General features: G+C 40.8%; 56 protein-coding genes, 2 pseudogenes and 3 riboswitches (1 of these 61 running past the window's edge). Of the genes and pseudogenes, 5 read left to right on the top strand and 53 right to left on the bottom strand.

The genetic code is table 11. The features are described 5' to 3' along the window. Positions 1-429 precede the first annotated feature (429 nt). Positions 430-573 carry a hypothetical protein gene (locus tag M313_RS25810; protein ID WP_010194498.1) on the top strand — a complete coding sequence of 48 codons (144 nt, stop codon included), beginning with the start codon at positions 430-432 and terminating at the stop codon, positions 571-573. A gap of 19 nt (positions 574-592) precedes the next feature. Here M313_RS25810 and M313_RS24565 read toward each other — a convergent pair whose 3' ends face one another. From M313_RS24565 to M313_RS0109205, 5 genes and pseudogenes are all read right to left on the bottom strand, one after another. Then, complete coding sequence (locus M313_RS24565) at positions 593-1,294, bottom strand: LysM peptidoglycan-binding domain-containing protein (protein WP_010194497.1); 702 nt, start codon at positions 1,292-1,294, stop codon at positions 593-595. After that, a complete protein-coding gene (locus tag M313_RS0109215) occupies positions 1,281-1,904 on the bottom strand; it encodes a CPBP family intramembrane glutamic endopeptidase (RefSeq protein WP_010194494.1) in 624 nt (207 codons plus the stop codon). Before M313_RS0109215 ends, M313_RS24565 begins: the two co-directional genes overlap by 14 nt. Further along, complete coding sequence (locus M313_RS25580; protein ID WP_157182443.1) at positions 1,901-2,494, bottom strand: RecQ family zinc-binding domain-containing protein; 594 nt, start codon at positions 2,492-2,494, stop codon at positions 1,901-1,903. Before M313_RS25580 ends, M313_RS0109215 begins: the two co-directional genes overlap by 4 nt. Before the next feature lie 128 nt (positions 2,495-2,622). Beyond that, positions 2,623-3,435, bottom strand: a pseudogene (locus M313_RS23185) (RecQ family ATP-dependent DNA helicase); the annotation flags it as partial. Further along, positions 3,407-4,498, bottom strand: a complete 1,092-nt coding sequence (locus tag M313_RS0109205) for a YpbB family protein (RefSeq protein ID WP_010194492.1) — start codon at positions 4,496-4,498, stop codon at positions 3,407-3,409. The gene M313_RS0109205 and the pseudogene M313_RS23185, both read right to left, overlap by 29 nt. Before the next feature lie 251 nt (positions 4,499-4,749). Here M313_RS0109205 and M313_RS0109200 point away from each other — a divergent pair, with 251 nt between their 5' ends. After that, positions 4,750-4,998 (top strand): ferredoxin, encoded by a 249-nt coding sequence (locus tag M313_RS0109200; RefSeq protein WP_010194489.1) that lies wholly within the window; start codon positions 4,750-4,752, stop codon positions 4,996-4,998. A gap of 55 nt (positions 4,999-5,053) precedes the next feature. Here M313_RS0109200 and M313_RS0109195 read toward each other — a convergent pair whose 3' ends face one another. Then, positions 5,054-5,638 carry an ECF transporter S component gene (locus M313_RS0109195; protein ID WP_010194488.1) on the bottom strand — a complete coding sequence of 195 codons (585 nt, stop codon included), beginning with the start codon at positions 5,636-5,638 and terminating at the stop codon, positions 5,054-5,056. A gap of 178 nt (positions 5,639-5,816) precedes the next feature. Further along, a riboswitch (FMN riboswitch) is annotated at positions 5,817-5,952 on the bottom strand. A 200-nt stretch (positions 5,953-6,152) separates the two neighbouring features. Between M313_RS0109195 and serA the strand changes: the two genes are divergently transcribed. Continuing rightward, on the top strand, positions 6,153-7,727 hold the full coding sequence (gene serA / locus M313_RS0109190) for a phosphoglycerate dehydrogenase (protein ID WP_010194486.1): 1,575 nt from the start codon (positions 6,153-6,155) through the stop codon (positions 7,725-7,727). A 163-nt stretch (positions 7,728-7,890) separates the two neighbouring features. Further along, positions 7,891-8,127, top strand: a pseudogene (locus tag M313_RS25160) (IS5/IS1182 family transposase); the annotation flags it as partial. 162 nt (positions 8,128-8,289) lie between these two features. Here M313_RS25160 and M313_RS0109185 read toward each other — a convergent pair. From M313_RS0109185 to M313_RS0109075, 21 genes are all read right to left on the bottom strand, one after another. Beyond that, entirely contained in the window at positions 8,290-9,735 is a 1,446-nt protein-coding gene (locus M313_RS0109185; RefSeq protein WP_010194478.1) for a spore germination protein, read from the bottom strand. Between the two features lie 299 nt (positions 9,736-10,034). After that, positions 10,035-10,847, bottom strand: coding sequence for a histidinol-phosphatase (locus M313_RS0109180; RefSeq protein ID WP_010194474.1), 813 nt, complete (start codon positions 10,845-10,847; stop codon positions 10,035-10,037). Between the two features lie 90 nt (positions 10,848-10,937). Next, complete coding sequence (locus M313_RS0109175; protein WP_010194472.1) at positions 10,938-11,138, bottom strand: hypothetical protein; 201 nt, start codon at positions 11,136-11,138, stop codon at positions 10,938-10,940. Between the two features lie 744 nt (positions 11,139-11,882). Further along, positions 11,883-13,154, bottom strand: coding sequence for a hypothetical protein (locus M313_RS0109165; protein ID WP_010194469.1), 1,272 nt, complete (start codon positions 13,152-13,154; stop codon positions 11,883-11,885). Beyond that, the gene (gene sigX, locus M313_RS0109160; protein ID WP_010194467.1) at positions 13,144-13,680 is read right to left on the bottom strand and encodes an RNA polymerase sigma factor SigX; all 537 of its coding nucleotides are present in this window, start codon (positions 13,678-13,680) and stop codon (positions 13,144-13,146) included. The genes M313_RS0109165 and sigX overlap by 11 nt, the downstream gene beginning before the upstream one ends. Before the next feature lie 421 nt (positions 13,681-14,101). Beyond that, positions 14,102-14,653 (bottom strand): ECF transporter S component, encoded by a 552-nt coding sequence (locus M313_RS0109150; protein WP_010194465.1) that lies wholly within the window; start codon positions 14,651-14,653, stop codon positions 14,102-14,104. Between the two features lie 2 nt (positions 14,654-14,655). Then, the gene (locus M313_RS0109145; RefSeq protein ID WP_010194462.1) at positions 14,656-15,078 is read right to left on the bottom strand and encodes a DUF4430 domain-containing protein; all 423 of its coding nucleotides are present in this window, start codon (positions 15,076-15,078) and stop codon (positions 14,656-14,658) included. Positions 15,079-15,293: 215 nt separating this feature from the next. Then, a riboswitch (cobalamin riboswitch) is annotated at positions 15,294-15,495 on the bottom strand. Between the two features lie 76 nt (positions 15,496-15,571). Beyond that, on the bottom strand, positions 15,572-17,356 hold the full coding sequence (locus M313_RS0109140) for an ATP-binding protein (RefSeq protein WP_010194459.1): 1,785 nt from the start codon (positions 17,354-17,356) through the stop codon (positions 15,572-15,574). Then, positions 17,353-18,078 (bottom strand): response regulator transcription factor, encoded by a 726-nt coding sequence (locus tag M313_RS0109135; protein WP_029326411.1) that lies wholly within the window; start codon positions 18,076-18,078, stop codon positions 17,353-17,355. Before M313_RS0109135 ends, M313_RS0109140 begins: the two co-directional genes overlap by 4 nt. 62 nt (positions 18,079-18,140) lie before the next feature. Then, a complete protein-coding gene (ccsB, locus tag M313_RS0109130) occupies positions 18,141-19,304 on the bottom strand; it encodes a c-type cytochrome biogenesis protein CcsB (RefSeq protein WP_010194454.1) in 1,164 nt (387 codons plus the stop codon). A 2-nt stretch (positions 19,305-19,306) separates the two neighbouring features. After that, positions 19,307-20,968: a cytochrome c biogenesis protein ResB gene (gene resB / locus M313_RS0109125; protein WP_010194452.1), complete on the bottom strand. Its 1,662-nt coding sequence runs from the start codon at positions 20,966-20,968 to the stop codon at positions 19,307-19,309. Between the two features lie 15 nt (positions 20,969-20,983). After that, a complete protein-coding gene (gene resA, locus M313_RS0109120) occupies positions 20,984-21,511 on the bottom strand; it encodes a thiol-disulfide oxidoreductase ResA (RefSeq protein WP_010194450.1) in 528 nt (175 codons plus the stop codon). A 184-nt stretch (positions 21,512-21,695) separates the two neighbouring features. Continuing rightward, entirely contained in the window at positions 21,696-22,424 is a 729-nt protein-coding gene (locus tag M313_RS0109115; RefSeq protein WP_010194448.1) for a pseudouridine synthase, read from the bottom strand. Positions 22,425-23,025: 601 nt separating this feature from the next. Then, positions 23,026-23,559 carry a spore maturation protein gene (locus tag M313_RS0109110; RefSeq protein ID WP_010194445.1) on the bottom strand — a complete coding sequence of 178 codons (534 nt, stop codon included), beginning with the start codon at positions 23,557-23,559 and terminating at the stop codon, positions 23,026-23,028. Between the two features lie 3 nt (positions 23,560-23,562). After that, positions 23,563-24,153, bottom strand: a complete 591-nt coding sequence (locus tag M313_RS0109105; protein ID WP_010194443.1) for a nucleoside recognition domain-containing protein — start codon at positions 24,151-24,153, stop codon at positions 23,563-23,565. Further along, positions 24,147-25,301 (bottom strand): D-alanyl-D-alanine carboxypeptidase family protein, encoded by a 1,155-nt coding sequence (locus M313_RS0109100; protein WP_010194441.1) that lies wholly within the window; start codon positions 25,299-25,301, stop codon positions 24,147-24,149. Before M313_RS0109100 ends, M313_RS0109105 begins: the two co-directional genes overlap by 7 nt. A gap of 119 nt (positions 25,302-25,420) precedes the next feature. Next, positions 25,421-26,311: a superoxide dismutase gene (locus M313_RS0109095; protein WP_010194439.1), complete on the bottom strand. Its 891-nt coding sequence runs from the start codon at positions 26,309-26,311 to the stop codon at positions 25,421-25,423. Between the two features lie 123 nt (positions 26,312-26,434). Then, complete coding sequence (locus M313_RS0109090) at positions 26,435-26,923, bottom strand: YpuI family protein (protein ID WP_010194437.1); 489 nt, start codon at positions 26,921-26,923, stop codon at positions 26,435-26,437. Positions 26,924-27,036: 113 nt separating this feature from the next. Beyond that, positions 27,037-27,468 (bottom strand): hypothetical protein, encoded by a 432-nt coding sequence (locus M313_RS0109085; RefSeq protein WP_010194435.1) that lies wholly within the window; start codon positions 27,466-27,468, stop codon positions 27,037-27,039. 93 nt (positions 27,469-27,561) lie between these two features. Then, positions 27,562-28,140: an SMC-Scp complex subunit ScpB gene (scpB, locus tag M313_RS0109080; protein WP_010194434.1), complete on the bottom strand. Its 579-nt coding sequence runs from the start codon at positions 28,138-28,140 to the stop codon at positions 27,562-27,564. After that, positions 28,127-28,909, bottom strand: coding sequence for a segregation/condensation protein A (locus M313_RS0109075; protein WP_010194432.1), 783 nt, complete (start codon positions 28,907-28,909; stop codon positions 28,127-28,129). Before M313_RS0109075 ends, scpB begins: the two co-directional genes overlap by 14 nt. Positions 28,910-29,027: 118 nt before the next feature. Here M313_RS0109075 and M313_RS0109070 point away from each other — a divergent pair, with 118 nt between their 5' ends. Further along, positions 29,028-29,546 carry a DUF309 domain-containing protein gene (locus M313_RS0109070; protein ID WP_010194430.1) on the top strand — a complete coding sequence of 173 codons (519 nt, stop codon included), beginning with the start codon at positions 29,028-29,030 and terminating at the stop codon, positions 29,544-29,546. Positions 29,547-29,791: 245 nt separating this feature from the next. Here the strand turns inward: M313_RS0109070 and M313_RS0109065 are convergent, their stop codons facing one another. From M313_RS0109065 to M313_RS0108925, 26 genes are all read right to left on the bottom strand, one after another. Beyond that, on the bottom strand, positions 29,792-30,154 hold the full coding sequence (locus tag M313_RS0109065; protein WP_010194428.1) for a GNAT family N-acetyltransferase: 363 nt from the start codon (positions 30,152-30,154) through the stop codon (positions 29,792-29,794). Between the two features lie 155 nt (positions 30,155-30,309). Then, complete coding sequence (ribH, locus tag M313_RS0109060; protein ID WP_010194425.1) at positions 30,310-30,774, bottom strand: 6,7-dimethyl-8-ribityllumazine synthase; 465 nt, start codon at positions 30,772-30,774, stop codon at positions 30,310-30,312. Between the two features lie 179 nt (positions 30,775-30,953). After that, a complete protein-coding gene (locus M313_RS0109055) occupies positions 30,954-32,156 on the bottom strand; it encodes a bifunctional 3,4-dihydroxy-2-butanone-4-phosphate synthase/GTP cyclohydrolase II (protein WP_010194422.1) in 1,203 nt (400 codons plus the stop codon). A 14-nt stretch (positions 32,157-32,170) separates the two neighbouring features. Then, the gene (gene ribE / locus M313_RS0109050) at positions 32,171-32,824 is read right to left on the bottom strand and encodes a riboflavin synthase (protein WP_010194420.1); all 654 of its coding nucleotides are present in this window, start codon (positions 32,822-32,824) and stop codon (positions 32,171-32,173) included. A 4-nt stretch (positions 32,825-32,828) separates the two neighbouring features. Next, the gene (gene ribD, locus M313_RS23180) at positions 32,829-33,932 is read right to left on the bottom strand and encodes a bifunctional diaminohydroxyphosphoribosylaminopyrimidine deaminase/5-amino-6-(5-phosphoribosylamino)uracil reductase RibD (protein WP_010194412.1); all 1,104 of its coding nucleotides are present in this window, start codon (positions 33,930-33,932) and stop codon (positions 32,829-32,831) included. Between the two features lie 139 nt (positions 33,933-34,071). After that, positions 34,072-34,222, bottom strand: a riboswitch (FMN riboswitch). Between the two features lie 228 nt (positions 34,223-34,450). Further along, positions 34,451-34,891 carry a peptidylprolyl isomerase gene (locus M313_RS0109035; protein WP_010194410.1) on the bottom strand — a complete coding sequence of 147 codons (441 nt, stop codon included), beginning with the start codon at positions 34,889-34,891 and terminating at the stop codon, positions 34,451-34,453. Between the two features lie 517 nt (positions 34,892-35,408). Beyond that, positions 35,409-36,734 (bottom strand): diaminopimelate decarboxylase, encoded by a 1,326-nt coding sequence (gene lysA / locus M313_RS0109025; RefSeq protein WP_010194406.1) that lies wholly within the window; start codon positions 36,732-36,734, stop codon positions 35,409-35,411. A 222-nt stretch (positions 36,735-36,956) separates the two neighbouring features. After that, positions 36,957-38,432, bottom strand: coding sequence for a spore germination protein (locus M313_RS0109020; protein WP_010194404.1), 1,476 nt, complete (start codon positions 38,430-38,432; stop codon positions 36,957-36,959). Then, positions 38,380-38,997, bottom strand: a complete 618-nt coding sequence (spoVAEA, locus tag M313_RS0109015) for a stage V sporulation protein SpoVABEA (protein WP_010194402.1) — start codon at positions 38,995-38,997, stop codon at positions 38,380-38,382. Before spoVAEA ends, M313_RS0109020 begins: the two co-directional genes overlap by 53 nt. Then, entirely contained in the window at positions 38,998-39,348 is a 351-nt protein-coding gene (gene spoVAE / locus M313_RS0109010; RefSeq protein WP_010194401.1) for a stage V sporulation protein AE, read from the bottom strand. Beyond that, positions 39,348-40,358, bottom strand: a complete 1,011-nt coding sequence (gene spoVAD / locus M313_RS0109005; RefSeq protein WP_010194399.1) for a stage V sporulation protein AD — start codon at positions 40,356-40,358, stop codon at positions 39,348-39,350. Before spoVAD ends, spoVAE begins: the two co-directional genes overlap by 1 nt. A 12-nt stretch (positions 40,359-40,370) precedes the next feature. Next, positions 40,371-40,829 (bottom strand): stage V sporulation protein AC, encoded by a 459-nt coding sequence (spoVAC, locus tag M313_RS0109000; RefSeq protein ID WP_010194397.1) that lies wholly within the window; start codon positions 40,827-40,829, stop codon positions 40,371-40,373. A 14-nt stretch (positions 40,830-40,843) separates the two neighbouring features. Next, positions 40,844-41,266, bottom strand: coding sequence for a stage V sporulation protein AB (locus M313_RS0108995; RefSeq protein WP_010194394.1), 423 nt, complete (start codon positions 41,264-41,266; stop codon positions 40,844-40,846). Next, the gene (locus tag M313_RS0108990) at positions 41,256-41,876 is read right to left on the bottom strand and encodes a stage V sporulation protein AA (RefSeq protein ID WP_010194392.1); all 621 of its coding nucleotides are present in this window, start codon (positions 41,874-41,876) and stop codon (positions 41,256-41,258) included. Before M313_RS0108990 ends, M313_RS0108995 begins: the two co-directional genes overlap by 11 nt. A 126-nt stretch (positions 41,877-42,002) precedes the next feature. Continuing rightward, on the bottom strand, positions 42,003-42,758 hold the full coding sequence (sigF, locus tag M313_RS0108985; RefSeq protein WP_010194391.1) for an RNA polymerase sporulation sigma factor SigF: 756 nt from the start codon (positions 42,756-42,758) through the stop codon (positions 42,003-42,005). A gap of 12 nt (positions 42,759-42,770) precedes the next feature. Continuing rightward, entirely contained in the window at positions 42,771-43,211 is a 441-nt protein-coding gene (gene spoIIAB, locus M313_RS0108980; RefSeq protein ID WP_010194390.1) for an anti-sigma F factor, read from the bottom strand. After that, a complete protein-coding gene (spoIIAA, locus tag M313_RS0108975) occupies positions 43,211-43,561 on the bottom strand; it encodes an anti-sigma F factor antagonist (RefSeq protein WP_010194389.1) in 351 nt (116 codons plus the stop codon). Before spoIIAA ends, spoIIAB begins: the two co-directional genes overlap by 1 nt. Positions 43,562-43,691: 130 nt before the next feature. Beyond that, complete coding sequence (locus tag M313_RS0108970) at positions 43,692-44,855, bottom strand: D-alanyl-D-alanine carboxypeptidase family protein (RefSeq protein ID WP_010194386.1); 1,164 nt, start codon at positions 44,853-44,855, stop codon at positions 43,692-43,694. A 566-nt stretch (positions 44,856-45,421) separates the two neighbouring features. Continuing rightward, the gene (locus tag M313_RS0108960; RefSeq protein ID WP_010194382.1) at positions 45,422-46,726 is read right to left on the bottom strand and encodes a pyrimidine-nucleoside phosphorylase; all 1,305 of its coding nucleotides are present in this window, start codon (positions 46,724-46,726) and stop codon (positions 45,422-45,424) included. 187 nt (positions 46,727-46,913) lie between these two features. After that, positions 46,914-47,729 carry a purine-nucleoside phosphorylase gene (locus tag M313_RS0108955; RefSeq protein WP_010194380.1) on the bottom strand — a complete coding sequence of 272 codons (816 nt, stop codon included), beginning with the start codon at positions 47,727-47,729 and terminating at the stop codon, positions 46,914-46,916. A gap of 13 nt (positions 47,730-47,742) precedes the next feature. Continuing rightward, positions 47,743-48,927, bottom strand: a complete 1,185-nt coding sequence (gene deoB / locus M313_RS0108950) for a phosphopentomutase (RefSeq protein WP_010194379.1) — start codon at positions 48,925-48,927, stop codon at positions 47,743-47,745. 223 nt (positions 48,928-49,150) lie between these two features. Then, positions 49,151-50,041: a site-specific tyrosine recombinase XerD gene (xerD, locus tag M313_RS0108945; protein WP_010194377.1), complete on the bottom strand. Its 891-nt coding sequence runs from the start codon at positions 50,039-50,041 to the stop codon at positions 49,151-49,153. Between the two features lie 6 nt (positions 50,042-50,047). After that, on the bottom strand, positions 50,048-50,275 hold the full coding sequence (locus M313_RS0108940) for a YqzK family protein (protein WP_010194376.1): 228 nt from the start codon (positions 50,273-50,275) through the stop codon (positions 50,048-50,050). A gap of 127 nt (positions 50,276-50,402) precedes the next feature. After that, a complete protein-coding gene (gene fur / locus M313_RS0108935; protein WP_010194374.1) occupies positions 50,403-50,870 on the bottom strand; it encodes a ferric iron uptake transcriptional regulator in 468 nt (155 codons plus the stop codon). Positions 50,871-50,979: 109 nt separating this feature from the next. After that, positions 50,980-51,621: a stage II sporulation protein M gene (gene spoIIM, locus M313_RS0108930; RefSeq protein ID WP_010194371.1), complete on the bottom strand. Its 642-nt coding sequence runs from the start codon at positions 51,619-51,621 to the stop codon at positions 50,980-50,982. Positions 51,622-51,727: 106 nt separating this feature from the next. Next, positions 51,728-52,117: the 3' end of an endonuclease Q family protein gene (locus M313_RS0108925; RefSeq protein WP_010194369.1), read on the bottom strand. The gene runs 777 nt beyond the window's last position; 390 of the gene's 1,167 nt are visible here — the last part of the coding sequence; its start codon lies off the right edge, out of view — the gene reads right to left on this strand; it ends in the stop codon at positions 51,728-51,730.

The following is a 52,117-nucleotide window of genomic DNA, read 5'->3' as shown; positions in this document are numbered from 1 at the left end:
CAAATGGCTTCGCTTTCCTAGGGGCGCTGCTGGAGCCTCCTCGGCTACGTCTGTGGGGTCTCCACCTAGCGCTATCTCCCTCAGGAGTCTACGCCTTTTGCTCCAATCAACAGCTATAAATTAGGAAAACGAAATGTTAATGCTTTTTCAGTTAACACGTTTAGAAGCCTTTCCACAAACCCTACGGTATATGAAGTCACTTTGTTGATTGGAGTGGAAGGCGCGCAGACGCCCGCGGGAGGAAGGGACAGGTGAGACCCCGCAACGAAGGAGGCCATTGAAAAAGTCTTTGATGTTAGATTTTTTTAAGACACCGCTGTTAATTTCCGCAAACGGCTTCGCTTTCCACGGGGCGACCTTGAGCCTCCTCGGGCTACGCCCTGCGGGGTCTCAACATTGTCGCTACTCCCCCACAGGAGTCTCCGCCATTTGCTCCAATCAACAGCTATAAATTATCCAAAAGATTGGTTACTAGGTTTTTCAGTGGCCTCCAACGAAGTGAGGAGGCTCACGGACCGCCCGCAGGCAAGCGAAGCGCCTGGAACGGAAATCAACGGTATTATGCTTTCTTAATCTTTATATGTCTATAAGCTTATCTATTAACTGGAATGAGAAGCTTTTGCCCGACGTTTACTTGGCCGTTCACAAGGTTATTGTGATCGCTGATGATTCTTTCTCCTTCTCTGCTGCTGAAGTATTTCATGGATATTCGGTAGAGTGTTTCACTTTCTTGGACAATATGCTCTACATATGTCACATTGGATGTTTCTTCTTCCACTTCCTCTTCCGCAACGTCCTTTTCTTCGGTTTCCGGTTGTGATGCAGGAGCTGAATCATTTTGTTCAGAAGTACTCTTATTTTCTGCCTTATCTGCAGTTTTACCAGGACCATCTGCTTCATTCTCTTGGTTTACAACCTCTTTTGCTTCACCATCCTTGGTAGACACCTGTTCCGCTTCAACAGGCGTTTCCTCGTCATTCTCTTCAACGTTGTCTACAGTACTTGCCGAAACATTGGTAGGAATAGAGATTTGCTCTACGTTCTTAACTGCTGGCGTAAACAACTTGTCTAAGAAATTGGTCTCCTGATTATTAAAATGAATGGCCATAATACTGATAGGAATTAACAAAAATAATACGCCTATCAGCCTGACGAAGGAAAAGTTCACTTTCCATTTTGTTTTTTTACTTCTTTTTTGTGCGTGAAGCTCACTTCTGGATGGGAGATTATTTGATTCCTTTTGTACTTCTTCCCGTAACCCGTCTGCTTGATCTAACCCTTTATTTTTCTCCATCTCTTACCACTCCCGTCTTCCACTTGTTATTATTATTCAAATAATCTGCTCTAATTTTGCAAGCAAGCAACATATCAATTAGGAAATGGGCCCAAATGGTAACCCATAAACTGCCTGTGACTTCATAGGTGTATCCTAAAATAAAGCTGATAATTACGACCGAGATGAACAATACCCATTTGTGCAAATACCTGATATGAAGAGCTGCAAACAAAATACTGGCAACCCATATCCCAAAATGAGTTTGAATCACTCCTCTAAAAAGGAACTCTTCTGCAAAGGATATTATGAATGCTAAAAGAATGATGTGAGGGAAGGACCTTGTCTGAAACATTTTCTCATTAATACCGCCATCATCTAAAAGGCTTTTAGGTACCATTTTCATGAGTAAAAGATCAACGCCTACCACAATTAGTGCGACGGCTGTTCCAATGACAAAAATGTTTACTGGCTGCCATGCAAATATTTGTTTAAAGGATTCCAAACTGTTAAACAAAAAATAGGCCAGTCCTAGTCCGATAACAAAAAATGCAATTTGAGAAAGATAGAGATGATATAAAAGCTCTCTAGGGTTCATATGTTTAATGATTTCTGCTTGTCTGTTTTTCAATTCTCATCTTCCTGCCAAAATATTTTTTTCAAAACCTTCTCCCAGGTTACAGGTTGATCTACATCACTTTTTGAAGTGAATTTAAATTCCCGACTATAACTGTCCATATTCAATCCACAGTTATCGCAACATTGTTGAATAGGAGTGGACATCTCTTCATCAAAATAATGCAGCAACTCTTTTCTCCTACAAAGAGCTGTGGTAGTCCAATTATTAAACTCCTTAAGCTTTGAACGTTTCATGGTAATTCGTTTGTCAATTCTGCTCTGTATCTCATCTATGCATGGTTGAAGAGAGGCGATATTCAGTTTCCCGTGTCTGTGTAAGAACTCGTTTAGTTGAAAAAAGAGATATCTCCAATAGGACTCCTGCTCTGGATATTGTTCTACCCATTCTTTCATTTGTTTTTTTGATATGGATTCTATTTCACCGTATTCATTGACCAGGTTTTGAAGGATATATGATACCCACTCCTGGTCAGGCAATTCATTGCCTATTATGAACTCTGGCAGCATCGCATCTTCCTTACTTTTCAGCAAGATTGCAATACTTTGGTTTCCCCCTCTTCCTGCACGACCAATTTCCTGCACATAAGACTCCATTTGAGTTGGCTGGTGGTAGTGAAGAACATACCGTACATTACTTTTATTAATACCCATGCCAAAAGCGCTTGTACAACAGATAAGGTCAACCTGATCCAATCAAAAACTGTTGTTGAATTAAAATTCGTTGCTCTTGTTGATAATCCGGCATGATAATATGCGACCTTGTTTATTCCATTTTCCGTTAGATATTCATAAAGTTCTTCCGTCTTTGTTCTGCTCGAAAAATAGATGATACCCGGGGGTTGCAAGTCGTTTACCAATTCAAGTAATCGTTCCTTTTTTTCTTGGTTATTGACTACTTCTTCCACTTTTAATGCTATGTTAGGTCTGTCCAATGAATTGATGTGAAAAACAGGTTCTGACATGCCTAAAAATGTTTGAATATCTTGTATGACGGCTTTTGTTGCAGTTGCAGTCAAGGCCAATGTGGGCGGTTCTCCAAGCATTTTTTTTACGGTTCCCAATTTCAGATAATCCGTCCGAAAGTCATGCCCCCATTGAGAAACACAATGTGCTTCATCTACTACAAACAAATCAATACGAACTTTTTGGAGTTTCTTGATCCATTTATCTACCTGAAGCATTTCTGGTGAGATAAAAAGGAATTTATAAGAATTCAAGTCAACGGATAACAGCTTTTCTTTTTCCGAGAAGGTCAAAAACGAGTTTAAAGCGATGACACTTTTTTCTCCACTTGACCTAAGTTGTTGTACCTGGTCTTCCATGAGGGATAATAATGGGGAAACGATGACGACAGTGCCCCCAAGAGCGTAACCTGGAAGTTGATAACATAGAGATTTACCCCCTCCTGTAGGAAGTAACGCGATGACATCTTTTTCGCTTAGGACATCCTGGATAATTTCTTTCTGACCTGGCCTAAAAGAAGAAAAGCCGGTTTTAACTTCCAGCAGAGTGTCTAGGTTCATCGCTATCCCCCATCCTTGTTAGTACTAACCTTATTTGAAAATAACTCATATCCTGATTGTTTAACTGCTCTTTAATTCTGCGAAGTTGGTGTGTTTGCAAATCATGAATAACAGCCTGGATTGCTGCTATGTCTTCCTCTTTTACATAAGGAATTAGCGAAAATTCACGAATCTGCATGGCAATCTCTACCACGTGATCTTCTATGGTACTTTCCTTCAATCTCCGGATATTGGCGATCTCCGATAGACTGAGTCCTTGATGAAGCAACTTTAAACTTTTTTGTGTGGTTTCAGTAAGCAGTGGTCTCTCCAGCAAATCACGACAAATTGAAAAAAAACTATTGTAGGTTGAAGCCGCGCCTTTTTCCTCTAAGCTTTGAATTATAAAGTGCAGAGCTGATTGGAACTCCACGTGAATCCAGGCGGAGTCTTTTTTTAAGCTTTTTGCTATTTGCTCATCTGTATTTCCTGTATGACGATAACCAGATAGTTTGAGTGCAAAGACAGTCGCTTGATTAGCCGGCAATTGAGTAAGCAAACTGTATGTTTCATTAAACAAATCATGTAACAACTGTTTTTTTGAACTGCCTTTTTGACTCAATAAATAATTTTTCACCCACCTTTGGATAGATTCATCATACTGTATAGGGATAAATGTACGTTCTTTCCCTGCCAAATTAGACATAGTTTGAACGAGTAGAGAATATCTCTTCCAAAAAGTCAAACTTTTATCTTTGTATGCATATCCATTTAAATAAGGAGATAAATAATAAAGTTTTTCGCCATCTGACAACTGCTTTTTACCTTTGTCTGTAACTTCGCAATGCTCGCTATGTACTTCACGAATAAGTTGTTCTGTCTGTAAAAAAATTATGGTTTGTTGAAGAAAGTTTCTGTTTAGATCGGGAAAAAGTCCATATACATTTACCAATGAAAAGATATTGGCATCTTGTATAGTTTGAGAAGATTTCTTTCCTCTAAATAAATGGTAGATCGCTGAAATGCTCCGTTCTCCTCTAAATGATTGGAGGCATTTCAGACACAAATATTCGAATGATTTCATCAAATTTCTACACCTTTCTTCCCCTACAGTCATTTTATCAAAATTTTGTAAAGGATGACATGTTTATCACATCTTTTCGTCGGGTAATCTAACAATATGTTTCAAAACCCTTGTGTGATAAGCATTCTCATTGAGTTTTCTATTGAAAAGTTGGGAAAACAGTTTTACAATATAAATTATAAGGAATTGGTTTCCAACTAAATTTTGGAAATCATTTAATTGACTAGTTACTATTTGGGAGGTTTATTTTCATGGCAAAATACACGATTGTTGACAAAGATACTTGTATCGCTTGTGGAGCGTGCGGTGCTGCAGCTCCAGACATCTACGACTACGATGATGAAGGTATTGCATTCGTAACACTTGATGACAACCAAGGAATTGTAGAAATTCCTGATGTGCTTGAAGAAGACATGATGGACGCTTTTGAAGGCTGTCCTACTGATTCAATTAAAATTGCTGACGAGCCATTCGATGGCGACGCATTAAAATTTGAATAGTTATAAGAAATGAAGCCCCGATCCTTATGGAATCGGGGCTTCTTCTTCATTTAATTTAAACATTCTTTATTTCTAACTGACGGTCGAGCCAAATTGCAAGCTTCTTATATAATAATAAGAACAAGAAAGTGACAATCAATCCTTTGATTATATTAAAAGGTAGGATACCCTTTACAATTCCTTCAATCATTTGAGCGGAAGACCCAGATGGGACATTAAGGAAATATGTGAATGCAGGTAAGAAAATATAATAGTTGAGTACACTCATGATCAATGCCATGGATACTGTACCCGCAACCAAACCTAATCCTAATCCTTTGGTAGTACGAATTTTATTAAAGATGAAATAAGTCGGCAGTATAAATAATACCCCTGCAGTGAAATTAGCCAACTGTCCAACAGGAACTCCTGTCATACTTCCTTGCACAATATAATGCAGGATATTTTTGATTGCTTCGACTGTAATACCAGCCACCGGCCCAAAGATAATGGCTGCCAGCAATGCCGGGACGTCACTGAAGTCCACGGATAAGAATGGCGGTAACAAAGGCAGTGGAAAGCTTAGCCACATAAGCAGATAGGAAATACCACTTAACATCCCTACTGTTACCATTTTTTTGACGCGTTTTGATTGATTCATTCTTCTTCTCTCCTTTTCAAATGGAGATCCACCTCGTACGAAAAGAGAGAATTCAAAGATGTGTGTTTATTTCATGATGCAAATCCACGCAAATAACCGCTTGTCAAAATGAACAAACGGGAGTACGAAGGCATCAGGAAATAAGCATCGAAACGAAGAAATTTCGACAACTTTGAACCTCCATCTTCTCCCATCCAGACTATACTGTCGGCTTTGGAATCGCACCAAATCCTGCCCCAACATCAGGCTCGCGGGCTTAGAGAATAACTCTCATCACCGCCGATCGGGAATTTCACCCTGCCCCGAAGATAGATCATATTATTAACTTACGAGTTTATTATACTCAAAAAATAGTAAAAAGGGAAGAGAAATGAATTGTTATTCATTTTTTATAGGAATTTTGAAACAATAAGCGCTTACATAGGTTCGACCTGTTGTAAAGTCATTGACATGCTTCCTGATAGATGATAAATTATCAGAAATTTTATAATATTTTTTTGGAGGGATTGCATTTATGTTTCATGTGCTCGTTGCAGATTCTATAAGTTCAGAAGGATTGACCCCGCTCTTAGAAGCGGAAAATGTAAAAGTATATCGGAAAGATCGGGAAGAAGACAACTACAATCCAGAAGACATCGATGCATTACTTGTACGAAGTGCCACCCAGGTGGATGATGCCCTTCTCTCTTCTCTTTCCAATCTCCAAGTAGTAGCTAGGGCAGGAGTGGGCGTGGATAATATTGATATAACCGCTGCAACCAAAAGAGGCGTCGTCGTCATAAATGCACCCGACGGAAATACCATTTCCACTGCAGAACATACTTTTGCCATGATTTCTTCATTAGTCCGTCACATACCTCAAGCAAACATGAATGTAAAAGGTGCCCAATGGAGCAGAAAGAAGTTTATTGGGACAGAACTATTCGGAAAGACCCTTGGTATTGTGGGATTTGGCCGAATCGGCGGTGAAATTGCCAAGCGTGCAAAAGCTTTTCAAATGAAAGTAGTAGTGTATGATCCGTTTTTAACTGACACGCGGGCTGAGAAGTTAAGTGTTACCTCCTTACCTTTAGACGAAGTGATGATGCAGGCGGATATCATTACCGTACATACACCTCTCACGAAAGAAACAAAAGGTTTGTTCAATAAAGAAAATATCCCTCAATTAAAGAAAGGCGTTTATCTTGTTAATTGTGCACGTGGTGGAATCATTGATGAAGAAGCATTGCTTCACCATTTGAACACAGGACATGTTGCCGGTGCTGCCCTTGATGTATTTGAAGTAGAGCCACCAACAAATCATGATCTTGTACAGCATGAGCATGTAATTGTCACACCGCACCTTGGGGCATCAACAAAAGAAGCACAATACAATGTCGCTTTCCAAGTTTCAAAAGATGTGCTGGCTTATTTAAATGGCCAATCGGTAAATACCAGCATTAACTTGCCTACTATTCCAAAAGAAATTTATAAAAAGATTCAACCGTTCTATCAACTTGGAAAAACTTTAGGTTCCATTCTTTCTCAATCTGCCAAAACACCAATTGAAGAGATTACCGCAACGTATGCTGGCGTTATAACGGAGTGGGAGACATCTATTTTGACAAAAAGTATTATTGCAGGGTTTTTGCGAAATCGTGTGGATACGACTGTTAACGAAGTGAATGCTGCTACCATTGCGAAAGAACGTGGGATCAGTTATGGAGAAAAACATCAAACAGACAGTTATGGATACTCCAATATCATTCAAGTGGAAGCGCAGGGAAAAGATGTAAACTTAGTAGTAAGGGCGACATTCATTGAAGGTTTTGGCGCTAGAATTGTTCATATGAATGGATTTGACATTGACTTTGCACCAAGCGGTCATTTGCTCTATGTGCAGCATACGGATCGTCCTGGTGTCATCGGACAACTTGGGCTCATTTTTGGTAAACATGAAACAAATATTGCTACGATGCATGTGGGACGGATGCTACAGGGCGGAAAAGCAATTATGATGCTTTCTTTTGACCAACCGCTTGAAAAAGTGCTCGTAGATGAAATCCTTCTCATACCGGATATTTCTTCTGCGATTACTTTAGAGTTATAGCAATTATTGGGAATGAAATTGTTCCCTACCATAAATTATCCCCTTACTTTTTTAAGGGGATTCTGACTGTAGAAAAACTAGCGATAATTCCAGGTTGTCTTCAGTTTTTTTGTGGAACGATATACATGTGTATTTTAATATGAATATAGATAACACGTCAGATACCGATGCCTTTGTAACTCCTGGAAACGTTCATGACTCTGTTCCCTATCCCTCACGCCTAGACCGTCAAATCAAACGCTTTGGATTTATAGTGGAACCTGTAGCACTTGTTTCTGGCTATTGCTATCTTACCAAACCGATTTGTAAGGGATTATCAGATAGAAAGATATTTGGAGTAATTGCACATAGAAGGTTTCAACCGACCAAAGGTCTCTTTCCAAAATGGAAATTCACCTATCAGCCAAAGACCCGGTTGGGCTAGGTATGTGGGAACCTTTTTCTCTCAGGTAGGATGCGAAATTAAACCAAATCTTCGACCAAAATATATGTAGAGTTTCTCTGCAAGCTGACGAGCACTAATAAGTGCTCGTTTTTGGAGTCTACACCTATTATCACCAAGTTAATTATTATCTTTGGTATAGGTATGTTTGCTGTTCGTAAGTTTCTGTAAATCTTCTCTATATAAAGTATCCTTCAATTCCTGCATTTTAAATGGAATTAATGGTGAAAGATAGGGAACACCTACTGATTTTAGGCTCACCATATAAATTATTTGCAGGGTTATAGCAATAATTAACCCGGTAAATCCAAAAAAATTAGCAGTAAGCAAAAATATGATTCTTAGAGTGTTATCAACTACTACGAGCCCTCTGTTTGCCCCTAAGAAACTTGAGAGAGTTGTTATCCCAATGACGATTAGACTGACTGGATGGATTAATTTTGCCGTAACGGCTGTTTCGCCAATTACGATTGTTCCGATTAAAGAAACCAAAATTACTGCCGTTTGCGGAAGCCGGAACGAAACATCGACTAGTATTCTTATCAAAAATATTAGAATGATAATTTCCCAAAAGGTCGGCAACAGCTCATCCTTAGAAATGATTGCTTCTGAAATCTTTTTTGGCAGATCATCTTTGTGAAAATTGGCTAACGCTATATAAACAGCAGGCAGATATACTCCCATCAAAAATGCAAACAATCTCATTGTCCGGCTAGTAAACCTGCCCAATGGAATGTGATATTCATCAGGTGCCTGAAGAAATTCGACAAATAGAGCAGGAGCTATGATGGCAAAAGGGTATCCATCAACAATAACGGCTACTCTTCCTTCAAATAAGGAAGAGACCACTCCGTCAATTCTTTCGGAATGCCTTATTCGTGGAAAAATAGACCTTGGCTTTCCCTCTAATACATCCTCTACTACTCTTTCACTGAGGACATACTTTATCCTAAGACTATTTATTCTCTTTTTAACTTTTTTTAATATTCCTTTATCCACAATTCCTTCAATGTATAAGATAGAAACTGATGTTGGGGAAATTGAGCCCAACTCTATTGTATCTACACAAAAATCGAGAGTTTTTATTGAACTTCTTATCAGATTGATATTTGTTTTCATTTTTTCAGTTAATCCAATTTGGGGACCTCTTGCGCTACGTTCTCCTACTGTTGCTTCGATGCTTCTTTCCGCCCACTTAGGAGATGGGATGATGATCCCTTGTTGATACTCGTTTATCAGTAAGACAGCACTCCCCTGTACAATGGCATCGGTCAGCTCTTTATACTTAGTAGTGGTCTTCACATCTGCCGATTCAATGATTCTTCCCATTATCTTATCTATGAGTAATTCCTTCATACATACAGTCTTAAAGGTTTCCAATAAAGGCTTGACCACATGTTCCTGAATCAGATCTAAATCAATGATTCCGTCTAGATAGACAACAGCCATTTCGGCAGAACCCTTGTAACCCACCTTTAAATTACGTACTTTAAGATCGGATGTATGGTGAAAAGAATTTTGGATATTTCTGATATTTTCTTCAAGGCATTTTTCTATGTTAAGCATAATACTACCTCCCTTACAGGTAGTATTAGGAAATATCAAAATACTATACTTTTGTCGATGCAGGCGATGCTTACTTTCTTTGCATTAAATCTAAAGAAGATGGCCAACTGGACAGGGAGAGGTCCAGCGATAGCCTATAAATAGTATTTAGGAAGTCTATCTTTTCATATCCAATTTAACTAAATATTAAAAAGGGATTTGGAATGTGAACATTCCGAACCCCTTTTGTTTATAAACTGTGTCCCCTTACTTTTGTAAGGGGGATTTTTACTGCCATTATTTTTATTGAGTGGACAGGATTAACCTAATTCTACCTCTCTGCGTTCTCCTCTATTAAAAGTCATAATTGTTTTGTATCCTACTTCTTTTGCAAGCTGAACGGCTTGGTCATAATCGGCCCCTACATGTTCAGGCACATGTGCATCGGATGAGAGCACAATTGGCACCCCTTTGTCATGACACGTTTTCAGCAATCGTTTATCCGGATATAACTCTCCCACGGGTTTCCTAAGTCCCGCAGTACTTATTTCTACACAAGTTTTAGAGTTAGCTAGAGCCGAAGCTGCCCGCTCATACTGCTCTAAAAGAAATTCTTCGTCCTTTGGCACGTATTTGAAAATCTTTACTAGATCTAGATGTCCGATTATATCGAACATATTTGACTCAGCAAGAGTAACTACTTGATCAAAATATTTCGTATACACCTCATTGGTATCGCGGCGGTCCCATTCTTTACGAAACTCGGCCAAGTCAATCCCAAAGTCCCCTACCCAATGTATGGAACCGATCACATAGTCAAAAGGATAAGCATCGATAAATTTTTTCATCTCGGCATGCTTGCCAGGTGTATAATCCATTTCAATGGACATTTTCACATTGATATCTTCATTCCAGGCCTGTTGGAAAAGTTGATAATATTCGGCCATATCATAATATCTTCGTTCCTCCACCCAGGGGTTGCTGAGAATATCTTTTGTTTGATAGAAATGATAGGCATGTTCTGAGATACCAAACTCTTCTATCTCTTTTTGTTGAGCTACCTTTGTAAATTGTTTTAGGTATTCTAGAGTTAATGTTCCTCTTTCCAAATGGTTATGATAATCTGTCAGCATAAACTGTCCCCTCTCATCTTTTTTGCTAATTATACTATTAATATAAAGAGAGATGGGTTGTATTTTCAAAAAATTCATAAAAAAGGGTGCCTAATCAGCACCTTTTTCTTCATCATTTAATAATGGTGTACTATCTCCTAAATTGTATAGGCTACCGTCTTGGTGATCTGTTTCATGGTAGAACTTCTGCTCAAGCTCAAGGTTTGCAGTAGTAGCCTCATCTGCTGTCTTACTTTTCACGTCTTTTTTCACCATGCCACCTCCGTATTTATTGAGCGGTGTATCCTCCATCCATCACAACCGCTTGACCTTTGCAATGGCAGAAACAAGTGGAGCTATCCAGATAATGGACCAGCCAAGGTAAGCTAATAGCATTAAAAGCACCAGCCCGACAATAATACTAAACATATGTACCCTCCTTTATATGGAAAAAAAGGGATTCTTCCATATATGGTGGTAGTATCTTCTTTTTGAATTGGAAATATGTATATAGGTAGGGTTGGTGTGAGAGCATTATTTGCTGGGGTTTTTGGGGAGGTTTTGGGGCCGTTTTTTAAAATTAGGTAACTAGGGGAATTTTTATTTGACCGAAGCTCCGGCTTTAGCTGCTCTTTAGGCTTATAGAGCTCTTCTATTTGACCGAAGCTCCAGCTATAGTTGCTTTTTAGGCTTATAGAACCCTTCTATACGACCGAAGCTCCGGCTTTAGCTGCTCTTCAGGCTTATAGAGCCCTTCTATTTGACCGAAGCTCCGGCTATAGTTGCTCTTTAGGCTTATAGAGCCCTTCTATACGACCGAAGCTCTGACCATAGCTGCTCTTTGGGCTTATAGAACCCTTCTATACGACCGAAGCTCTGACAATAGTTGCTCTTTGGGCTTATAGAACCCTTCTATACGACCGAAGCTCCGGCTATAGTTGCTCTTTAGTCTTATAGAGCCCTTCTATACGACCGTATCAACTGTTCCAAAAGAATTTTCGAGCAAAGAGACGACATAAAAGTAAAAAAGCGTGCTCATCTGCACGCTTTTCATACTTACTCGCTATACGGTATAGGATTCGGAGAGTAAGGCACGCTTACCTCTTCATTGAGTGTGATAGTCCCAATCATCCCTTCTTGAGAAGATTCAAAGACCACAGCACTTAACCCAAATTCTTTTGCTACCATCATCATCGCCTCAAGGGCAAAGATGCTTTCGTCGTTATTTTCAAGTACGCTGCTATCTGCCAGCTTAATGCGAACTACAGTTTTATCTTTTTCAAGCGCCAAACTTTCCACTTGCACCGTATCTGGAATAGCGGGCTCTAGTTTACTGGTATCAGCTTGCTCCGGGGCACTTGTCATCGCCGTGAGAGCATCTCCGATTGAAAGATATCTTTCATGCCCTGGAACCAATAAAGGCAGGCTACCTGTGTGATATTTGAAATACGCACGCTTGTTTTTAGTCTGTAACTCTATCGGACCATTATATACATCGTTGCCAACTTGCACACCTTTAGTTGATCCATTATCACTAAATAAGAAATGAGTGTATTGATTGCTAAAAGTATCGCTTAATTCTTTAGGGAAAAGTCTGCTTTGATAAGATGTTAAACCTTTAGCCATATCTGTTACATCTAAGATTGGCATCGCCCTATCTAACCCTATGTCACCTTCTGAAATTTTTACATTGTCATTGATAGTTGGCGCATTAACCCCATAGTCCTCGTAAGCTATTCCTCCCCGCACCTTATTGAGAGCATCCACATACGTGTCACTTTCTCCACGAGGAACAATCACAGTCAATGGCGTGCTGGAACCACCATGTTTAAAGTTATCCGCCTCCATTAAGGACACGCCAATGGTTACAGCGTACTCTAATTCTATATTATAAGAAGTTGTAACAAAACTCTTACCGTCCAATGAAGTGATCTCAGCTGCAGCAAAGTCATTGGATTCCTCTTCCCCTTCCGCCTTTAGTGAAGATTCTTCCTCTTCCTCTAAGGCTTCCCTGCTAATATCTGCGGCAGAATCCTCTGCACTATCATCTGCATTCATTGTTGCGGTGTCCATACTTTCTTCTGAACTGCTGTCAGATCCACTTAAACTCATGTCGAACTGCATGTTGTTTACGAACATAGGTGCAACCAGCGCGAACAGCACTAATGCCGCAACTAATGCAAAAGCAGGTACTATTTTCGAACGCCGCGGTGAATTTGCTAGTTTTGGCTGTATTTCTTTATATATTTGTTTCGGGTCACGATCATCTTTAATTTTAGGCATTTGCCTTAACAACTTTTCAATTTGGTCTTCATCATTATGACGCATTGCTGTTTCCTCCTTTCTCTTGAAGTTCTTCCATATATGCCTTCAAGACCTTTAAGGCTCTATGTTGAGTAGTTTTCACCTTACTTTCCGTCCAGCCAAGAATTTGGGCTGTTTCTTGAATAGAAAGGGCTTGTATGTACCGGAGGATAAGGACTAGTCGGTGATCGACTTTACATTTATCCAAACAACGGTACATTTGTTGAACTTGTTCATTTTGTACGGCTATCTCTTCAGGAAGTGGAGCGTGATCTTTTACCTGTTGTTTGTTCCAGTCGAAAGTTTCAAGTAGTTTGTTTTTCCATCCTTTTTGTTTGCGAAAGGAATCAATGGCAACATGCTTGGCAATTGAAAACAGCCAGGTCTTTTCACTGCTTTTCCCTTCAAAACGGTCATAGGAACGTAAAACTTTTATATAAACTTCTTGAACGAGGTCTTCCGCTTGCTCCTTGTTGTTCACCATGTAATATAAGAACTGATAAACATCCTGGTGATATTTTTCATAGAGCTCTTGAAAAACGGTATTCATAGTTTCCCTCCGTTCATTTCATTAGTCGTATATTATAGTAAGAAAGTTACATTACAAATATATTAAAAAAATTACAATTTGACTAGGGTTATTTGGCAATTATTTCTTTTTGTTTTTTGTCTGTAATATAAGTATAAGGGATGTCCGTATAGTATTGTAGGGATTTTTGTAGGCTTTTCTAAAGAGGTTATATACATATTTCGACCTATTTTGATTGCGCCGCTGTTGATTTCCGCAAATAGCTTCGCTTTCCGCGGGCGACCTTGAGCCTCCTCACTTCGTTGCGGGGTCTCAACAATGTCGCTACTCTCCGCAGGAGTCTTCGCCATTTGCTCCAATCACCAGCTAGAAATTCCTAGTAACTCTGCTTCACTTTTTTACATAGTAAAACGCCAATCCACAGAGGATTGGCGCTCCCGTATCATTTCTTGTAGGTGCTGCTCATTTGATATTGTGCCAGGCTCTCTTTTCTTTTAATGATGAATGGAGCTCTTTCGTTTAAGAGTTTGGAAAGGATCGGATAAAGAATAATGAAGAAAACGACATTTCCGACTGCATGGTTGATATCAAATGGTAGTCCAGCAAGATAATATGGCCAAAATGGAAAATCTCCGACAATCATGTTTTGGATGGAGAAAACAAAACCGAAAAATAGCCCGCAAAGCCCAGCATAGAGGGAAAGAATGAATACTGGGATTCTTTTAAACCAAATCCCAATTGCACCACTTAACAATCCAATGATTGACCATGCAAAGATTTGTGTGAATGTCCACATGCCAGTACCAAGAACTAGATTCGTTGCAAAGGTCGTACCTACTGCAAGAATCACACCTGAAACAGGTCCCATCCAGAAAGCACAAATTATGATGATTGCCGTCACTGGCTGGACGTTAGGTATGGATGCGAAAACAATTCTCCCTACTACACAAATGGCTATTAAAACACCAAGCAGCGCTATTTTTCTGGTTGCCATCATCATTCCACCTTTTGATAATCAAAATGAACTTCGTCGTTCTCCTCTAGCGTATAATCACTTGCCCCGACCATTAAGCTTTCACCGTTGACGGAGATGTTCCAATAATAATCAGATTCTTCCTCAGATCCAAGACCGTCGATTCCGACGATGAAATCTCCTCCAAAACCTGTAGTAAGCTCAAAGTTGCGGTCCATAACTTCCATCAAAGACTCACCTTCTTCAAACTCAACTGTTTCCTCACTAATGGCTTCTTCGCCTTCTTTCGTTAGTTTAATCGTGGTGGAAAGTTGACTTTCTTGTTGTTCTTCTGTTTCAACAGGAGTCTCATTATTAGCAGACTGATTTGTTTCATTGCCTGCATTAGCGCAGCCTGTAATGGCAAGCGTTAATGATAGTAAAAGTGTAAGTAAAAGTTTTTTCATCTGTTTTTTTCCCCTTATGTAATAAATTTGCAGTGCAAGTAGTAAAACCGTGAAATTGTCTCCTCCTATCTTTACCCCTAATGTTCCAATCAATATGTGCTGAGCATAACAAAAAACCTCATCCAATTTCAGGATGAGGTGATAACGGCATTGTCATAATACGACAAATAAAGACGGAGTTCTGCCGTCTCTCCTACTCAACCCCCGAAGTATTGAAACTGGTATAATAATTGGCAGGTCTACTGACTTATGCTTCTTCCTACTTTGAGCCTTCCCATATGGGGACCTAATTTCTTAAGCCCGATCATACAGTGGTCATCTCATTTCGTCCACATTTACAGTTGCGGGGACAGTTTTGGCATTTCACCAAATTCCCTATTAAGTCACCATTGTGACACCAACTATTTCGATTGCTATTCAATTAACTATGTTCATATTACAAGATATGTCTGGTCTTGACAAGATAATGTTTCATATAAAACAAGATTTTTCGCTACACATCTCCATTTTGAGCGTGTTTTTGTGGAATATACATGGAAAATGTCGTTCCCTCGTTCTCTTTTGAATGAACGGATATGGTACCTCGGTGTGCTTCTATGATATTTTTCACAATAGCTAGTCCCAGTCCTGTTCCTGCACGCCCTCTTGTACGTGCTTTATCCGCTTTATAGAAGCGTTCAAAAACAAAAGGCAGATCTTCTTCCGGGATTCCGTGCCCAGAATCTTTTACATCTATTTTGACTCCGTTGTTTATTAATTTTGCATGAATGGTTATAGTCCCATCGTCTGCAGTATGTCGAATCGCGTTGTCTACCAAGTTCGTCATTACCTGTTCCATACGGTCCACATCCATTTGGATGACTCCATCACCTTCTACACGTGATTGCAACACGATGGACTTCTCTTTTGCAAGGCCCTGAAACTTTCTTGTTATCTTTTCGACAAAAGCCACAATATTGGCATTTTCATAATTCAAGGAAATATGACCTGCTTCCATTCTCGCTAAATCAAGTAAGTCATTTACAAGGCGGCCCATCCTGAGTGATTCATCATATATAACGGATGCGAGCTCTTTTTTCTCTTCGTCGGTTCCGGCAATATCATCGACAATTGCTTCACTATAGCCTTGCAGCATAGAAATTGGTGTACGCAATTCATGGGACACATTGGCTATAAAGTCTTTACGAAGTTTGTCCAATCTTCTCTCTTCCGTCATATCCCGTATTACTGCAACAGCCCCGCGGATATGGGTCTGAGTATATAGTGGACTCATTACGATCACCCACGTACGCCCTTGATACGTAAGTTCGATGCTTTGTTCTTTTTCCACAGAAACGGCCCGTTGGAACATTTCCACCACTTCACCCGGCAGGTCTTCTCCGCTGGCATTGCCTTCTTGATAGTACCAGGCTTGTAAGAACTTCTCCGCCGGTGGGTTGGTTACAAGAATGGTGCCATCTCGATTTAAGGTGATAACCCCATCGGCCATACTGCTGAGAATGTTGGCTAAATGCTCCTTCTCTTGATTCAAGGCGTTAATATTAAACTTGAGTTGTCTGCCCATCTGATTAAAGGCCATTCCAAGTTCTCCGATTTCATCCGAAGTAAGAATAGGAACCTTTGTATCGAACTTTCCTCTTGCCACTTCAAAGGCGGCCTCTCGCATATTACGCAACGGCGCTGTGATTCTTGTAGATAAGAAGAATGCGAAAATGGTCGTTAGGAAGATAGCAAAACCTGCAGCAAGCAAAATAAGTTTTGTTGTTTGTTTGGTTGTCTCTTTGATGGCAAGCAGGGACTGATAAACGAAAACAGCTCCATCTTTATCTTCATTTATATGCAAGGGAATTCCGACGATCATTACTTCGCCTTGCATTTCATCTGTAATTTGAAAATCTGGCAAATAAGTCTTTTTCGTCACGATAGGCTGATCTTCAAAGACGAGGGAAAGGTCCGGGTCATTTAGGAAGAATTCAGCTGGCAGGTGGTCAATTTGTGAGGTTGGGGAATGAGCGTACTCTCCCTTGTCCGTAAAAATAACTACCCGGGACACATCATCTACAAGCTCCCAAGCAATAGATTTCGATTGCTCCATGTCTTCATGCTGCTCAAGAATTAATGAAATCTTACTCGCTGCCTGGGTCAGATCCTTTTCTGCTTCCTGTACATGGTAATTCTCAAAGAACTCTAGTAAAAGAATGGTTAAAACAAATAAAACAAATGAAACTAACAGTAACACTGTAAGCCAAAGCTTACCTACTACACTTCTCCAAATCATGATTCATTGCCAACCTCGAATTTATAGCCTACGCCCCATACTGTTACAATCATTTTAGACGCTGGTTCTGACACTTTGTTTAATTTCTCGCGAAGGCGTTTCACATGCGTGTCAACTGTACGTAAATCCCCAAAGAATTCGTATTGCCAGACTTCTTTCAACAGTTGCTCGCGGTCGAAAACTTTATCAGGAGATTTTGCAAGAAAGTAAAGAAGTTCATATTCTTTAGGGGTAAGATTAATCTCTTTCCCTTCAGACGTCACTCTGTGTGCATCATTATCAATAGTTAAGTGAGGAAAGACGATGACATCCTTTGTTGTTGTTTCAGTTGTCAAGAACGTTGTGCTAGAGGATCGACGTAATAACGCTTTCACTCTAAGCACTACTTCTCGTGGGCTGAACGGTTTTACAATATAGTCGTCAGTTCCCATTTCAAACCCTTGCACTCTGTTCGTTTCTTCCCCTTTGGCTGTCAGCATAATAATGGGGGTGGCTTTTTTCTCCCGAATTTCTTTACACACTTCCATCCCGTCCATGCCAGGCATCATGACATCGAGCAAAATGACATCGTATTCTTTTTCAAGCGCCATCTCAAGCGCCGTATTGCCGTTATCAGCTTCTTCAATTACATAATTTTCTCTTTCAAGATACATTTTCAATAACCTTCTAATACGGTCCTCATCATCCACTACAAGGATTCTCACTTCTTTTTCCATATTCATAAACCCCCTTCAAATATCTGCAAGAAAAGCCCCCACAATATTGTGAAGGCCGGTTATTTGTATTACATCGCGTAGGAATGAAGCCCAGCAATGATTAAGTTAACACCAATTAAGTTAAACAAGATGATCGCAAAACCAACAAGCGTGAGCCATGCAGATCTCTCGCCTTCCCATCCTTTAGAAAGACGGAGATGAAGATATCCTGCATAGAATAACCATGTGATAAACGCCCATACTTCTTTTGGATCCCATGCCCAGAATCTTGACCAGGCTAACTGAGCCCAAATGGCTGCAAAGATAAGTCCACCAAGGGTGAAAACCGGGAAACCAATTGTTACTGCTCGATACCCAATTTCATCTACCATATCCAGATTCACCTTAGCCACAGCAGGTTTTAACGCTTTTCCGATTGGTTTTCTAATGATAACTCTTAATAATAGATATAAAATTGCTCCGCCAAGTAGGGACCAAATAACTGTGTTCAGCTTTACAGTATTAATCCATGGAGAAAGATTTACAAGGGAATCCATTCTATTTTCCGTCAATAATTCCCCTTCATTAGGTCCGACAATTGGATATAAGTTATATACCACTTGTTCTTGTGCGCCTTCTTTATTGATGTAATTGAACTGTGCCTCATAATCAACTGCGCCAAAACCAATGGAGATGAATATAAACCCTAGGAAAGAAATTAACACATAAAGGGTAAATTCAACCCAGAAAGGCTTCTTACCTTTTTTACTATAATCTACCACTTTTACCAAATAAATTAAACCTGCTGCAAAACTGACAGACAGAATAGCTATGCCCAGTGCTACCGTTGATACGTGAATCGCCAGCCAATGACTTTGCAATGCAGGTATCAGTGGAGAAATATCGCTTGGAAACATTGCTGCATATGCAATCAACAGCAATGCTATTGGAAGGGTGAAAACTCCCAGTGTACTAGTTTTATATATGAAATAAATGACGATAAAAGCTAACACCATCATCATACCGAAGAAAGTTGTAAATTCAAATAGATTACTTACAGGTGCATGTCCACCTGCAATCCATCGGGTAATAAAATAGCCTAGTTGAGCTATAAAACCTAGAATTGTTATGAAGATCCCTATTTTCGCGGCTCTGTTTCCTTGCTTACCGCGAATGGCTCCACCGAAGAAGGCTGTTCCAATCAGATAGAGAATAAATGCAGTGTATAACAAATTACCACTTAGCTGAGCCATTTTTAAGCCTCCTCTTTCTTTTCTATCTTTTGTTCCTGCGCTTTTTCGGCTTCCACTTGATCGACAGGAATGGAAATAGAAGTATGTTCTAACGCTTTATTAATTTCATTTTTTAATCCAAACCAGTTCTTGTTCGTATGACCTGCAAGCATAATTTCATTACCGTTCCTTCTAATCCATACACGACGGTGATTCCAATACATTCCTTGAATGACACCAATCATAAAGATCGCTCCGCCTGCGCCAAGAATCCATAATGTGAGGTCTTTTCGAACAGTCAATCCAGATACATTGCGCGTTTCTACGCCGGCAAATGTCATCTTATTCTGGTTTGTCCCATTAGGTTCAATGTTTTGTCGTATTGCTACGAGTGCAATTTCCCCTTCAGGTGTTTCAGGGGTAACCATTCTGAAAACAAATGCAGGATTATTAGGCACCCTTGTTTTGGTTGCTGGTTCTCCACCTTCTAAAGTGAAGTCAGGAAAGTAATTTACCAGTTCCACAGAAACACCTTCACCAAGATCATATGTTTCTTGCGGATTTAGCAAGTCCACTTTTATTGTACCAAAGCTCTCCTCAGAATCCTTGTTTTCTACATTGAACGACATGCTCTTAAATTCATTCAATTTATAGTCTACTTGATAAAGAGCATAGTTGTCATGCTTCAACGGCTGGTTCACTTGAACAGCATGCTCTTTTACTTTTTCTAATTCTGGTTCAGCCCCGAGGATGTACTCCCCCTTACGCTCATATAATACCGCGTTTGTTTGGAAATTACTCGCAATGGCATCTTCCCCCGCTCTGGAAATAGCGGAATTAAATATTTCGTCCGATGATTCACTATTATATGTTTCATAAATAAAACCTTCGTTTTTCAAGTAGTATTGACCACCTGTGCCGGGAATAAGTTCAGTTTCCCCTTCACGAACCCAAACTGTTTCATCTACATACATACCTGGGAAAAATCGTAGCATCGCACCAATAAGGAAAATGATGATACCAATATGATTTACATATGGACCCCATCTGGAGAATCGATTTTTCTCTGCAAGAATATTGCCATCTTCTTCTCTGACGTTAAATTTTCGTTTTAGTAAACCTTGCTTAGCTTTTTCAATTTCTGCGCTTGGTTCTTCGTCCACCACCGTCGTTCCATAAACCCTTTGGCGTTTCATGAAGCTCTCATGCCTTGTCACCCTTTGTGTTTTCAAGGATTTATGTAAAGGGATAAATCGGTCTAAACTGGCAATGACTAAGGAAATACCTAAGGCAGCGATTAAAAGCATGTACCACCAAGATCCATATAAATCATGGAAACCTAACGCGTAATACAACTCTCCTGGAAACCCGTATTCTTGCTCGTAATACATTTCCGCAGGGATTGCCTGATTGATATAATCTTTTTGAGGAAAAATGGTTCCGATGGAAGAGGCAACCAGAATAATGAAGATAATCCAGATACCAACTTTAACGGATGAAAAGAAGTTCCATACTTTATCTATTATCGTTTTGTTATAGGTTTGTGAACGCCTAGCACTACCTTCATAACGCATATCCAAAAGTTTTTCTTTACTTTGATCATTTTCCGTTGGTTTTCCGCACGCTTCACAAAGTATGGTACCCTCTGGATTTATGTGTCCACATTCACATTTTATTTCACTCATACGTAAAACTCCCTATTATTTAGGTTTGATCATTTCCATGAATTCTTTAACTCTTTCCTCTGTTAATTCACCTGAATGCTTCATTACGACCTTGCCGTTCTCATCCAGAAGAATAGTAGTCGGTAATGGTAGAATTCCATAGGCCTGTCTTACTTGGTCACGTTTATCCATTGGGATGGGAAAGGTTAATCCATGGCGATCTCTGAACTTCTCGACTGCGAGGTTCGTTTCTCTAATATTAACTGCAATTACTTCTACGCCCTGTTCTTGAAAGGCTTGATATTGATTTTCCATATATGGCATTTCTCGTTCGCATGGCTTACACCATGTTCCCCAGAAGTTAAGAAATACACCTTTACCACGGTAATCGGAAAGCATTACTTCATTGCCTTCAAGATCAGTAAGTACAAAATTTGGTGCCTCATCTCCCACGTCCACAATCTCTTTGGACTGAAAGAAGTTTGTATACATGGTATATCCGATTGCGAGTAAAAGAAGCAGTAGTATGCTTGTCCGCATCAGTAAGCGTTTCTTTTTATTCATATACATACTCTCCTAAAACTGAGACATTTCATCCTAGTTATTATAACATTTACTACTTTTTGCATAGATAATAGAATATGAAGGTTTTGTGACCGAAAAACAAAGGTTCCCAAACACAGGAGCCAGACACAAACAAAAGCGGAAGCTGCCTTATAAGCTTCCTCCGCTTTTGCTAGTATAACTATTATTTCTTCGGTTTTGTTGCCATCACACGAAGCTGTTTCACTTCATGGGGAGTCAACTCTCTTGCTTCCCCTGCAGACAGTCCATGCAAGTTCAGGAAACCATAACGTTCCCTTTTTAATTTCATGACCGGATGGCCGATTGCTTCAAACATACGGCGAACCTGTCTGTTACGACCTTCATGAATGCTAATTTCAAAGATAGAGGTGTTCTTCGTTCTCTCCATAGAAAGTAGCTTAATGCGAGCAGGTGCGGTTTTACCGTCTTCAAGCTTTATTCCTCTTTCCAAGCTTTTAATCGCTTCTCTTGAAGGAATGCCTTTAAGTTTTGCAACATAGACCTTTTCCACTTCTGATGCGGGGTGCATAAGCACATTTGCGAACTCACCGTCATTGGTCATCAATAATAAACCGGAAGTATCATAGTCTAATCTACCAACAGGATAGATGCGCTCCTCAATGTATGGAAAGAAATCTGTCGCTACTTTTCTGCCTTTGTCGTCACTTACACTAGAGATAACGCCTCTTGGTTTGTATAGTAAGAAGTAGACTGGTTTCTCGCGTTCAACAGGAATTCCCTCTACTTCAATTTTATCATTTGGGTTAACTTTTACCCCTAATTCTTTTACTACTTTATCATTAACTCTTACTTTACCTTCTTTTATCAATTCTTCTGCTTTTCTTCTTGACGCAATCCCTGCGTGTGCAATTACCTTTTGTAACCGTTCCATATCTTTCACCTCATTCAACATCTTACCCGACTTTCACAATAAAAGCCAAGATTTCTCTACTTCTAGCATTCCCAATGTTTGCAAACTCTAATTATACCTGTTGTTGTTTGTAAAAAGAAAGAGGAAATAATGGATAACCGGATTTGGCGCAGTATAATAAGAAAAACCGAGCAAAAATTGCTTGGTTCCAATTTTAGTTGCTAGGATATGCACCGCTGTTGATTTCCGCAAACGGCTTCGCTTTCCTAGGGGCGCTGCTGGAGCCTCCTCGGCTTCGCCTGTGGGGTCTCCACCTAGCGCTATCTCCCTCAGGAGTCTTCGCCTTTTGCTCCAATCAACAGCTATAAATTACGCTAAGATTAGTTATTCGTTTCCCAATAGCTCAGTTAGATAGCTTATTTAACTTAAGTTGAATGAAAACACTTTGTTGATTGGAGTGGAAGGCGCGCAGACGCCCGCGGGAGGAAGGGACAGGTGAGACCCCGGAAGGCGTAGCCTGAGGAGGCTCACGGACCGCCCGCAGGCAAGCGAAGCGCCTGGAACGCAAAGCAACAGTTTCATCACAAATAATAAAAACGCCGAGATTTTTCTCGACGTTAGTTTACATGGCAAAAAATATTGTAACTACCAGAATAGATACAACTATTCCGACTACATCAGCCAACAATCCTACTTTTAAAGCATCTCCCATTTTCTTGATACCTACTGCCCCAAAATATACCGTAATGACATACAGAGTGGTATCTGTACTTCCTTGGAGTACCGAAGCTAGCCTCCCCATAAAGGAATCCGGTCCATAGGTAGCTATCATATCTGTCGTCATTCCAAGTGCTGCCGTGCCTGAGATGGGCCTGATAATGGATAGGGGGACAATTTCGGCGGGAACACCTATTGCCTGCATAGCGGGTCTGACAAACTCTACGAGAAAGTCTAAGGCGCCTGAAGCCCTGAAGATTGAGATGGCAACCAGCATTCCTACCAAAAAAGGAATGATAGATATTGCTATCTTAATGCCTTCTTTTCCGCCTTCTACAAACGTCTCGTATGTGGGCACTTTCTTAAACGTTGCGTATAAGAGAATGAAACCAATAATGAGAGGTATCATCCATAACGATATGAGTGAAATGAGTTGCATGGACTACCTCCTTTTTGCCCTACGCCGGTAATAGAATAAACGGTCTATAGTAATGGCAGCGATGGTGGAGCAAAGGGTGGCAACAAGGGTGGGACCTACTATTTCTGTCGGGGAAGCAGATCCATAATTCATCCTGATCGCAATGACAGTTGTTGGAATCAGGGTAAGGCTTGATGTATTGATTGCGAGAAATGTAATCATGGAGCGGCTTGCTTCTATTTTTCCTCCGTTCAATTCCCTCAGTTGTTCCATCGCTTTAATTCCCATGGGAGTCGCAGCATTACCCAGGCCAAACATGTTTGCAATCATATTAGATAGCATATAACCCATTGCAGGGTGATCTGGAGGAACTTCTGGAAAAACCCTGCGTACCACGGGTTTAAAGAGAGAAGCTAACTTTTCAAGAAGTCCCGCTTCCTGTGCAATTCGCATTAATCCAAGCCAGAACACTAGTATACTGATAAAACCGATGCAAATCGTTACCGCTTCCTTTGCACCAGTAAATATCGCCTCGTTCACTTTATCCATCGTTCCATTAATCATCGCGAACAAGATTCCGATAATTGTCATGGCCACCCAGATAATGTTTACCATGTAATCTTTCCTGCCATGATGAAAAAGATATCCTTAAAGATACTCCAGAAACCGCCTTCCTTCTCCTGTTTCCGCTCAAAATAGATTGGCGTTTCCACTACAGCCTCATCGTGGACAATTAAGGTATATTCCCCCACCACTTCCGGTACATTCCCTTCGTCTTTCCAATCCTTTTTCGGCGTTTCCAGTGTCACTTTAATTCGTACATTTTCTCTTTCCTTTTGCGTCATTGGAAACTTAATATCACGAGAGAGTGAGACTTTTCCTTTATAAAAATCGTCTTTCACATTGTCTAATTCACCCTTTTCCGCTATATCATATAATTTGTAGTCGACAAATGCCCGATTGAACATATAGATATGATCTTTCCAATCATCCGGACCATTCAATGTTACGGCAATTACATCTAAACCTTCTTTAGAAGCTGTGGTGATAAGGGTTCGCTTTGCCCGCTTTGTATAACCTGTTTTCCCCCCTGTTGCGTATTGGTACATCCCTGTTACCAAGCGGTGTTTATTGGTCCAACTCCTGTCCCATGATTCACCAGGGGCAGCGGGTGCTCTGTAGACCTTTGTGCCTGCTACCTCTTTAAATTTATCATTTTCCATGGCATACCTAGTCAATAGCGCCATGTCGTATGCAGAAGAGTAGTGGTTCTCATGGTCATCTAAGCCGTGTGGATTGGCGAACTCTGTGTTGGTCATCCCAAGTTCTGCCGCCTTTTCATTCATCATGAAAACAAAGCCTTCCAAACTTCCGCCAACATGTTCAGCTATTGCAACCGCAGAATCGTTTCCAGACCGGAGCATCAAACCATATACTAGATGTTCGAGTTTGATTTTTTCCCCTGGTTTCAAGTATAGGGATGAGCCTTCTGCACGAACGGCCTTTTCACTAACCTTTACAATCTCATCCAGTTTTCCAGATTCAATTGCCAAGATAGCAGTCATCACCTTGGTGATACTGGCAATCCTCTGTTTGTCATGTGCATCCTTTTCGTAAATGATCCTGCCGCTTTCTTGTTCAATCAAGACAGCATTTCTAGCACTGACCCCTACTTGTTCTGCATGTACATTATGCGGAATGCATATGGAGAAAATCAGCAGCGAAACTAGCGCAATGCTGAACATTTTTCTTATTAGAGACATCCAATCCCATCCCTTATCTATTTTTGTACAAGTTTATGCGGAACCTGTCCTAGAATATGAATGGTTTTTATGTCGAATGGATGGAAAGGAAAAAGAGAGGCATGGGCCTCCCTCTCTCATCAGTATGGTTTCCACTTCAATCTAGATGCTTCTTGGTAGCGCTTTTCAACGTCTTTCCAATTAACAAGATTCCACCACTTATCAATATAATCTTTACGGTTATTTTTATATTGAAGATAATAAGCATGCTCCCAAACATCTAAGCCAAGTAAGGGGATGGTATCCCATTGAGTAAACAGCTGCTGCTTTTCTGTTTGCAAAATTTCCAAGCGGTGTGCACGTGGAGACCAAACAAGCAAAGCCCACCCGACACCTTCTACTTTATCAGCAGCTTCTGAAAAATGTTTTTTAAATTTCTCATAACTTCCAAAGTCCTGGACTATCTGCTGCATTAATCTTCCACTTGGCTGACCTCCACCATTAGGTGACATGTTATCCCAGAACATCGTGTGCAAATAATGGCCGGATCCGTGAAAAGCCGCTTCCCGTTCCCAGTGCTTGATAAGATCAAAGTCACCTGTTTCGCGGGCTTCTAGCATTTTCATTTCTGCTTTATTTAATCCGTCCACATAACTTTTATGATGCTTTTGGTGGTGCAGCTCCATTATCTCCCTTGAAATGTATGGTTCAAGGGCGTTATACGGATATGGCAGTGGTGGAAGGGTATGCTGGCCGATCGGCACCCTTCCATTATTCACTCGTCTGCTTGAAACATTGCGCATCTCTTCCGCTGCTTCTTCCACACACCTTTTAATATCTAGTATGTCAGACTCGTAAATATACTGTTGGTCTTGTGCAAATTGCACTCTCTTTAGAATCCCTCTTATCTCAGGTAGCCAACTGTTGCGAGAATCTTCTTTGCTACCTTGGTTGGATGTCAATATTTCCAAGCACCAGTCTTCTACATCGCTTAAAAACTGCTTAAAAACAAGTTGATTTTGTTTGATCATCCTCACCCTCCCCTGCACTCGTCGTTTTATTGTATGCAGCATCTGGGCGTTATGGAACAACAGATGAGTAGTGGAAGATAAACAAAAAACACCAACCCAAATGAACGGGCTAGTGTTGTCGTATCAATTGCTTTGCATCATTTTGGTTCGGTAGTCTGTTTCATAATACTCCAACTCTTCACGAACTGCTTGGAAGTCGCCCTCCAAACCACGAATCACCATTTTTAATGATTCTGGAGGTGCCTCATGGAACTGGATAGAATTTTTCCCCGTATAAGCAGATCGACTGTCCTCATACCAGGCATCGTTTCTTGGAGCAAAGAACTCTTCGATACATTGATGGTAAATATTATATAAAACTTTTTCAGCAGCTGACTTTCTAAACGGTTCACTTTTCAGGATAACTTGACAAGCATTCAACCCTTCGTCACAGAATACAGCAAGTCGACGAGTATTTAATAAAAGAAGTTCTACATATTCCTGTTTTGTAGAAGACTCTTCCATTAATGTGGAAAGTGTAGCTTCATTCAAGAACGCATTCAATTGATGTACTGTATTTCCTAAAAAGCTCTCAACCTGTTCTGTTTGTGATTTTACAATTGTATTTGCCATTGAAAAATGACCCTCCAAGTATTAGTTTTTTCTAATTGTCAGTTTCTACTACGATACGTTTCTAAAGTTAAAAGTAGTACTAGCAATGCTAGAAGTACTCCTAGCTTGGCCTCTTATGAAGAAGGTTGCGCTAGAAATTGAAGTGGCGAGGAAAGTTTATAGGTACCTTGATTGTGAAGGCCTTCAAAGATCTCTCTTACTTTTGGGATATCCACTCCCTCAAAATAACCCGCAAGCTCCTCTGGCGTATTAATATAGATTCGTTTTCTTTGACGAAAACTTGGGTTTTTAATTAAACAAGTAATGGCTACCAAATCTTTAAAGGTAATGTTCTTTTCACCAATCTCGAAAATAGGATCTGTCTGTCCACTCAGAGTTGGGATGTACTCCGAAAAGTTTTCATCATAATACCGAATATACAGCACATATAATGTTTTGTCTTGCCCATCATCTTCAAACGTCACTTCAGAGCGATTGAAAAAATCCTCAGAAGTGTTGGGTTGTGCCTTTTCTAATTCATACCCTCTACAATTTATTATACGCATACAACAGTCACTCCTACCTGCTAATCTGTCATAGGGGCTTTTCTATTAATAGCCTCCCATACTACTATTTTACCATAAGAGAAATAAATAGTCTTAAGATTCAAATGTTTCTTGAAACTTTTCAAAGAACAGATCGGCTTCTTCATCCATTTCTTCCATATTTACAGATAGCGGCGGCAGTTCTTTGATATCTTTTAGCCCGAAATAATCCAAGAATTCCTTGGTAGTTCCATAAAGAATGGCTCTTCCTGTACCTTCAGCCCTGCCAACTTCTTTCACTAACGCCTTTGCTGCCAATGTTTGCAGCGGCCTTTCACTTTTCACACCACGAATACTCTCTACTTCCGTCCGCGTAATCGGCTGCTTATATGCAACAATCGCTAATGTTTCGAGTGCTGCCTGTGAAAGTGTTTGGGAAGAAGGCGATTCCACCAGTTTTTTCAGATAGACAGAATGCTCTTTTTTAGTAGTCAATTGATACGTTCCTGCAAGTTCTATGAGGGTAATTCCCCTCTCCTTCTTTTGATAACCTTTTTTCAACTCTTCTAAAATATCCATTGCGACATGTTCCTCGACTTCTAGAACATTTGTAAGTTCCTTAAGCGTAAGGCCTTCGTCTCCTGCTGCAAAAAGGAGGCTTTCTACAATCGCTTTCCAATTAATAATAGCCACTTTCTTCGTTTTCTCCTTCCTTATAAGACACATATATATCCGAGAAATTGTTATCCTGTTCCAAAAGAATACTATTCTTTTTCAAAAGCTCAAGTATCGCCAAAAATGTCACCACAATATACTCTTTGCTTGATTCTGGGAATAGCTCATAAAAATGCTTGCGTCCCTTGTATTGACGCAAATCTCGGATCAGTTCTTCCATTCTCTTCTCTATCGGAATCTCCTGGCGTGTAATCCTCGTTTGCACCGGTTTCTGTATTTTTTTCCTACGCATTAGTTTCTGCAATGCACCGAGCATATCATATAAGGAAACATCAAGTTTCACTTCTTCTGGCTTTACTTCCTTCATGAGCCCACTCAAATCACTTGGAGGCTTCGTGAAAAGATGGCTTCGTTCTTCTTCCATTTCTTTTAAATCATCCGCCGCCTCTTTATATTTTCTATACTCAATTAGTCGATTCATTAATTCTTCGCGAGGATCCTCTTCAAATTCGGTAAATTCATCTTCCTCGTCTAAGATTTCCTCATCATGTTTCGGAAGCAGCATTTTGCTTTTAATTTCAATAAGGGTCGCCGCCATGACAAGATACTCACTTGCAACATCTAACTGAAGTTCTTTCATCGTATGTATGTATAATAAGTATTGCTCGGTAATTTGAGCAACGGGTATATCATATATATCAATTTCCAACCTGTTAATTAAATGTAATAATAAATCCAAAGGGCCTTCAAAGGCCTCTACTTTCACATTGTATTCCTGCACAATCATTCATCCACCTAACATAAACATCAAACTATACAATAGTATAGAGTATTGTAGCAAGATTTTATAGGGTTTTCATGATTATGTTAAAATATTATTAGAATTGTATTAAGGAGGAAATCCTTTGTATCCAAAAGCTTACCTGAATTATTTATATCATTTTCATTGTGATAGAGATTATTTTGAATGCCATGAAGTACTAGAAGAATATTGGAAAGAAAAAGATACGGGTGAGCGCGAAGTTCATTGGGTCGGCCTTATCCAAATTGCTGTGGGACTTTACCACCATCGCAGGGGAAACTTCAAGGGATCCCTGCGCATGCTTCAAAATGCCTGTCGGATTATTGGCAAAGAGTCGGCAGCGATTGAGGCATTAGGGCTTGATAGTGCGCGATTGCTTAAATCGCTTGAAGAGCGGATTGTATGTGTGACTAAACAAGAACCCTATGCGAGTATGAATTTGCCGATAATAGATCCTGATTTGCAGCTTTCTTGTGAAGCTCTGGCTCAGAGCGCGAGTAAGGTTTGGGGGGCAGCCAGTGATTTATTTGACGATTCATTAATGAACAGGCATACACTAAGAGATCGGTCTGACGTGATTGAGGAAAGGCAGAGGCAGCTGAAATTGCGGAGGAAGGGGTAGAGCGTAAGAAGGAATGAACATGAGCCAGAGGTGGTCGTGTCGGAATTTGACTGTTGTTGTCGAACAGCATGTATTTGGTCCATTTCGGCTCGTATTTTCATTTTTTGGACAGTATTTGCTCTAGTTCCGCTCGTATTTTATTTCATCGGACTTTCCGGACCTGTATGATAGACAAAAAAACACCTCCACAACACAAAAACGACGTGCTTTCACAAAGAAAGCCGTCGTTTTTCTCATATATGCAGTTATTCACTGCATTCATTTTCATTTAAATCACATTTTTCAATAAATGCAGTAGTATATTGGGTTGTTTTGACTGCTTTGTTTGGATAAGTTTGCGTGAGCGCTACAACCATTCTTTTACCAAATCCTTGCCCACGGTGGGAAGGGATGACACTGATATGTTGAATGGTGAAGCTTTCCTCTTCCAACTCGATACCAATCAATCCGATAATATCGTCTTCCTTCCAAAGGAAAAGCTGCCAGTTTTCTTTCTCTTCGTAGTCTCTCATCGATTGCTGTAATTTCTTCAGCTCTTTTTCAGTTGGCATAAAGGACATAAGACCCATAGCAATTTTCTCAAAGCTCTTCTTATAACGAATTAACATAAATTACCCCTCATTATCGAAAAAACTTTCATAAGTATAACTACAAGTAGTATAGGAAATTAGATGAAAAATGTTCCTATTTGAAAGATTTTCTTACTCTTACGTATACATTCTATCCAAACAAAGCTTTAAAGTACACCTTTTTAAAATAAATCTTAAAATTCGCGTAATAAATTGGCCATCTCAATGGCAGCCGCAGCAGCTTCCCAGCCTTTGTTACCAGCTTTTGTTCCTGCTCTTTCGATAGCCTGTTCAATGGTTTCGGTTGTAAGTACACCAAAGATTACCGGAATACCCGATTGCATGGAAGCTTGAGATACTCCTTTTGCCGCTTCGTTACATACATAGTCAAAGTGAGGTGTAGATCCGCGAATAACTGTCCCAAGGGTAATTACTGCATCGTACTTACCAGAGTCGGCCATTCTTTTTGCAACCAATGGGATTTCGAATGCACCAGGTACCCATGCTACGTCCACTTGTTCTTCTTCTACCCCGTGTCTTTTAAGTGCGTCTTGTGCTCCGCCTAGAAGCTTGCTTGTGATGAATTCATTGAATCTGCCTACTACGATTCCTACTTTAAGTCCTGTTCCAACTAAATTACCTTCAAATACTTTCGCCATGTTTAGTTCCTCCTAATTAATATATATTTATTAACCGTTGTTACTTTCCGCAAAATGCTTCGCTTTCCGCGGGGCGGCCTTGAGCCTCCTCACTTCGTTTAGGGGTCTCAACATTGCCGCTACTCCCCCGCTGAAGTCTCCGCATTTTGCTCCAAGTAACAACCTGCGTACTGGATTAATTAAAAATGCAACATATGCCCTAATTTTGAATGTTTGGTTTTTAAGTAACTTTCATTTGCTTCTTTGGTTGGCATCTGGAGTGGTACGCGGTCTACTACCTCTAATTCATAGCCCTTCAATCCTGCAATCTTTCGAGGATTGTTAGTTAGAAGTTTCATTTTAGATACTCCAAGGTCTCGTAAAATTTGCGCTCCAATACCGTAATCCCGCAGGTCCGCTCCAAAGCCGAGCTTCTCGTTAGCTTCGACCGTGTCGTACCCTTCTTCTTGCAACTTATAAGCACGCATCTTATTTAACAAGCCGATGCCTCTTCCTTCTTGTCTCATATAAAGAAGCACACCATTGCCTTCCTTCTCAATTTGTGCAAGTGCCGCATGAAGTTGCGGGCCGCAATCACATCGATTGGAACCAAATACATCCCCCGTCAAACATTCAGAGTGAACACGGACAAGTGTTGGAGATTCAGGATCAATATCTCCTTTTACCAATGCAATATGTTCTTTTCCATCTACAACGTTTGAATAGCCTACAGCACGGAAATCACCGAATTCAGTTGGAAGTTTAATTTCAACTTCCCTTTGAACCAACTTGTCTTTTCGATTACGGTACTGAATCATATCTTTAATGGTAATCATTTTTAGATCAAATTTGTCGGCAATTTTTCTTAGTTCGGGTACACGCGCCATGGAGCCATCTTCGTTCATAATTTCACAGATAACACCTGCTGGATAGGAGCCGCTCATTAACGCCAAGTCTACTGCTGCCTCTGTATGACCTGCTCTTCTTAACACCCCGCCCCTTTTAGCAACAAGCGGGAAAATATGCCCTGGACGTTTAAAGTCTCCTGCTTTAGATGCAGGTGACAAGAGTTCCAGTATGGTAGTGGAACGTTCAAATGCAGAAATGCCGGTTGTGGTGGACTTATGATCAATACTGACAGTAAAGGCCGTTCCATGGGAATCCGTATTGTGATTCACCATTGGAACAAGGTCCAACTTCTCAGCCAGCTCTTCTTGAACAGGAACACAAATCAGTCCACGACCGTGCGTTGCCATAAAATTCACAACAGCAGGTGTTGCCTTTTCAGCTAAAGCAACGAAATCTCCCTCGTTCTCTCGGTCTTCATCATCACAAACAATGATAACTTTCCCTTGTTGTAAATCTTCCAATGCTTCTTCTATCGAATTAAATAATTCACTCATCTTTCTCACCCACCTTATTTAAATCCATGCTCTTCTAAAAATGATTCAGACATACTAGGTTTACTTGAAGGAGTTCTATTCTGCTGCTTTAATAGATGTTCCATATATTTTGCCAACATGTCCACTTCAATATTGACAAGATCACCTTTCCCTTTTCCCCCAAGGATCGTTTCATTTAAAGTGTGGGGAATGAGGGAAATAGTAAAGTTGTTTTCTGACACTCCGAAAATGGTCAGGCTTGTACCATCAACTGTTACCGAACCTTTAAGCATGAAATATCGTGAAATAGTATCCTCTGCAGTTATGGTATAGTAGACCGCGTTGCCCATTCTTTTTTTATCTTGAATGGTCCCTATTCCGTCCACATGCCCACTGACAAAGTGCCCACCAAATCTCCCATTCGCAATCATTGCTCTTTCTAGGTTCACCTTAGAGCCCGCATTTAATGTCTTAAGCGAGGTTGCACGTATCGTTTCAGGCATTACATCTACTGTAAAACGGTTTGAAGTAAACGTTGTGACAGTAAGGCAGACACCATTGACTGCTATACTGTCTCCCAATTTTACATCCTCTAAAACTTTCTCAGCTTCGATTTCTAGGATAATTGCTTGATCGCCTCGAATGATTTGTTTAATCGTTCCTATCTCTTCAATGATTCCTGTAAACAAGAGATCACCTCCGTTCGTCTACTTTCGGTGAAGATACAATCTTCAGGTCTGGACCAATTTTAGTGACCTCTTTTATTTCGAATTCCATCACTTCATCCATTGTTGCAAACCCCTCCCCGCCAACAAGCGTCGGAGCAGCTTTTCCACCAATTAACTTAGGAGCAATATAGGTTATTAACTGTTGAATGGCTTTCTCTTTAAGAAAACTGCCATTAACAGTAGCCCCGCCTTCTACAAATAAAGAGGTGATTTCTTCCTCGCCAAGTAACGAAAGAAGCTCATTGACCTCTACCTTTTCCATCGGGAGAGTAAAGACTCTAACTCCTTCTTGTCCCTCTAAAAAGGCCATTTTCTCCAAATCCGGTTTAGAGCCTGTGACAATCCATGTAGGCGCCTTACCATCTGTAAGAACCTTAGAGTCCAGCGGTGTCCTGAGGTGAGAGTCTAGTATGATCCTTATCGGATTTTTCCCGCCATTTGGGAGTCTTGTATCCAGACTTGGATCATCTGCAAGTACCGTCCCAACTCCCACTAAGATCGCATCATGTTGATGACGGTATTGGTGAACATCCAGGCGCGAATCAGGTCCTGTTATCCACTTACTCTCATTCCTGTGAGTGGCTGTTTTCCCGTCAAGACTCGCAGCTGTTTTCAATGTCACAAAAGGTTTGCCTGTTTTTATATGATGAAAGAAAACTTGATTCAATGCCAAGGCTTCTTCCTCACACACCCCAAGTTCCACCTCGATACCTGCCTTTCGAAGCTTTTCGATTCCTCTCCCTGCTACTAATGGGTTTGGATCTGTGGAAGCGATAACCACTCTGCTAACCTGAGATTGAATGAGAAGGTCTGAACATGGAGGCGTTTTGCCAAAATGACTACAAGGTTCCAGTGTTACATAAACGGTTGAACCGTTTGCTTTATCCACACCTGCCATTTGAATGGCATTCACTTCTGCGTGAGCTTCTCCCGCCCGTAAGTGTGCACCAAAGCCAACAATTTCTCCATTTTTCACCACGACACTGCCCACAACCGGGTTTGGAGAGGTTTGACCTGTTGCGCGTTTGGCCAGATCAATGGCAAACTTCATATAATACTGATCGTCCAAAGCAAATCCCCCTCCTGCACTTCATTGATAAAAATAATAAAAACCTCTAAGAATATAGCCTTAGAGGTTTGAGCGGATTAAAATTGCGTATAGGAAAATAAACAGTGATCATACATGAATTTTTCACTGCTTGCAATCTATAATCCTTCTCCCATCCAGACTTTCACTGTCGGCCCTGGAGTTACACCAGATCCACCGCTTTTCTTTTTCAAGAAAACCGGGTCACGGACTAAGAAACATAAAGCTTCATCACCGCCGGTAGGGAATTTCACCCACCCCCGAAGGACATTCGTATGTAGTTGTATACCGTTATTATTTTAGCATATCTTCATGATAAGTAAAATTTAAAGTTTCAGATAAGTTGGTTAGACGATAAAAAACCAGTAAATGATGCCCCAAATCATGGACATGGCGAGCAACACGCCTAGTAAAATCCAATTCTTTTTATTCATGGTAGGTACCTGCTTTCTTTTCTTGTAAAAAAAGAGAGAGCATCTCTGCTCCCGCTTTTAAAAGTATTATTCAGCGTCTGTTACTTCTACTTTCTCCATAACGTCGCCATTTTTCATGTTTCTAGCAGTTTCAAGTCCAGAAGTCACTTTACCAAAAACAGTGTGAACACCGTTTAAGTGAGGCTGTGGCTGGTGTACGATGAAGAATTGGCTAGAACCAGTGTCTCTTCCAGCGTGAGCCATGGAAAGGCTTCCTGCTTCATGCTTATGTGGGTTACCTTCTGTTTCACATTTGATTGTAGTTCCGCTACCGCCTGCACCAGTACCAGTTGGGTCTCCACCTTGGCTTACGAAACCAGGGATAACACGGTGGAATGTTACACCGTTGTAGAATCCTTCGTTAGCTAATTTTTCAAAGTTAGCAACTGTGTTAGGTGCTTCGTTTGGGTAAAGTTCGAATTCGATTCTTTCTCCGTTTTCCATAAGTATGTATCCTGTTTTTGCCATTATGAACATCTCCTTGTATCTAAAATTAAAATCAACCAGTTATAATCATACATGATTATAAAACGAAAAGGAAGTCAGATGGCCGGTAAAGCTACTATTTCGTCAGTAGATTTCATAACCACCGCTGTTGATTTCCGCAAATGGCTTCGCTTTCCTAGGGGCGCTGCTGGAGCCTCCTCGGCAAGCCTGCGGGGTCTCAACATTGCCGCTACTCTCCCGTAGGAGTCTTCGCCATTTGCTCCAATCAACAGCTAGAAATTACGTTAAATTAGCATTAATGGATTTTTAGGTTGCTAGGTCAAATAACCTTTTGCCTTTTATTGAATGAAGTTCCCTTGTTGATTTTAGTGGAAGGCGCGCCCGCGGGAGGAAGGGGGACAGGTGAGACCCCTGAAGCGTTGTGAGGAGGCTCACGGACCGCCCGCAGGCAAGCGAAGCGCCTGGAACGGAAATCAACAGTTCTCTAATTACAAAAGCCCACCCTCGGCTAAAAGGGTGAGCTTTTGTATGATTGGGTTTATTTTGTCAGCTTGGTTTTTGCTTGAAATGGTAAGTCCAGTCTTACTAGGTCTTCGAATGTTTCGCGGCGGATGACTAGTTGAACTTCGCCATCTTCTACAAAAACAACTGCAGGCTTTGTAATACGGTTATAGTTGTTTGCCATTGCATAGCCGTATGCTCCAGTACAGAATACTGCAAGATAGTCTTCATGATTGGCTTTAGGTAATGGAAGGTCCCAAATTAACATGTCACCTGATTCACAACACTTACCTGCTATCGACACCTTGTCATCTGCCTCATCTTCCACTCTGTTTGCCAGTACAGCTTCGTATTTTGCCTGATACAACGCCGGACGGATATTATCCGTCATGCCGCCATCAATGGCCAAATAATGCCTGATGTTCGGAATCTCTTTTTTAGATCCTACAGAATAGATGGTAGTTCCTGCATCTCCAACCAATGAACGACCAGGTTCAATCCAAATTTCGGGCATTTTTAAGCCATGATCTTTTACAAAGGATTGAACGTCTGTGATGATTTCTTCTACATACACCGAAGCGGGCAGAGGATTGTCTTCTTCCGTATACCGAATGCCGAATCCACCGCCGAGGTTTACAACACGCGCTTCAAATCCTTCTTGTTCGTTCCATTCCTTTAATGTATCAAAAAGTTTGCCTGCTGCAAGCTTAAATCCTGTTGTTTCAAAAATTTGAGAACCGATATGACAGTGAATTCCCAGCAAGTCCAGATGAGTTGCATTAGATGCGATCTTCATCGCTTCGTGCGCCTGACCGCTTTGCAAGTCAAAACCAAATTTGGAATCCTCTTGACCTGTCAAAATATAATCATGTGTATGTGCATTAATACCAGGTGTAACACGTAGCAGAATTGGCATTGTATATCCATGCTTTTTACAGATGTCCTGAAGCAAAGTCAATTCCAAAAAGTTGTCTACAACAACACAGCCAATTTTCTTCTCCACCGCCATTTCAAGTTCTTCCACACTCTTGTTGTTGCCGTGAAAGTGAATGCGATCAACCGGAAAGTCTGCCACAAGCGCTGTATAGAGTTCGCCTCCTGACACGACGTCTAGTGATAAGCCTTCTTCCTTAATAAGCTGAAACATAGCAACAGAAGAAAATGCTTTGCTTGCGTATGCTACTTGTGCTTTTACACCAAGATTTTTAAACGTTGTTTGAAAGTCGCGTGAACGCTCTCTAATGAGTGCTACATCATAAACATATAGTGGAGTGCCATAATCGTTTGCAAGTTCAATTGTGTCCACTCCTCCTATTTCCAAGTGTCCTTTTGTGTTTACTTTACTAGTTCCATGAAAATACATATGCCGTTTCCCCTCGCGCAGTTAGTTTATATGTAACTCTATCTAATACCATATTCTCTATGAGAGAATTGTGGATGTGTTCTAGCCCTGTTTTGAAAATTTAAGTAAAAGACAGCTAAACAGAATCTTTAGCTGTCTTCAAACTCTTTCATCCTGTACTTAATTAAACTAAACTTTACCACACATGAATGCCTCTATCAAGCGAATATTCCTACTAGTTTGTTATTGAGGCTGCCTGAAACGATTCCTTGGATGAACGATGCTAGGACGGATTTTAGCACCTGGTGTACTTCTTCTTACTAGGATCATGAGCAAGGCTTTGGGACTAAAAGGAATGAACGGCCACAAGTATGGAGTATTTAACGAGCGAGTCCCCGCAAGGAATAATATTAATAATGTCACCCCCACAACCAAACCTGGCACATGGAATAATGCAACTAGTGCTAAAAGTATCAACCTCATTATTTTATTGGCCACACTCAGCTCATAACTTGGAGTTGTGAAGGAGCCAATTGCAGCTACCGCAACGTATAAAATAACCTCTGGTACGAAAAGCCCGACATCAATGGCAATTTGCCCAATCAATACAGCTGCAATTAAACCCATTGCAGTGGAAAGGGCGGTTGGTGTGTGAATCGCTGCCAGTCTCAGAAACTCCACTCCAATATCTGCAAGAAAGATTTGAAAGACAACAGGAATATTGGATTCTTCATTTGGTCCAATAAAACTTATCTGCTCTGGTAATAAACTTGGTTCCAAAATCATTAAGAACCAAAGTGGCAAAAGGAACAAAGAAGCAAAGATTCCACAAAAACGTACCCAACGAACAAAAGTACCTACTGCCGGAGACTGGCGATATTCCTCTACATGTTGAACATGATGGAAGAATGTAGTCGGTGTAATAATAACACTTGGAGAAGTATCTACCATCACAATGACATGTCCTTCCAACAGATGAGTAGCTGCAATGTCAGGTCTTTCGGTGTAACGAACGAGCGGGAATGGATTGTAGCCCTGCTTTACGATAAACTCTTCTACTGTTTTATCCGCCATGGTCAGCCCATCAATATCGATATTTTTCGTTTCTTTTCGAACAATATCAACCAGATCTGGGTCTGCTACATCTTTTATGTACGCCAGACAAATGTCTGTTTTTGACCTTTCACCGACTTGAAAAATTTCATAACGCAATCTCTCATCCCTAATTCTTCTACGAGTGAGTGCCGTATTAACAATAATATTCTCTACATATCCGTCCCTTGCTCCCCTTACCACTTTCTCCGTATCAGGTTCTTCAGGATTACGTCCCGGGTATGAACGAGTATCAATCACAAAACCGCTGTGTTCCCCTTCTAGCAAAATAACAACAAGGCCACTGAGGACTTGGTCAACCACTTCATCCATATACTCAATGTTGTTCACTTGCTGGTTCACCAATCGATTATGAACAATCTCTTTTACCTTATATGTCTTCTTTTCAAAGTCATTAACATGAAGCAATTCTTCCATAAGTTCGATTATAAACAGCGTGTCACAAAGTCCGTTAACGTAGTAAAGATTTAACTCCTTGCCAAGTACGGTGAACTTCCTTACGCCAAGGTCAAAGCTGACATCAAGTCCTACTTCGTCTTTAAAGAATTTTTCATTATTCGTCAGCTTCGGTGATATCGGTACTTTTTCCATTCCATTGTGAGACATCATACCCATTCCTCTCTAAAATGATTTCGACCGCTTTGCTGGTAATGGGAGCTCCTCGTTTTACATCATCTCTCCTTGCCATCTTGCCTATATCGCCAATTCCGACAATAAGCGGAAAATGCAATTCATCTAAACAATACACGGTATCTCCATTTATTCTTCCAATATCCATTTCCTGTATTCCACTTTTATCAACTCCATGAGAGGAGACTTGCAGATCACGATCAACTGTCACGTGCACTCTTGTCCATTCCGATTGGTGTGTCTTAGAAGCAACAGCGATTACGCCTAATACTTCAATTTGTTCATGAGTGGCCACATATCGAAGTGCTCGCTCACCTGAACCCTCCCCAAGAAAACCACTGTCATCAAACATTACAAAAACGGGTTCACTTTTCGCCTGCAATATTAGCTTCACTAACTCTTCCCCACTAAGCAGGGTAGGATTGCCAAAGGAAGCAGAAATACATCTGCCACCATAGTGTTTAGCAACAAGCTGTATTGTTTTCTTGGCATATACATCTCCATCCGTTATTAAGATGACCCGTTTTGTAATCACATCCATCTACCCTTTCGGTTTAAAGATAAGTGCGGCGATAAAAGCAAATAGAATGGCAGCTGAAATTCCCGCAGAAGTTAACTCGAATATTCCCATCCCAATCCCGATAAAGCCATGTTTCTCTGACTGGTGCATCGCGCCGTGTAGTAATGAATGACCAAAGCTTGTTATTGGGACGGTTGCACCTGCACCTGCAAAATCAATCAGCTTATCATAAATTCCAAAACCGTCCAGGATCGCCCCAGCTACAACGAACGAACTCATCACATGTGCAGGTGTAAGCTTGGCAAAATCCAGTAATAGTTGCCCAATAACACAAATCAACCCACCCACCACAAAAGCTATTAGATATTCCATTATGGCCCCACCCTCTCTAACACAACGCCGTGGGCGATCGTTGGAATTGATTCCTTTTGCTGAATCATGGTAGGGCTTAGGAGTGCTCCTGTGGCAACGACAAGGACTTTCTTGATCATTCCGGTCATTAGTTCATTAATGAGATGGGCATAGGTTACGACCGCACAGCATCCACAACCACTTCCTCCAGCAAACACCTCCTGATCTGGCCTGAAAATCATCAAGCCGCAATCACTATGTTTCACCGTGATATCATAGCCTTCTTCTTTTAAAAGCTCTTTTAGGATAGGACTTCCGACACCCGAAAGGTCACCTGTGACAATCAGGTCATAAGTGTCGGGATTTACATTTAAATCTTGAAAATGTGCTTGAATCGTATCAGCTGCTGCTGGGGCCATGGCAGAACCCATATCAAATGGGTCTGTAATGCCAAGATCTATCACTCTTCCGATGGTCGCTGAGGTAATACGGATCGGGCTCGGTTGTTTGCTGACAAGTGCAGTTCCAGATCCCGTCACAGTGAAAGTTGCGGAATCAGGTTTTTGTCCTCCATATTCGGTTGGATAGCGAAACTGCCTTTCTGCTGTAGCATTGTGACTGCTGGTAGAGGCAAGCACCCTATTGGCAAAACCACCGTCAACCAGTGCTGCTCCCACTGCTAATGTTTCCATCGAGGTAGAACAAGCACCAAACATGCAAAGGAATGGAATTTGATGATGCCGAGCCACATAATTAGCTGTTACATTCTGGTTAAGCAAGTCCCCTGCCAAAAAAAAGTCAATGTCCTTGTGTTCCAGGTTCACCTTCTCCAGACAAGTTTGAACAGATTGTTCCATCAACCTTCTTTCGGCAAGCTCCCAATTATCTTCCCCGCAGTGAAGCTCATCGTACGTTTTATCAAATAAAGATCCGAGTGGCCCTTCCGCTTCTTTAGGTCCAACGGCGGTTCCTGTGGAACTAATATAAATTGGTTGTTCAAAAACCCAACTTTGTTTTCCTGTTAGTCGCACTATTTTTACCCCCTAACCAGTAAAACTCATATTTAATAAATACCTGATCATGCCTACTACATAGGCCGCCACCACTCCAAATACGATGACACTGCCCGCAAGCTTAAACATATTTGTCGCTACTCCAAGGACAATTCCTTCACTTCTGTGTTCCATAGCCGCACTTGTCATGGAATTTGCGAAACCGGTCACAGGTACAGCAGAACCGGCACCAGCAAATTGACCAAGTTTATCGTAAATCCCAAGGCCTGTAAGCATGGCTGAAATTAAAATCAGAGTAGCTACCGTAGGGTTTCCCACATTTTCCTCATTAAAATTAAACACAGTCATATAAAAATTTTGTATGCCCTGCCCAATCAAACAAATCAGCCCTCCTACAAGAAAAGCCTTCACACAATTGACTACGTAAGGTGGTTTAGGCTGGAATTTTTTTATGTTATTTTTATAATTATCTTTAAGCTTTTCACTCATGATTACCGGCCTCCTTATAGATTGACAAACACCAACCAGTGATATAATGATCCAATTATTTTCCCGAACACGATGGCCATTAGAAGAATGGCCATTTGACCGTCAACACCAATTCTTTTTGCCAATATCGGCAACACATTCAGCACTTCCGTCAAGGCTGCAGCAAGCAAACCGACAAATACCCCGCAAAACAAACCAATCGGTATGGCAAAAAAAGAAGGTAGATGAAAAGTGACACTGTTTAAACTGATCCAACTTCCGAATAATGCCCCCCCTATCACACCCCATTCATAGCCATAGACAAATTTTGTTGTCTTGGTCAACTGTGTTAACCTCGGGATGATTCCAAGCACAGCAAGAAACGCAACAAAGCCTGAACCAACTGCAAGCCCCCCGGCCAAACCGAGAAATACGACAAAAACAATATTAATCGTCATCAATTTTCTTCGAGCTCTCCTTGTTTTCATGCATAATTACATATTGATCTAGATCCTGTTGATAGTTGAACATTTCCACTTCAAGGGGGCTAGGCTCTTCATTAATTCGTTTACGGAATACATGATTGAAAAATAAAATCATCCCTAAGCCCAAACCAATAGAATAGGGAATCTGGAGAAGAAGCGGCTTGTCATCCTCAAGGCCAGTGATGGTTTTGAAAATCTTTTGATGGACGATCCGCATGCTGACATCCTCATGAAAATTCATGATAGCAAGTGCAGCGCCCAGAAAAAGAAGTAGCCAAACTCCCATAAAAAACATTGGACGAAATCGCTTTTTCTTATACACCACTTCCACAATGGTCTGCGCAGGTCCAAAGGTTTGAATATCCAATTCGCTGTCTACTTTCCTTATCTCTTTAATTATCCTCATAACATCCAACACGACGATGGATTTATCACTCATGTTAATTTGATGTATAGAAATGTTCCGAACCTTATCCAATGTTTCCGTATCTGCAACCAACTGTGCGACATCTTCAATTTTTATCATTTGATTTGGACGAGCTTGAATTCGATGACGAAGGCGAACATATAGTGATTTATCCATCTTCCAAACACATCCTGCCAAAAGATATTGTATATGTAGTATGGATTAGTGGGAGATTTACCATGCAAAGGAAAAAAGAACACCAAGAATTACCACGTTTTCTCCAACAAAAAAACCGTACGGACATCATTCATCCATACGGTCTTTCATTTGTTGCAATATTTTCTTTTCGAGTCGGCTCACCTGCACCTGTGAGATCCCAAGGCGCTGTGCTACTTCCGTTTGTGTCTGATCCTTATAGTACCGCAAATAGACAATCAGCTTTTCCCGCTCATCCAGTTCTTCAATAGCCTCTTTCAAGGCAATTTTATCAAACCAACGATGCTCAGAATGATCAGCGATTTGATCCAAAAGCGTAATAGGATCACCATCATTTTCATAGACGGTTTCATGGATTGAGGACGGTGCACGTGCAGCCTCTTGCGCTAGCACCACTTCTTCTGCTGTGATCTCCAAGAATTCTGCTATTTCATTAATGGTCGGCACTCTTCCATACCTTTTGGATAACTCATCTTTTGCTTTCCTGATTTTGTTTGCCACTTCCTTCAACGAGCGGCTTACCTTCACACTTCCGTCATCACGGATGAATCGCTGAATTTCTCCAATAATCATCGGAACGGCGTAGGTAGAAAATTTCACGTCATAGGAAAGATCAAACTTATCGACTGATTTTAAAAGACCGATGCAGCCTATCTGAAACAGGTCGTCCGGTTCATACCCTCTGTTCATAAAGCGCTGAACCACCGACCAGACAAGCCTCATGTTCTTTTGCACAATGGTATCGCGTGCTTCTTGTTCGCCAGATTGACTTCTTTTTATCAATTCTTTTACTTCATGATCTTTTAGGTATGTTTGTGTTTGGTTCTTGACCTCAACATCCATAGGCTTAGCTCCTTAATTACAAAGCGCTTTGCTCTTAGCTAAATACTTGGTCATACGGATTGAGGTGCCTGTTTCTCTAGATGAATGAATTTCTACATAATCCATAAAGTTTTCCATGATGGTAAACCCCATACCAGAACGCTCGAGCTCAGGCTTAGTAGTATATAACGGCTGTCTAGCTTCCTCTACATCATCAATACCCATACCTTCATCCCTGATGGTGATATGGACAGCTCCGTCTTCTAGTTCGACAGAGATGTAAACAGTGGCGTTAGGGTCGTTGTCATAACCATGAATGATCGCATTTGTCACTGCTTCTGAAACGACTGTTTTGATCTCAGTCAATTCATCCATGGTCGGGTCCAATTGCATGATGAAAGCCGCTACAGTTACCCTTGCGAACGATTCATTTTGGCTAAGGGCAGAAAATTGAAGGTTCATGTGATTTTTCATTATGCCACCCCCAATTTTTGCAGGGCGTTTTCTTCACTTTCTTCTAAACGGATAATTTTAAATAGCCCGGACATTTCAAACAGACGCTTTACAGCAGGTGAAATAGAACAAACCACCATTTCTCCCCCATTATTTTTAATCTGCTTATAACGGCCCAAAATGACGCCGAGCCCTGAGCTGTCCATGAAAGACAGCTGTTCCAAATTTAAAATAATATGAGAGATCTGATGTTTTTCGATTATAGCTGTAGCTTGGTTACGCAAATTTTCAGCTGTATGGTGATCCAATTCACCTGCTAAACGTACACAAAGAACATTTTGTTTGACTTCCAAATCAACGGTAAGACTCACTGCACTTTCCCCCTTGTGGAAACTTTGTTCAGTGAGTCAATTTCTATATTCTATTTCCGTTTTCCTGCCTGCAGACAAAACTAGTGTTTATTCGCTAAAAAAACAGGTTCTATACTTGTGATTATTTAAATCAACCTAGCTTGGAGAAGTGACCCATGGAACGTTTGAAAAGTTGCCACCAGCTTGCTTCCATACTGTCTTTTGCAGCTACCAGGTCACTTTCCGAAAGAACCTTTCCGCCTTTTTTAAGGACAATCTTACCTACTTTGTCTCCTTTTTTAACTGGCGCCTTCACATTTTCATCTACAGTGATTATTTTCTCCACATCATCTGTATTTTCACCTTTTTTCGTTAAAACAGAAATCGGTTCGCTAGTTACCGCATCTACTTCTTTTTGAGAACCTTTACTGATTTCCACTCTTCCAACCGCTACGTTACGCTCATACATGGGGTGTGTTTTGTATTGACTGAAAGCAAAATCCAGCATATTCGTGATCTGCGCATTTCGGTCTTTCGGTGTTGGCGCTCCAAAAACAACTGCAATCACACGCATATTGTCTTTTTTGGCAGTAGCAGTTAAACAATATTTTGCTTCTTGAGTAAATCCTGTTTTCACTCCATCTACCCCAGGATAGAATCTAACAAGTTTATTTGTATTGACCAACCAGAATTTCTTTTCTGAATCTTGTCGGAGATAGTCTTCATATTGGCCAGTATATTTAGTAATGCCTTCAAATTTCAATAGTTCTTTCGCCATCACAGCCATGTCGTTTGCCGTGCTGTAATGATTCTTAGCCGGTAAACCTGTTGGGTTTTGGAATAGGGTGTTTTCTAGCCCGAGTTCTTTCGCTTTGGCATTCATTCTATCTACAAAAGCAGCTTCTGATCCTGCGATACGTTCTGCCATTGCAACAGAAGCGTCGTTTCCTGAAGCAATCGCAATACCGCGAAGCATTTCATCTGTAGTCATTTCTTCACCTGGCTCGAGGAAAATTTGCGATCCTCCCATAGAGGCTGCATATTCACTTGTCCTGATTTTCTCATCCCACGTAAGTTCACCTTTATCAATAGCTTCCATAATGAGGAGCATCGTCATGATTTTTGTCATACTTGCCGGGGGCAATTTTTCGTGTCCATTCTTTTCATACAACACTTGTCCGGTGTCGCGTTCAATCAAAATAGCAGATCTCGCATTTTCCGTTAGTTGAACACTCTTTTCTTCCGCCCCTACAACAGGACTAAATGCGGAAAAAGTAAAAGCAATTGCAATTATTGCAGTAATAAACTTTTTCATCCTTAGACCTCCATTCATATTCCTACTTCACATTTTTTCCAAAAATATATGTTTTATACTAAGTTTTGGTAATGGAGGGAAATAATTTTATCGGAACCAAAAAGCACTTAACCTTGGGTAACTGCCAAACGTCCCAGATACCTTGAAATATTGGCCGGATCTCGCCTTTCCGCTTCATCTCTATCGAATGAAGGGCGATGAAGCCGCCTCTCTTGCTATTTCTTGTCACTCAGGTCTTCATCACTGCTATGAGGACTCCTCTCCTCTTTTTTCCTCGTCACTCAGGTCTTCATCACCGCTATGAGGACTTCTCTCCTCCGTTTTCCTCGTCACTCAGGTCTTCATCACTGCTATGAGGACTTCTCTCCTTCTTTTTCCTCGTCACTCAGGTCTTCATCACCGCTATGAGGACTTCTCTCCTCCTTTTTCCTCGTCACTTATGTCTTCATCACCGCTATGAGGACTTCTCTCCTCCTTTTTTGTCGTCACCGAGGTCTTCATAACGATCTAAACAATAAAAAACAGCCCCACCAAAATGGCAGGGCCGCTCTCAACAGTATTCACTATTATTCAGAAATCGTATCATATACAAGTGGTGGAACTTTAACGTCGCCACTTACCACTTTAATGCTTTCATATAATGCTTCTTTTACTTTTGTTAGATCTTCCTGGTTACTGTGGATCGTTGCAAGTGATTCTCCTGCTTCCACTTTGTCACCAATCTTTTTGCGTAGAACGATTCCTACTGCAAGATCAATTTCAGAGTCTTTTGTCGCACGGCCAGCACCAAGTAACATAGCTGCAGTTCCAACAGAATCGGCTACAATTTCAGATACTACTCCAGCTTCTTTTGCTTCAAGCTCCACAACATGCTTTGCTTGAGGCAATTTCTCCGGATTATCCACAACTGAAGCGTCTCCACCTTGTGCTTCTAAGAACGTTTTTAATGTTTCAATTGCTGCTCCGGAACGGATAACTTCTTCCAGCATTCCGCGAGCTTCTTCCAATGTAGAAGCTTTTTCTGCTAAAAGAACCATGTAACTACCTAACTCCAAGCAAAGCTCTTCTAAATCTTTAGGACCTTCGCCACGCAAAGTATCGATAGCTTCTTTAATCTCCAATGCATTACCGATTGCAAATCCAAGAGGTTGACTCATATCAGAAATAACGGCCATTGTTCTGCGTCCCACATTGTTCCCGATATCAACCATTGCTTTTGCAAGCTTTTTCGCTTCATCCAAGTCTTTCATGAATGCACCGGCACCAGTTTTTACGTCCAGTACAATTGCGTCTGCTCCAGCGGCAATTTTTTTGCTCATAATAGAGCTTGCAATCAACGGAATGCTGTTAACAGTTGCAGTTACATCACGCAATGCATAAAGCTTTTTGTCTGCAGGTGTCAAGTTACCACTTTGTCCGATAACAGCTACTTTATTTTTGTTCACGTAGTCGATAAATTCTTGATTGTCGATTTCCACGTGGAAGCCCGGTACGGACTCAAGTTTATCAATTGTTCCACCCGTGTGACCAAGGCCACGTCCACTCATTTTAGCAACAGGAACGCCAACAGCCGCTACTAGTGGTGCCAATACCAATGTAGTCGTGTCGCCAACTCCGCCCGTACTATGCTTATCAACTTTGATACCTTCAATAGCAGATAGGTCAATGGTGTCACCGGAATGTACCATTGCCATGGTAAGGTCTGCGCGTTCTTGGTCACTCATTCCTTGGAAGAAGATGGCCATGGAGAAAGCACTCATCTGATAGTCAGGAATAGATCCGTCTGTGAATCCGTTTACGATGAATTGGATTTCTTCTGTTGTTAATTCTTTTCCGTCACGTTTCTTTTGAATAAGGTCTACCATTCTCATGCCGAAACACCTCTTATTTTCTATAAAATAAATGCAATAAAACACCGCTGTTGATTTCCGCACCGGGCTTCGCTTTCCACGGGGCGGTTCTTGAGCCTCCTCGCTGCGCTACGGGGTCTCAAGTCTACCGCTACCTCCCGCCGGAGTCTACGCCCTGTACTACAATCAACAGCTAATGTATTCTTTTTTACATACCTTTAACGATTGTTTTTACGAATTGAAGGAAGTTTGCTTTTACCATTTCTGTTGTTTCCATAACTTCGTCGTGCGTTAATGGCTGGTCAAGGATTCCCGCGGCCATGTTGGAGATGCAAGAGATTCCAAGCACTTTCATGCCGCTATGACGCGCAACGATTACTTCCGGTACAGTGGACATTCCAACTGCGTCTCCGCCAAGAGTACGAAGCATTCTTACTTCTGCAGGTGTTTCATACGAAGGGCCTGTGTTCCCAACGTATACTCCTTCTTGTACCTTTAGACCAATCTCTGCTGCTACATCTTTAGCCAATTTACGAAGCTGCTTGCAATATGGCTCTGACATATCAGGGAAGCGTGCACCAAGCTCATTGTTATTCGGTCCAATAAGCGGGTTTGTTCCCATGTTATTGATGTGATCAGTTAGAATCATTAAATCTCCTGCTTCAAAGCTTTCGTTTACGCCTCCTGCAGCATTCGTTACGATTAATTTCTCCACACCAATATACTTCATCACACGAACTGGGAATGTCACTTTTTCCATAGCATAGCCTTCATAGAAGTGGAAGCGTCCCTGCATGGCAATAACTGTTTTCCCTTCCAATTCTCCGATTACCAGTTGGCCTGCATGACCTTCGACTGTTGATACTGGAAATTCAGGAATCTCTGTGTAAGGAATTACAACAGGGTTTTGTATTTCTTCTGCTAACACACCAAGTCCAGACCCAAGGATCAGGCCGATTTCTGGTTTGTTAGATAATTTCGCATTAATATATTCAGCTGATTTTTTAATAGCTTCTAATTTCATTTAATAACTCCTCCTAGTTCAAATCTTGTAAAAAGCTTTTTCCGTGCTTAGGCATTCTTGTATTAAAGTTGTCTGCAATCGTTGCGCCGATATCAGCAAAAGTTTTACGGATATCTAACTGCTTTCCTTCTTTATGTTGAGGAGAGTATGCTAGTAATGGCACATATTCTCTCGTATGATCTGTTCCAGGTGCTGTTGGGTCGTTACCGTGGTCAGCAGTAATAATTAATAGATCATCTTCTTTTAGGTTGGCGAACACATCTGGAAGGCGTGTATCATATTCTTCCAATGCTTTTCCATATCCTTCTGGATCTCTTCTGTGACCATATACAGCATCAAAATCAACCAAGTTTAAGAAACTGATACCAGTAAAGTCCATAGCTGTTGTTTCCACCAATTTGTCCATTCCGTCCATGTTAGAGACCGTGCGAAGTGATTTTGTCACTCCTTCCCCATCATAAATATCGGAAATTTTCCCGATGGAAATAACATCAAAGCCACTGTCTTTCAATTCATTCATTACTGTACGTTCAAATGGCTTTAATGCATAATCATGACGGTTGGATGTACGTTTCCAGTTACCTGCTTCCCCAACAAACGGGCGTGCAATAATACGACCTACCATGTACTTTTCATCCAACGTTAATTCACGTGCAATTTTACAAATATCATACAATTCTTCAATAGGAACAACATCTTCATGTGCTGCAATTTGAAGAACAGAATCTGCAGAAGTATAAACAATCAATGCTCCTGAATCGACGTGTTCCTGACCAAGTTGATCAAGAATTTCCGTTCCGCTCGCAGGAATATTCCCGATGATTTTTCGGCCTGTACGTTCTTCTAGTTCGTTGATAAGCTCATCTGGAAATCCGTCAGGAAATACACGGAAAGGTGTATCAATGCGCAAGCCCATAATTTCCCAGTGGCCTGTCATAGTATCTTTTCCGCTTGAAGCTTCTTCCATTTTCGTGAAAAATGCTAGTGGCTTTTCTGCTTTTGGTACACCTTTCACTTCTTCAATATTGCTAAGACCAAGCTTAGCCATATTCGGCATGTTCAGTCCGTTCATGTGTTCTGCAATATGCCCTAAAGTATCGGCACCTTTATCACCAAATTTTTCAGCATCCGGTGCTTCACCGATTCCAACAGAATCCATTACAACTAGAAACACTCTTTTATATGTATAAGAACTCATTTTATAACCTCCTACGAACTTTCGATCTGTTTTCACCTCTTGTATTTTCCCCTTTTTCACTTAGGATAGTCATACAAGAACGCACTTCTACTTGTCAGAAGTCTGACCTCTGATTCTAGTATAAACAAGCGCTTTCAAAGTTGCAATTAAAATGATAAAAAAAGACTGTTCAGATAGTTCGAACAGCCCTCTCTCCTGTTCCCACTATTAAAAGAATCTAACTTTATGCTCTTGGGTGGAACATCGAGTAAACATCCTTCATGCGGGTTTTCGTGACATGTGTGTAGATTTGAGTGGTTGAGATATCGGCATGTCCTAGCATCTCTTGGACTGCACGAAGATCTGCCCCATTTTCTAGTAGATGTGTGGCAAAGGAATGTCGCAACGTATGAGGTGTCAATTCCTTTTCTATACCAGCTTCCTTCGTTAACTTTTTTAATATTTTCCAAAAGCCCTGCCTTGTTAAACGGTTCCCATAAAGGTTCACAAATAAAGCATCCGTGGTCTTCTTTTTTAACAGCTGACTTCGACTTTCTTCTATATAATTGGTGATGGCATTTTGGGCCATTGTTCCAAGTGGAATAATTCTTTCTTTGTTTCCTTTTCCAATACATCGAACAAAACCCATGGTTAAATGAACATCGCTAAGATTCAGGGATATCAGCTCGGAGACACGCATACCTGTTGCGTATAATAGTTCCAACATCGCTTTATCACGCATGCCAAACACTTTACTCGTATCCGGCGAATCTAGTAATGCTTGCACCTCTTCTACAGACATCACCTGCGGAAGCTTTTGTTCTTGTTTAGGACGGTCTATATGTACTGTCGGGTCTTGAGTTGTGACCTTTTCCCTTAATAAAAATTGATGAAATGAGCGTATGGAAGCAATATGTCTGGCTATTGTTTTGGACGATTTCCCATTTTCCGTAAGAAACTTTAAAAACTGTATAATGGTAGACCTTGAAACTGCTTCCAACGAAGATATTTCCTCTACTTTACTTAAATATAAAAGATAAGACTTTAAGTCCCGCTCGTAGGAAACTACTGTGTTTGATGCCAGGCCTTTTTCGACTACTAAAAAATGAATAAAATCTTTTAATTGATCCTGCAATACCCTCTACTCCCCGTAATGATAAAAGAATACCAAGCGCTGCAGCCAGCCCTCATCCCTTTCTTCTACCATTTTTGTCACTTTCACCGCTGCCCCTTCAGGCTCATCATAACGGTGATAATTTTGATACTCTTGATTAATCCACATTATTCCATAGTAAAATAAGACCGTACAACCGGTAAATAAAATAAATACTTTAAATGTATTATAGCATGAATCTATAATATTCTTCATAAAAGTCAACCTCCAACTATGCAAGTTATCCCAATAAACTTGTCTTATTAGAAGGTATGACAAATTAAAGAAGAATTATACCTTTAAATCCAAAATAAAAACCTTTCCCATCTATATTGGAAAAGGTTTATGTATTCTCTTCTTCCGTTTGATCATCAGGATCTTGGCAACGATGGCAAATGCCATGAAAGGTTAAACGGTGGTCCTTTATTTTGAAGTTCCAATCACGTTCTACGATTGCTTCCACATCTTCTAGTAGATCGTCTTGAATCTCATCAACCGCACCACACTCTATGCAAACTAAATGATGATGGAAATGCTTAGCACCTTCTTGTCGAAGATCGTAGCGCGATACCCCATCGCCAAAATTTATTTTATCAACAATTTTCAGTTCCGTCAGTAATTCCAATGTTCGATATACAGTAGCTAGTCCAATCTCAGGTGACTTTTCTTTCACGAGGAGGTATACATCTTCCGCGCTCAAATGGTCCTCTTCATGTTCCAGCAAGACTCGGACTGTTGATTCTCGCTGAGGAGTTAGCTTATAGCTTGCGGAATGCAGTAGCTTTTTTATGCGATCTATCCTATTTTCCATTTCGGTCCCTCCCTCGCTTTACCACTTTATTTTATCGAAAGCGCAGGGAACTGTCAAAGAAAAAAATAATCATTATAAATAAGTGAAAATAATCATTATTATTTTGGCATCATTCTAATATAGAGATCACAGATTTCATGAAGACCGGAGAAGCCAATGCTTCAATTAGTGAAGCACCCACAAGCAGTAAGCAAATGAGTCCCATGGCCACTGTGTATCTCATAAACTGTTGAAAAAACGGTTCTTGGATTCTTTTTACAAACTGCTGTCTGATCATCTTTAAAGAAAAAGCGACCGATAAAGTTCCGATGATAATGTACGCAGGGATGGCGATCATATTTTGGGGAAGAATGGCCACAAAAGAAAAAAGGAACCCTTTCCAGCTTAGTTGATTTACTAAAAATCCCACGGTAAATCCGACTACCACACCTTTTAAAAAGAGTAGGATCAAAATAACCGGTAGCCCAATAATGGATATGCCAAGCACCCACATCAAAAGAACGTACTTAATATTATGAAAATAACTCTGAAAGAAAATGTCTTTCGAACTTGCAAACTGTCCTTCTTCCACCTGTCCAAAGAAGCGGCTCAAATAAACAAAAAGATCTTGTTTTTGTGAAAAGTTCATGCTATTGACCACGATGGCCCCGAAGATTACTCCCATGAAAAAAAGCACCACTATAAACAAATATAGAGAGGAGTGTTCTTTTATATGCCCTAGTAAAATAGTAAACCGCGACTGTTTTTTCATCCCTCTTCCTCCTATCACTCTCTTACTAGAGTGTATGATAGAGGCGGGGAAGTATGACTTGTTTTATGGGGAGAATTTTTAGAGGGGAGTTATTGCGTCTCACACGTCATTCATCACTTACCTTACCAAACCTGCCCCCACCACCAGCTTTAAACGCCAGCCTCCCGCTTCGAGCAGCCACAATGAGAGACGCGATCTTTTCCCCTACAACTTCCACTAATTCTTCTTGACTTGCTTCATGCAGGATTCCCATTTCTGTACCGAACACTCCCCGTAATTTCATCAAAGTCTTCGGTCCAACACCAGGAATGAAATCCAATGGGACCTGATGTATGTAAGGCGGGCGTGGTTTCAATTGTTCCTCATTATCTGCCAGCTCCTCTATCCGATCCGAAACACCCTTAACGAATTTCATGTGGTCACAACTTCCACAAATATCTTCCCCCTGCATTAATGGAGTAAAGCACTTTTCACAAACTGTCGTATAGTACTTCCC

It is taken from the genome of Bacillus sp. m3-13 (assembly GCF_000175075.1).
Taxonomy (GTDB): domain Bacteria; phylum Bacillota; class Bacilli; order Bacillales; family Bacillaceae_I; genus Sutcliffiella_A; species Sutcliffiella_A horikoshii_C.
Note: the sequence above shows the minus strand (reverse complement) of the source record. Positions and strands in the feature narration are given on the sequence as shown.

Bases quoted from the DNA above. Each gene is read 5' to 3' on its own strand.
- M313_RS24565 (WP_010194497.1), bottom strand. From the start codon at position 1,294: ATGGAGAAAAATAAAGGGTTAGATCAAGCAGACGGGTTACGGGAAGAA.
- M313_RS0109205 (WP_010194492.1), bottom strand. From the start codon at position 4,498: ATGAAATCATTCGAATATTTGTGTCTGAAATGCCTCCAATCATTTAGA.
- M313_RS0109200 (WP_010194489.1), top strand. From the start codon at position 4,750: ATGGCAAAATACACGATTGTTGACAAAGATACTTGTATCGCTTGTGGA.
- M313_RS0109195 (WP_010194488.1), bottom strand. From the start codon at position 5,638: ATGAATCAATCAAAACGCGTCAAAAAAATGGTAACAGTAGGGATGTTA.
- serA (WP_010194486.1), top strand. From the start codon at position 6,153: ATGTTTCATGTGCTCGTTGCAGATTCTATAAGTTCAGAAGGATTGACC.
- M313_RS0109185 (WP_010194478.1), bottom strand. From the start codon at position 9,735: ATGCTTAACATAGAAAAATGCCTTGAAGAAAATATCAGAAATATCCAA.
- M313_RS0109180 (WP_010194474.1), bottom strand. From the start codon at position 10,847: ATGCTGACAGATTATCATAACCATTTGGAAAGAGGAACATTAACTCTA.
- M313_RS0109175 (WP_010194472.1), bottom strand. From the start codon at position 11,138: ATGGAGGATACACCGCTCAATAAATACGGAGGTGGCATGGTGAAAAAA.
- M313_RS0109165 (WP_010194469.1), bottom strand. From the start codon at position 13,154: ATGCGTCATAATGATGAAGACCAAATTGAAAAGTTGTTAAGGCAAATG.
- sigX (WP_010194467.1), bottom strand. From the start codon at position 13,680: ATGAATACCGTTTTTCAAGAGCTCTATGAAAAATATCACCAGGATGTT.
- M313_RS0109150 (WP_010194465.1), bottom strand. From the start codon at position 14,653: ATGGCAACCAGAAAAATAGCGCTGCTTGGTGTTTTAATAGCCATTTGT.
- M313_RS0109145 (WP_010194462.1), bottom strand. From the start codon at position 15,078: ATGAAAAAACTTTTACTTACACTTTTACTATCATTAACGCTTGCCATT.
- M313_RS0109140 (WP_010194459.1), bottom strand. From the start codon at position 17,356: ATGATTTGGAGAAGTGTAGTAGGTAAGCTTTGGCTTACAGTGTTACTG.
- M313_RS0109135 (WP_029326411.1), bottom strand. From the start codon at position 18,078: ATGAATATGGAAAAAGAAGTGAGAATCCTTGTAGTGGATGATGAGGAC.
- ccsB (WP_010194454.1), bottom strand. From the start codon at position 19,304: ATGGCTCAGCTAAGTGGTAATTTGTTATACACTGCATTTATTCTCTAT.
- resB (WP_010194452.1), bottom strand. From the start codon at position 20,968: ATGAGTGAAATAAAATGTGAATGTGGACACATAAATCCAGAGGGTACC.
- resA (WP_010194450.1), bottom strand. From the start codon at position 21,511: ATGAATAAAAAGAAACGCTTACTGATGCGGACAAGCATACTACTGCTT.
- M313_RS0109115 (WP_010194448.1), bottom strand. From the start codon at position 22,424: ATGGAACGGTTACAAAAGGTAATTGCACACGCAGGGATTGCGTCAAGA.
- M313_RS0109110 (WP_010194445.1), bottom strand. From the start codon at position 23,559: ATGCAACTCATTTCACTCATATCGTTATGGATGATACCTCTCATTATT.
- M313_RS0109105 (WP_010194443.1), bottom strand. From the start codon at position 24,153: ATGGTAAACATTATCTGGGTGGCCATGACAATTATCGGAATCTTGTTC.
- M313_RS0109100 (WP_010194441.1), bottom strand. From the start codon at position 25,301: ATGTCTCTAATAAGAAAAATGTTCAGCATTGCGCTAGTTTCGCTGCTG.
- M313_RS0109095 (WP_010194439.1), bottom strand. From the start codon at position 26,311: ATGATCAAACAAAATCAACTTGTTTTTAAGCAGTTTTTAAGCGATGTA.
- M313_RS0109090 (WP_010194437.1), bottom strand. From the start codon at position 26,923: ATGGCAAATACAATTGTAAAATCACAAACAGAACAGGTTGAGAGCTTT.
- M313_RS0109085 (WP_010194435.1), bottom strand. From the start codon at position 27,468: ATGCGTATAATAAATTGTAGAGGGTATGAATTAGAAAAGGCACAACCC.
- M313_RS0109075 (WP_010194432.1), bottom strand. From the start codon at position 28,909: ATGATTGTGCAGGAATACAATGTGAAAGTAGAGGCCTTTGAAGGCCCT.
- M313_RS0109065 (WP_010194428.1), bottom strand. From the start codon at position 30,154: ATGTTAATTCGTTATAAGAAGAGCTTTGAGAAAATTGCTATGGGTCTT.
- ribH (WP_010194425.1), bottom strand. From the start codon at position 30,774: ATGGCGAAAGTATTTGAAGGTAATTTAGTTGGAACAGGACTTAAAGTA.
- M313_RS0109055 (WP_010194422.1), bottom strand. From the start codon at position 32,156: ATGAGTGAATTATTTAATTCGATAGAAGAAGCATTGGAAGATTTACAA.
- M313_RS0109035 (WP_010194410.1), bottom strand. From the start codon at position 34,891: ATGGCAAAAACAGGATACATACTTATGGAAAACGGAGAAAGAATCGAA.
- lysA (WP_010194406.1), bottom strand. From the start codon at position 36,734: ATGTATTTTCATGGAACTAGTAAAGTAAACACAAAAGGACACTTGGAA.
- M313_RS0109020 (WP_010194404.1), bottom strand. From the start codon at position 38,432: ATGTCTCACAATGGAATGGAAAAAGTACCGATATCACCGAAGCTGACG.
- spoVAEA (WP_010194402.1), bottom strand. From the start codon at position 38,997: ATGGATGTGATTACAAAACGGGTCATCTTAATAACGGATGGAGATGTA.
- spoVAE (WP_010194401.1), bottom strand. From the start codon at position 39,348: ATGGAATATCTAATAGCTTTTGTGGTGGGTGGGTTGATTTGTGTTATT.
- spoVAC (WP_010194397.1), bottom strand. From the start codon at position 40,829: ATGAGTGAAAAGCTTAAAGATAATTATAAAAATAACATAAAAAAATTC.
- M313_RS0108995 (WP_010194394.1), bottom strand. From the start codon at position 41,266: ATGACGATTAATATTGTTTTTGTCGTATTTCTCGGTTTGGCCGGGGGG.
- M313_RS0108990 (WP_010194392.1), bottom strand. From the start codon at position 41,876: ATGGATAAATCACTATATGTTCGCCTTCGTCATCGAATTCAAGCTCGT.
- sigF (WP_010194391.1), bottom strand. From the start codon at position 42,758: ATGGATGTTGAGGTCAAGAACCAAACACAAACATACCTAAAAGATCAT.
- spoIIAB (WP_010194390.1), bottom strand. From the start codon at position 43,211: ATGAAAAATCACATGAACCTTCAATTTTCTGCCCTTAGCCAAAATGAA.
- M313_RS0108970 (WP_010194386.1), bottom strand. From the start codon at position 44,855: ATGAAAAAGTTTATTACTGCAATAATTGCAATTGCTTTTACTTTTTCC.
- M313_RS0108960 (WP_010194382.1), bottom strand. From the start codon at position 46,726: ATGAGAATGGTAGACCTTATTCAAAAGAAACGTGACGGAAAAGAATTA.
- M313_RS0108955 (WP_010194380.1), bottom strand. From the start codon at position 47,729: ATGAAATTAGAAGCTATTAAAAAATCAGCTGAATATATTAATGCGAAA.
- deoB (WP_010194379.1), bottom strand. From the start codon at position 48,927: ATGAGTTCTTATACATATAAAAGAGTGTTTCTAGTTGTAATGGATTCT.
- M313_RS0108940 (WP_010194376.1), bottom strand. From the start codon at position 50,275: ATGAAGAATATTATAGATTCATGCTATAATACATTTAAAGTATTTATT.
- fur (WP_010194374.1), bottom strand. From the start codon at position 50,870: ATGGAAAATAGGATAGATCGCATAAAAAAGCTACTGCATTCCGCAAGC.
- spoIIM (WP_010194371.1), bottom strand. From the start codon at position 51,621: ATGAAAAAACAGTCGCGGTTTACTATTTTACTAGGGCATATAAAAGAA.